At 71.9% G+C, this 40,761-nt stretch carries 38 protein-coding genes; 17 read left to right on the top strand and 21 right to left on the bottom strand.

What is annotated here, in order from left to right; genetic code table 11:
- Positions 1 to 190 precede the first annotated feature (190 nt).
- Together ACIQ1J_RS25195 and ACIQ1J_RS25200 are read right to left on the bottom strand one after the other, a co-directional pair.
- Positions 191 to 1,189, bottom strand: coding sequence for a DeoR/GlpR family DNA-binding transcription regulator (locus ACIQ1J_RS25195; protein WP_403560242.1), 999 nt, complete (start codon positions 1,187 to 1,189; stop codon positions 191 to 193).
- A gap of 179 nt (positions 1,190 to 1,368) precedes the next feature.
- Positions 1,369 to 2,817 carry an NAD(P)H-quinone dehydrogenase gene (locus tag ACIQ1J_RS25200; protein WP_210957758.1) on the bottom strand — a complete coding sequence of 483 codons (1,449 nt, stop codon included), beginning with the start codon at positions 2,815 to 2,817 and terminating at the stop codon, positions 1,369 to 1,371.
- 86 nt (positions 2,818 to 2,903) lie between these two features.
- On the opposite strand from ACIQ1J_RS25200, the gene ACIQ1J_RS25205 reads away from it, so the two are divergent.
- The 4 genes from ACIQ1J_RS25205 (at position 2,904) to ACIQ1J_RS25220 (ending at position 7,885) form a co-directional block, all read left to right on the top strand.
- Positions 2,904 to 3,341, top strand: coding sequence for a gamma-glutamylcyclotransferase (locus tag ACIQ1J_RS25205; RefSeq protein ID WP_210957759.1), 438 nt, complete (start codon positions 2,904 to 2,906; stop codon positions 3,339 to 3,341).
- A gap of 97 nt (positions 3,342 to 3,438) precedes the next feature.
- A complete protein-coding gene (locus ACIQ1J_RS25210; protein WP_210957760.1) occupies positions 3,439 to 4,275 on the top strand; it encodes a purine-nucleoside phosphorylase in 837 nt (278 codons plus the stop codon).
- A 411-nt stretch (positions 4,276 to 4,686) separates the two neighbouring features.
- Positions 4,687 to 6,360, top strand: coding sequence for a phospho-sugar mutase (locus tag ACIQ1J_RS25215; protein ID WP_403560245.1), 1,674 nt, complete (start codon positions 4,687 to 4,689; stop codon positions 6,358 to 6,360).
- Positions 6,361 to 6,655: 295 nt separating this feature from the next.
- Positions 6,656 to 7,885 carry a hypothetical protein gene (locus tag ACIQ1J_RS25220; RefSeq protein WP_403560247.1) on the top strand — a complete coding sequence of 410 codons (1,230 nt, stop codon included), beginning with the start codon at positions 6,656 to 6,658 and terminating at the stop codon, positions 7,883 to 7,885.
- A 170-nt stretch (positions 7,886 to 8,055) separates the two neighbouring features.
- Here ACIQ1J_RS25220 and ACIQ1J_RS25225 read toward each other — a convergent pair whose 3' ends face one another.
- On the bottom strand, positions 8,056 to 8,757 hold the full coding sequence (locus tag ACIQ1J_RS25225; protein WP_403560249.1) for a PH domain-containing protein: 702 nt from the start codon (positions 8,755 to 8,757) through the stop codon (positions 8,056 to 8,058).
- A gap of 113 nt (positions 8,758 to 8,870) precedes the next feature.
- On the opposite strand from ACIQ1J_RS25225, the gene deoC reads away from it, so the two are divergent.
- From deoC to ACIQ1J_RS25240, 3 genes are read left to right on the top strand one after another with little or no spacing between them, the layout of a single operon-like run.
- A complete protein-coding gene (deoC, locus tag ACIQ1J_RS25230) occupies positions 8,871 to 9,836 on the top strand; it encodes a deoxyribose-phosphate aldolase (protein ID WP_403560251.1) in 966 nt (321 codons plus the stop codon).
- A 5-nt stretch (positions 9,837 to 9,841) separates the two neighbouring features.
- Entirely contained in the window at positions 9,842 to 11,284 is a 1,443-nt protein-coding gene (locus tag ACIQ1J_RS25235) for an aldehyde dehydrogenase family protein (RefSeq protein ID WP_403560253.1), read from the top strand.
- A complete protein-coding gene (locus ACIQ1J_RS25240; protein WP_403560255.1) occupies positions 11,277 to 12,170 on the top strand; it encodes an aldehyde dehydrogenase family protein in 894 nt (297 codons plus the stop codon). Before ACIQ1J_RS25235 ends, ACIQ1J_RS25240 begins: the two co-directional genes overlap by 8 nt.
- A gap of 139 nt (positions 12,171 to 12,309) precedes the next feature.
- On the opposite strand, the gene ACIQ1J_RS25245 is transcribed toward ACIQ1J_RS25240, so the two are convergent.
- Entirely contained in the window at positions 12,310 to 12,714 is a 405-nt protein-coding gene (locus ACIQ1J_RS25245) for a hypothetical protein (protein WP_403560257.1), read from the bottom strand.
- A 192-nt stretch (positions 12,715 to 12,906) separates the two neighbouring features.
- Between ACIQ1J_RS25245 and ACIQ1J_RS25250 the strand changes: the two genes are divergently transcribed.
- Positions 12,907 to 13,509: a uridine kinase gene (locus tag ACIQ1J_RS25250; RefSeq protein ID WP_403560658.1), complete on the top strand. Its 603-nt coding sequence runs from the start codon at positions 12,907 to 12,909 to the stop codon at positions 13,507 to 13,509.
- Between the two features lie 202 nt (positions 13,510 to 13,711).
- Here ACIQ1J_RS25250 and ACIQ1J_RS25255 read toward each other — a convergent pair whose 3' ends face one another.
- Positions 13,712 to 14,470: a SigE family RNA polymerase sigma factor gene (locus ACIQ1J_RS25255; RefSeq protein WP_403560259.1), complete on the bottom strand. Its 759-nt coding sequence runs from the start codon at positions 14,468 to 14,470 to the stop codon at positions 13,712 to 13,714.
- Between the two features lie 263 nt (positions 14,471 to 14,733).
- On the opposite strand from ACIQ1J_RS25255, the gene afsQ1 reads away from it, so the two are divergent.
- From afsQ1 to ACIQ1J_RS25280, 5 genes are all read left to right on the top strand, one after another.
- Positions 14,734 to 15,411 carry a two-component system response regulator AfsQ1 gene (afsQ1, locus tag ACIQ1J_RS25260; protein WP_055418182.1) on the top strand — a complete coding sequence of 226 codons (678 nt, stop codon included), beginning with the start codon at positions 14,734 to 14,736 and terminating at the stop codon, positions 15,409 to 15,411.
- Entirely contained in the window at positions 15,408 to 17,009 is a 1,602-nt protein-coding gene (locus tag ACIQ1J_RS25265; protein WP_403560262.1) for an ATP-binding protein, read from the top strand. The genes afsQ1 and ACIQ1J_RS25265 overlap by 4 nt, the downstream gene beginning before the upstream one ends.
- Positions 17,009 to 17,617 carry a hypothetical protein gene (locus ACIQ1J_RS25270; RefSeq protein ID WP_403560264.1) on the top strand — a complete coding sequence of 203 codons (609 nt, stop codon included), beginning with the start codon at positions 17,009 to 17,011 and terminating at the stop codon, positions 17,615 to 17,617. Before ACIQ1J_RS25265 ends, ACIQ1J_RS25270 begins: the two co-directional genes overlap by 1 nt.
- 125 nt (positions 17,618 to 17,742) lie before the next feature.
- Positions 17,743 to 18,294, top strand: a complete 552-nt coding sequence (locus ACIQ1J_RS25275; RefSeq protein ID WP_403560266.1) for a VanZ family protein — start codon at positions 17,743 to 17,745, stop codon at positions 18,292 to 18,294.
- A 94-nt stretch (positions 18,295 to 18,388) separates the two neighbouring features.
- Positions 18,389 to 18,592 carry a PspC domain-containing protein gene (locus tag ACIQ1J_RS25280; RefSeq protein ID WP_210957772.1) on the top strand — a complete coding sequence of 68 codons (204 nt, stop codon included), beginning with the start codon at positions 18,389 to 18,391 and terminating at the stop codon, positions 18,590 to 18,592.
- Between the two features lie 131 nt (positions 18,593 to 18,723).
- On the opposite strand, the gene ACIQ1J_RS25285 is transcribed toward ACIQ1J_RS25280, so the two are convergent.
- On the bottom strand, positions 18,724 to 19,092 hold the full coding sequence (locus tag ACIQ1J_RS25285; RefSeq protein ID WP_403560268.1) for an ATP-binding protein: 369 nt from the start codon (positions 19,090 to 19,092) through the stop codon (positions 18,724 to 18,726).
- Between the two features lie 139 nt (positions 19,093 to 19,231).
- Positions 19,232 to 20,401: an adenosine deaminase gene (locus ACIQ1J_RS25290; protein WP_403560270.1), complete on the bottom strand. Its 1,170-nt coding sequence runs from the start codon at positions 20,399 to 20,401 to the stop codon at positions 19,232 to 19,234.
- A gap of 156 nt (positions 20,402 to 20,557) precedes the next feature.
- Here ACIQ1J_RS25290 and ACIQ1J_RS25295 point away from each other — a divergent pair, with 156 nt between their 5' ends.
- Positions 20,558 to 21,319 carry an alpha/beta hydrolase gene (locus ACIQ1J_RS25295; RefSeq protein WP_403560272.1) on the top strand — a complete coding sequence of 254 codons (762 nt, stop codon included), beginning with the start codon at positions 20,558 to 20,560 and terminating at the stop codon, positions 21,317 to 21,319.
- 404 nt (positions 21,320 to 21,723) lie between these two features.
- Here the strand turns inward: ACIQ1J_RS25295 and ACIQ1J_RS25300 are convergent, their stop codons facing one another.
- Entirely contained in the window at positions 21,724 to 22,677 is a 954-nt protein-coding gene (locus ACIQ1J_RS25300; RefSeq protein ID WP_210957776.1) for a LysR family transcriptional regulator, read from the bottom strand.
- A 63-nt stretch (positions 22,678 to 22,740) separates the two neighbouring features.
- Between ACIQ1J_RS25300 and ACIQ1J_RS25305 the strand changes: the two genes are divergently transcribed.
- Together ACIQ1J_RS25305 and ACIQ1J_RS25310 are read left to right on the top strand one after the other, a co-directional pair.
- A complete protein-coding gene (locus ACIQ1J_RS25305) occupies positions 22,741 to 24,048 on the top strand; it encodes an MFS transporter (protein ID WP_403560274.1) in 1,308 nt (435 codons plus the stop codon).
- 106 nt (positions 24,049 to 24,154) lie between these two features.
- A complete protein-coding gene (locus ACIQ1J_RS25310; protein WP_403560276.1) occupies positions 24,155 to 25,156 on the top strand; it encodes a sigma-70 family RNA polymerase sigma factor in 1,002 nt (333 codons plus the stop codon).
- Here ACIQ1J_RS25310 and ACIQ1J_RS25315 read toward each other — a convergent pair.
- Complete coding sequence (locus ACIQ1J_RS25315) at positions 25,052 to 25,438, bottom strand: STAS domain-containing protein (protein WP_403560278.1); 387 nt, start codon at positions 25,436 to 25,438, stop codon at positions 25,052 to 25,054. The two genes, ACIQ1J_RS25310 and ACIQ1J_RS25315, sit on opposite strands and share 105 nt — an antisense overlap.
- Before the next feature lie 126 nt (positions 25,439 to 25,564).
- Here ACIQ1J_RS25315 and ACIQ1J_RS25320 point away from each other — a divergent pair, with 126 nt between their 5' ends.
- On the top strand, positions 25,565 to 26,485 hold the full coding sequence (locus tag ACIQ1J_RS25320) for an AEC family transporter (RefSeq protein WP_403560280.1): 921 nt from the start codon (positions 25,565 to 25,567) through the stop codon (positions 26,483 to 26,485).
- Position 26,486: 1 nt separating this feature from the next.
- Here the strand turns inward: ACIQ1J_RS25320 and ACIQ1J_RS25325 are convergent, their stop codons facing one another.
- The 12 genes from ACIQ1J_RS25325 to ACIQ1J_RS25380 all read right to left on the bottom strand — a co-directional run bounded on the left by ACIQ1J_RS25325 (position 26,487) and on the right by ACIQ1J_RS25380 (position 40,540).
- Positions 26,487 to 27,071 carry a Uma2 family endonuclease gene (locus ACIQ1J_RS25325; protein ID WP_403560282.1) on the bottom strand — a complete coding sequence of 195 codons (585 nt, stop codon included), beginning with the start codon at positions 27,069 to 27,071 and terminating at the stop codon, positions 26,487 to 26,489.
- A gap of 94 nt (positions 27,072 to 27,165) precedes the next feature.
- A complete protein-coding gene (locus ACIQ1J_RS25330) occupies positions 27,166 to 28,443 on the bottom strand; it encodes a thymidine phosphorylase (RefSeq protein WP_403560660.1) in 1,278 nt (425 codons plus the stop codon).
- A 20-nt stretch (positions 28,444 to 28,463) separates the two neighbouring features.
- Positions 28,464 to 28,856 carry a cytidine deaminase gene (locus ACIQ1J_RS25335; protein ID WP_403560284.1) on the bottom strand — a complete coding sequence of 131 codons (393 nt, stop codon included), beginning with the start codon at positions 28,854 to 28,856 and terminating at the stop codon, positions 28,464 to 28,466.
- Positions 28,853 to 30,118, bottom strand: coding sequence for an ABC transporter permease (locus tag ACIQ1J_RS25340; protein WP_403560286.1), 1,266 nt, complete (start codon positions 30,116 to 30,118; stop codon positions 28,853 to 28,855). The genes ACIQ1J_RS25335 and ACIQ1J_RS25340 overlap by 4 nt, the downstream gene beginning before the upstream one ends.
- Entirely contained in the window at positions 30,115 to 31,239 is a 1,125-nt protein-coding gene (locus tag ACIQ1J_RS25345) for an ABC transporter permease (protein WP_403560288.1), read from the bottom strand. Before ACIQ1J_RS25345 ends, ACIQ1J_RS25340 begins: the two co-directional genes overlap by 4 nt.
- Positions 31,239 to 32,798: an ABC transporter ATP-binding protein gene (locus ACIQ1J_RS25350; protein WP_403560290.1), complete on the bottom strand. Its 1,560-nt coding sequence runs from the start codon at positions 32,796 to 32,798 to the stop codon at positions 31,239 to 31,241. The genes ACIQ1J_RS25345 and ACIQ1J_RS25350 overlap by 1 nt, the downstream gene beginning before the upstream one ends.
- A 220-nt stretch (positions 32,799 to 33,018) precedes the next feature.
- Complete coding sequence (locus ACIQ1J_RS25355; protein WP_403560292.1) at positions 33,019 to 34,068, bottom strand: BMP family protein; 1,050 nt, start codon at positions 34,066 to 34,068, stop codon at positions 33,019 to 33,021.
- Between the two features lie 395 nt (positions 34,069 to 34,463).
- Positions 34,464 to 35,516: a BMP family protein gene (locus tag ACIQ1J_RS25360; protein ID WP_403560294.1), complete on the bottom strand. Its 1,053-nt coding sequence runs from the start codon at positions 35,514 to 35,516 to the stop codon at positions 34,464 to 34,466.
- 217 nt (positions 35,517 to 35,733) lie between these two features.
- A complete protein-coding gene (locus ACIQ1J_RS25365) occupies positions 35,734 to 36,963 on the bottom strand; it encodes a M20 family metallopeptidase (protein ID WP_403560662.1) in 1,230 nt (409 codons plus the stop codon).
- A gap of 239 nt (positions 36,964 to 37,202) precedes the next feature.
- Positions 37,203 to 38,270 (bottom strand): hypothetical protein, encoded by a 1,068-nt coding sequence (locus tag ACIQ1J_RS25370; RefSeq protein ID WP_403560296.1) that lies wholly within the window; start codon positions 38,268 to 38,270, stop codon positions 37,203 to 37,205.
- A 40-nt stretch (positions 38,271 to 38,310) separates the two neighbouring features.
- Positions 38,311 to 39,249, bottom strand: coding sequence for an N-acetylneuraminate synthase family protein (locus ACIQ1J_RS25375; protein WP_403560298.1), 939 nt, complete (start codon positions 39,247 to 39,249; stop codon positions 38,311 to 38,313).
- Between the two features lie 13 nt (positions 39,250 to 39,262).
- The gene (locus ACIQ1J_RS25380; protein ID WP_403560300.1) at positions 39,263 to 40,540 is read right to left on the bottom strand and encodes a cytidylyltransferase domain-containing protein; all 1,278 of its coding nucleotides are present in this window, start codon (positions 40,538 to 40,540) and stop codon (positions 39,263 to 39,265) included.
- Between the last annotated feature and the right edge of the window lie 221 nt (positions 40,541 to 40,761).

Genomic DNA, 40,761 nt, shown 5'->3' on the forward strand with positions numbered 1-40,761 from the left:
TCAACGCCCACAAATCCGGCACCATCAAGGGCCTCGGCGCCGCAGTCGGCGCCTCCGTCACCTCCGGCGCCCCCATCTGCGAAATCAAGGACTGAGCGAGCGCACGCGACGTCCGGGGCGCCCGGTGGACCGCAACGGTCCGCCGGGCGCCCCGCCGTTGCTGCGGGGACGCGACGGACCGTCCGGTGGCTCAGCGTCGGCGCAGATCCGCGACGCGCGCCCGTTCCGCCCCGGCGTTCTGCTCACCCAGGGCCGCGGCCGAGCGCAGGCCCGCCGCCGCGCCCGGGACCTGACGACGCGGCCCCGGAAGCGGCACGTCCCGGCGCTGCTGACGCGTCGTGACGGCATCGTTTCCGGAGGCCCCCGAAGCTCCCGGTCCCCCTGGGCCGGTCGTCTTCGCACCCCCCGACGCGCCGGTCACGGCGATCTGCACGCCCTGGTCGGCCAGGGCCTGGAGCTCGGTGGCGGCCCGGTCGTCGTGGGCGGGCGGCTCGTCCGTGATCAGGCGGGTGATGACGTCCGTGGGCACGGTCTGGAACATGGTGTCCGTGCCCAGCTTGGAGTGGTCGGCGAGGACCACGACCTCGGCGGCCGCCTGCACCAGAGCACGGTCGACGGACGCCGACAGCATGTTGGACGTGGACAGGCCCCGCTCGGCCGTCAGCCCGCTCCCGGACAGGAACGCCTTGGAGACCCGCAACCCTTGCAGGGACTGCTCGGCACCCGACCCGACGAGGGCGTAGTTGGACCCCCGGAGGGTGCCACCGGTCATCACGACCTCGACCCGGTTGGCATGGGCGAGGGCCTGAGCAACCAGCAGCGAGTTGGTGACGACGGTCAGCCCGGGCACCCGCGCGAGCCGGCGTGCCAGCTCCTGCGTCGTGGTACCCGCCCCCACCACGATGGCCTCGCCTTCTTCGACGAAGCCCGCGGCGAGGTCGGCGATGGCCGTCTTCTCGGCGGTCGCGAGATGGGACTTCTGCGGGAAGCCGGACTCTCGCGTGAACCCACCCGGCAATACCGCACCGCCGTGCCGGCGGTCGAGGAGTCCTTCTGCCTCCAGTGCGCGCACGTCCCGCCGTACGGTCACTTCGGAGGTCTGGACGACGCGGGCGAGCTCACGGAGCGACACGGCCCCGTTCGCTCGCACCATTTCGAGGATCAATTGGCGACGTTCTGCAGCGAACACGAAACTGACAGTAACCCCAACGACCGTCTGCTTTCAGCAGTATGCGCCGAATAACAGAAGTTGTTCGCACGCCGGAGCCGGGAGTGGTATACGGGCCTACCCGGGCCGCCTATGCCGCCCGCAAGCTCCGCAACTCCCTGTGACCAGCGGGGAGTCGATTCCAGCCGCGGTCTCAGGCCCTAGCCCTCTCCGCCGGCCTTCCGCGTGTGCAGCTGCCGCGCCACCTCCGCGATCGACCCCGAAAGGGAGGGGTACACGGTGAAGGCGTTCGCGATCTGTTCGACCGTCAGATTGTTGTCGACCGCGATCGAGATGGGATGGATGAGCTCGGAGGCACGCGGCGCCACGACCACACCACCCACGACGATCTCGGTACCCGGCCGACAGAAGATCTTGACGAACCCGTCCCGGATGCCCTGCATCTTGGCGCGCGGGTTCCGCAGCAACGGCAGCTTCACCACGCGGGCGTCGATCTTGCCGGCGTCGACGTCGGCCTGTGAGTACCCGACGGTGGCGATCTCGGGGTCGGTGAAGACGTTGGACGAGACGGTCTTCAGGTTCAGCGGGGTGACCGCGTCGCCGAGGAAGTGGTACATGGCGATGCGCCCCTGCATGGCGGCGACCGAGGCGAGCGCGAAGATGCCGGTCACGTCGCCGGCGGCGTACACGCCGGGGGCGGAGGTCCGCGAGACCCGGTCGGTCCGGATGTGCCCGGAGTCCTTGAGCTTGACCCCGGCCTCCTCCAGCCCCATCCCGTCGGTGTTGGGAATGGCGCCCACGGCCACCAGGCAGTGCGAACCGGTGATGACGCGCCCGTCGGCGAGCGTCACCTCCACGCGGTCCCCGACGCGCTTGGCGGACTGGGCCCGGGACCGCGACATGACGTTCATGCCGCGGCGCCGGAAGACGTCCTCCAGCACGGCGGCGGCGTCCGGGTCCTCGCCGGGCAGCACCCGGTCCCGCGACGACACGAGCGTGACCCGCGACCCCAGCGCCTGGTAGGCACCGGCGAACTCGGCACCGGTCACACCCGACCCGACCACGATGAGCTCCTCGGGCAGCTCGTCGAGGTCGTACACCTGGGTCCAGTTCAGGATGCGCTCGCCGTCGGGCCGCGCGTCCGGGAGCTCCCTCGGATGCCCACCGGTCGCGATCAGCACCGCGTCGGCGGTGAGCGTCTCCTCGCTTCCGTCGGCGGCGCGCACCACGACCTTCCGCGACCCGTCGAGCGCCTGCATGCCCTCCAGCCGACCGCGCCCGCGCACGACCCGCGCACCGGCCCGCGTCACGGAGGCGGTGATGTCGTGCGACTGGGCGAGGGCCAGCCGCTTCACGCGCCGGTTGACCTTGCCCAGATCCACGCCGACCACCCGGGCGGCCTGCTCCATGGGAGGGGTGTCGTCGGCGACGATGATCCCCAGTTCCTCGTACGACGAATCGAAGGTGGTCATCACCTCGGCCGTGGCGATGAGGGTCTTGGACGGCACGCAGTCGGTCAGCACCGATGCCCCGCCCAGACCGTCGCAGTCGACGACGGTCACCTCCGCGCCGAGCTGCGCGGCAACCAGCGCCGCTTCGTATCCGCCGGGTCCGCCGCCAATGATCACGATCCGAGTCACGTACTCCATTGTCCCGCACCCTTCAATGTGGGGCCGCCCGGGGGCACGTCTGTTACAAGAGCGACTCCCGGGAGCCCTGCCGTACCCTCTCCCCCATGTCGCTCTACGCCGCTTACGCCGGCAACCTCGACGCGCGGTTGATGACCCGCCGCGCCCCGCACTCGCCGCTGCGCGCCACGGGCTGGCTGAACGGGTGGCGGCTGACCTTCGGGGGCGAGCACATGGGCTGGGAGGGCGCACTCGCGACCCTCGTCGAGGACCCGATCTGCCAGGTCTTCGTGGCCCTCTACGACATCGCGCCGATGGACGAGGACTCGATGGACCGCTGGGAGGGCGTGGGTCTGGACATATACCGCCGCACCCGCGTCCGCGTCCACACCCTGGAGGGCGAGGAGAACGCCTGGACGTACGTCCTGAACGCCTACGAGGGCGGCCTGCCCTCCGCCCGCTACCTGGGCGAGGTGGCGGACGCCGCGGAATCGGCCGGCGCGCCGCACGACTACGTCATGGAGCTCCGCAAGCGCCCCTGCTGAGTCACAGGCCCCTCGTCAGAACCAACAGAACAACAATCGCAATCCCGTGAGCTCTGTCATCTACGCGCGTAGGCGTAAACCGGCTACCCTCTTCGGCGTGAACGCATCTCTTCTTCCGGACGACATCCAGGGCGCCTCCCGAGTAGACCCGAGGGCCGCCGCCGACGCCGCCGCGGCCCGCCTGCGCGAACTCACCGGCGCCGAGACCCACGACGTCGCCCTCGTGATGGGCTCCGGCTGGGCACCGGCCGTGGACGCCCTGGGCGCTCCCGAGGCCGATCTCCAGGTCACCGACCTGCCGGGCTTCCCCAAGCCCGCAGTGGAGGGCCACGGCGGCAAGATCCGCTCGTACTCCATCGGCGACAAGCGAGCGCTGGTCTTCCTGGGCCGCACCCACTACTACGAGGGCCACGGCGTGGCCGCCGTCTCCCACGGCGTCCGCACGGCCGTCGCCGCCGGCGCCAAGACGATCATCCTGACCAACGGCTGCGGCGGCCTGCGCGAGGGCATGCGCCCCGGCCAGCCGGTCCTGATCAGCGACCACATCAACCTCACCGCCACCTCCCCCATCGTCGGCGCCAACTTCGTCGACCTCACCGACCTCTACTCCCCCCGCCTGCGCGCCCTGTGCAAGGAGGTCGACCCCACGCTGGAGGAGGGCGTCTACGCCCAGTTCCCCGGCCCGCACTACGAGACGCCGGCCGAGATCCGCATGGCCCGCGTCATCGGGGCCGACCTGGTGGGCATGTCGACGGTCCTGGAGGCGATCGCCGCCCGCGAGGCCGGCGCGGAGGTCCTGGGCATCTCCCTGGTGACCAACCTCGCGGCGGGCATGACGGGCGAGCCCCTCAACCACGAGGAGGTCCTCCAGGCGGGCCGCGACTCCGCCACGCGGATGGGTTCGCTGCTGACGCAGGTGCTCGGGCGGCTGTAGCCCGGACGGGCGCGTACGGTGGGGCGGCGGCTCGCCCGGCACCCGGCGCGTGTGCGGGCGCGGGGTGGGTGACGCAGCCCGGCGCTACGGGGTGCCGCCGCGCCCAACCGTGCCGCCCCAGCCGCACGACTGCCCGCAGCAGCGGGGCGGGCGGGGGAAGACCGGTAGCCGCGTACGGCGAGAAGGGGACGTGTCGGGAGGTGTCCGCCCGCAGCGGTTGACGCGTCGACGCCGGCACTTCTGCGGTCGACCGATTCCGCGCCGTTCCGAGGACGGACCCCCCGGCGCGGCCCCGACCCACCACACCACCGCACGCGCCACCCGCACCCTCACCCGCCCCCCACAGGCCGCCGCAGGCACCGCACTCCGCACCCCGCACAGACCACGACCACATACGAGAGGCTGACCGACGTGCACGACGACCTCCTCGCACGGGCCACGGCATGGCTGGCCGAGGACCCCGACGCGGACACCCGCGCGGAACTCGCCAAGCTCATCGACGCCGAGGACCACGCCGAGCTCACCGCACGTTTCTCCGGCACCCTCCAGTTCGGCACCGCGGGCCTGCGGGGCGAACTCGGCGCCGGCCCGATGCGCATGAACCGCTCGGTCGTCATCCGAGCCGCCGCCGGCCTCGCCGCGTACCTCAAGAGGCAGGGAACCCCCCACGGGGACGGCACAGCCGGCCTGGTCGTCATCGGCTACGACGCCCGCCACAAGTCGCGGGACTTCGCCCGGGACACCGCCGCGGTGATGACCGGCGCCGGTCTCAGGGCGGCCGTCCTCCCCCGCCCCCTCCCCACCCCCGTCCTCGCCTTCGCCATACGGCACCTCGGCGCCGTCGCCGGCGTGGAGGTCACCGCCAGCCACAACCCGCCCCGCGACAACGGCTACAAGGTCTACCTCGGCGACGGCTCCCAGATCGTGCCCCCCGCCGACGCCGAGATCGCCGCGGAGATCGACGCCGTACGCTCCCTGGACGACGTCCCCCGCCCGGAGACCGGCTGGCAGACCCTCGACGACTCCGTCCTCGACGCCTACCTCGCCCGCACGGACGCCGTTCTCTCCCCGGACTCCCCCCGCACCGCCCGGACCGTCTACACCGCGATGCACGGCGTGGGCAAGGACACCCTCCTCGCAGCCTTCGCCCGCGCCGGCTTCCCGGCGCCCGTCCTCGTCGCCGAGCAGGCCGAGCCCGACCCGGACTTCCCCACCGTCGCCTTCCCCAACCCGGAAGAGCCCGGCGCGATGGACCTCGCCTTCGCGAAGGCCCGCGAGACCGACCCCGACCTGATCATCGCCAACGACCCGGACGCCGACCGCTGCGCCGTGGCGGTCCACGACGGCACCGACTGGCGCATGCTCCGCGGCGACGAGGTCGGTGCCCTCCTCGCCGCCCACCTGGTCACCCGCGGAGCGCACGGCACGTTCGCGGAGTCCATCGTCTCCTCCTCCCTCCTCGGCCGCATCGCCGAGAAGGCGAACCTCCCGTACGAGGAGACGCTGACCGGTTTCAAGTGGATCGCCCGCGTCGAGGGCCTGCGCTACGGCTACGAGGAGGCCCTCGGCTACTGCGTGGACCCCGAGGGCGTACGCGACAAGGACGGCATCACCGCGGCCCTCCTGATCACGGAACTCGCCTCCACCCTCAAGGCGTCCACATCCGGCAGCGGTTCCGCCGCGGGCGGCCGCACCCTCCTCGACCTCCTCGACGACCTCGCCGTGGAGCACGGCCTGCACGCCACCGACCAGCTCTCGGTCCGTGTCGAGGACCTCTCCGTCATCGACGCCGCGATGCACCGCCTGCGCGAACAGCCTCCGACCCGCCTCGCGGACCTCGCCGTCACGAAGGCCGAGGACCTCACCCGGGGCACGGACACGCTGCCGCCCACCGACGGTCTGCGCTACACCCTCGACGGCGCCCGGGTGATCGTCCGCCCGAGCGGTACGGAGCCCAAGCTGAAGTGCTACCTGGAAGTGGTCGTCCCGGTCACGGAACACGCCGCCCTCCCCGAGGCCCGCGCGAAGGCCACGGACCTGCTGACGGCACTCAAGCGGGACCTGTCGACGGCAGCGGGCATCTGACCCCGAGCCCGGACAACCGAACACCCGAAGATCGGAAAACCCGAAGATCCAAAGACCCGAACAGCCGAAGACCCGAACGGGACGAAGCCCCGAAGGCCCGATCGGCGCCGAAGACCCGAACCCCGATGGGGTGCCCCCACCCGGGGGCACCCCATCGGGTGATTTCCCCCCGCCCGTTGACCCGCCGTCCCCTCCCGAAGCCGCCCCCCGGGCAACGGTGGACCGGAAAACGCACCGCCGGTACACGCACACGCCGCCGGTACGCGCACCGCCGAGCCACCAGGGAGCCGCCGCCGTGTCCTCGACCGCCCCCAAGACCGCCCCCAGCGGACACATCCCCGGCACCCGGCGCCCGCGGCCCCCCGCGACCGCCACGCCACCCCAGCGGGGCAAGGCCCGCACCCACGCCCAACGCGTCCTGCGCGCCGCACGCCACGCCGCCCCCGCACTCGGCGCCTACCTCGCCGTACGTTTCACGGGCCTGCTCGTGCTCGTGATCTGGGCCCCCCGCCGGCACCAGGACCTCTGGGTGAACCTCGCCGCGCAGTGGGACTCCGACTGGTATCTCGCGATCGCCGACCACGGCTACGACGACGAACTGGGCACCGCCCACAACTCCAACAACCTGGCGTTCTTCCCGCTCTACCCGGTCCTGGTGAAGGCGGTGGCGGTACTCACCCCGGGCACGCGCGCGTCCACGGGCCTCGGCCTCGCGGTCGTCGCCTCGCTCATCGCGGCGTGGGGCATCTTCGCGGTGGGCGACCACCTGCACGGCCGCCGCGCCGGCGTGCTCCTCACCACGCTGTGGGCGGCGTTCCCGGTCGGCGCGGTGCAGTGGATGGGCTACACGGAGTCGCTGTTCACGGCGTGCGCGGCATGGTCGCTGTACGCGGTGCTCACGGGTCGCTGGCTGTACGCGGCGGCCTTCGCCACGCTCGCCGGCCTGACCCGCCCGACCGGCATCGCGGTGGCGGCGGCGGTCACCCTGACGGCGCTACTGCATCTCGTCCGCCACCGCGCCCTCGTCCCGCGCGTCCTCGCGGCCGCGCTCCTCGCGCCGTTCGGCTGGTGCGCGTACCTCGGCTGGGTGGGTCTGCGCCTGGGCCGCTGGGACGGCTACTTCGCCGTACAGCGGCTCTGGCACAACGAGCTGGACGGCGGCCTGCGGACGCTGCACCAGATCCGGTGGCTGCTGTGGCGCGACCCGACACCACAGCTGTTCCTGGTGATGGTGACACTCACGCTGATCGCGTCGGTGGTCCTCTTCGGCCTGTCGGTGTGGGACCGCCAGCCCGTCGCTCTGCTGGTCTTCACGGGCGTCATGCTGGCGATCGTCCTGGGCAGTGGCGGCGTGTACTTCTCCCGGGCCCGCTTCCTGCTCCCGGCCTTCCCCCTGCTCCTGCCGCTGGCCCTGCACCTGTCCCACGCCTCCCGGCGCCGCCGCGCACTGGTGCTGACGGCGGCGGTACTGGGCTCCACGTACTGCGGGGCGTACATGCTCCTGGTCTGGCCGGCCGCACCCTGACGCACCCGGCGCCCGGACCGCCCGGCCCGGCACCCGGACCGGACCGTCAGCCCGTCGGTCCGTCAGCCTGTCGGCCCGTCGGTCCTTCGGTTCGCAAACCCGCCAACCCGTCAGTCCGTCAGTCCGTCAGTCCGTCAGTCCGCCAACCCGTCAGTCCGTCAGTCCGTCAGTCAGCCCGTCCCCAGCAGCACCGCGAGCAGCACCGCCCCGGCCGCCGCCGGCGCGACGACCTCGTACGCCCAGCGCACCGTCACCTCGCCCTGCGAGGTGTTGGCCGGCTTGCGTGCCTCCAGCGTCTCGCGCAGCTCGTCCATGACCTTGTCGGTCTCCGCCCGCACCGGCCCGTCCGCCGCCGTGGCGGCCCCGGCACCACCGGTACCGGCCCGAACACCGCCCCCGCCGAGGCCCCCGAGCACGCCACCGCGCCCCCGGCCGCCCCCGGAGGCCCGCCGCGTCTCCTGCCGGGCGGCCTTCTTGCGGCCGCGCAGCGAGACGGGGATGGACCACAGCTGGTACTTGTCGCCGGACTCCGTGAGGACCTCGTTGGAGTAACCGGACCGGAACGAGGCGACCTGTCCCCAGGGCAGCACGACCACGCGGAAGGGATTGCGCACCCGCAGCCGGTCGTCGTTCGCGAAGACGGCGGGCCGCACGGTGTACGCGGCGATGAGCGGCACCAGGAACAGCAGCGCGGCGAGAGCCATCCAGGGAGTACGGCCCTCGCCCGCGACCAGGGCGTCGATGCCGAGCCACAGGGCGAGCGCGAGCAGCAGAACGCCGCCGGCGAGGCCCGCGGGCGAGCGGTAGATCCGGTCCTTGGACACGGGTGCCGACGGCTGCGGCGATGGTGACTGGGGCTCCGGGGTCGTCATGGTGCCGATTGTGCCCGACGGCCCCGAAGACGCTCATGGGCGGTGCCGGTCCGCGGAATGAGCGCACGGGACTGTACAGCCGCTACGCGCGTAGATATGCTCGCCTGGTGACCATGCCCACCACTGCATCCGCTGTTCCCGCACACGGACTCGCCGACGTCACCGCGTCCGACAGCACGCTGCGCCGCTTCCTCCACGGGCTGCCCGGCGTCGACACGGTCGGCCTGGAGGCGCGCGCCGCCTCGCTCGGCACCCGTTCCATCAAGACCACCGCGAAGGCGTACGCCATCGACCTCGCCATCTCGATGGTCGACCTGACGACGCTGGAAGGCGCGGACACCCCGGGCAAGGTCCGGGCGCTCGGCGCGAAGGCGGTCCGCCCCGACCCGACGGACCGCACGGCCCCCGCCACGGCGGCCGTCTGCGTCTACCCCGACATGGTGCCCGCCGCCAAGGCGGCCGTCGCCGGCTCCGGCGTGCAGGTCGCCTCCGTCGCCACCGCGTTCCCGGCAGGCCGCGCCTCGCTCGCCGTGAAGCTGGCCGACGTGCGCGAGGCGGTGACGGCGGGCGCGGACGAGGTCGACATGGTCATCGACCGCGGCGCGTTCCTCGCGGGGAACTACATGAAGGTGTACGACGAGATCGTCGCCGTACGGGAGGCCTGCGGCACGTCCGCCCGGCTGAAGGTCATCTTCGAGACCGGCGAGCTGTCGACGTACGACAACATCCGCCGCGCGAGCTGGCTCGGCATGCTGGCGGGCGCCGACTTCATCAAGACGTCCACCGGCAAGGTCGCGGTGAACGCCACGCCCGCCAACACCCTCCTCATGCTGGAGGCGGTCCGCGACTTCCGCGCGCAGACCGGCGTCCAGGTCGGCGTGAAGCCGGCCGGCGGCATCCGTACCACCAAGGACGCGATCAAGTTCCTCGTCCTGGTCAACGAGACCGCGGGCGGGGACTGGCTGGACAACCACTGGTTCCGCTTCGGCGCCTCCTCGCTCCTGAACGACCTGCTGATGCAGCGTCAGAAGCTGGCCACGGGCCGCTACAGCGGCCCCGACTACGTGACGGTGGACTGATCACCATGGCATCTGCATCCGCATTCGAGTACGCCCCGGCGCCCGAGTCCCGTGCCGTCGTCGACATCGCCGCGTCCTACGGCCTCTTCATCGACGGCGAGTTCACCGAGGCCGCCGACGGCAAGGTCTTCAAGACGGTCTCCCCGTCGACCGAGGAGGTCCTCTCCGAGGTCGCCGAGGCGGGCGAGGCGGACGTCGACCGCGCCGTCGCGGCCGCCCGCAAGGCCTTCGAGAAGTGGTCGGCGCTCCCGGGCTCCGAGCGCGCGAAGTACCTCTTCCGCATCGCCCGCATCATCCAGGAACGCAGCCGCGAACTGGCCGTCCTCGAGACCCTCGACAACGGCAAGCCGATCAGGGAGACCCGCGACGCGGACCTCCCCCTGGTCGCCGCGCACTTCTTCTACTACGCGGGCTGGGCCGACAAGCTCGACCACGCGGGCTACGGCGCGAACCCCCGCCCCCTCGGCGTCGCGGGCCAGGTCATCCCCTGGAACTTCCCCCTCCTGATGCTGGCGTGGAAGATCGCCCCGGCGCTCGCGACCGGCAACACGGTCGTCCTCAAGCCCGCCGAGACGACCCCCCTGTCCGCCCTGTTCTTCGCGGACATCTGCCGTCAGGCGGGCCTGCCCAGGGGCGTCGTCAACATCATCACCGGCGACGGCCGCGCCGGCGCCGCGCTGGTCGCCCACCCCGGCGTGAACAAGGTCGCCTTCACCGGTTCCACGGCCGTCGGCAAGCAGATCGCGCGCACGGTCGCGGGCACCCGCAAGAAGCTGACGCTGGAACTCGGCGGCAAGGGCGCCAACATCGTCTTCGACGACGCGCCGATCGACCAGGCCGTCGAGGGCATCGTCAGCGGCATCTTCTTCAACCAGGGCCAGGTCTGCTGCGCGGGCTCCCGCCTGCTGGTCCAGGAGTCGATCCACGACGAGCTGCTGGACTCCCTCAAGCGCAGGCTCTCCACCCTGCGCCTGGGCGACCCGCTGGACAAGAACACCGACCTCGGCGCGATCAACTCCGCCGAGCAGCTGGCCCGGATCACCGCGCTGGCCGACCAGGGCGAGGCGGAGGGCGCCGAGCGCTGGTCCCCGGCCTGCGAACTGCCGTCGGCCGGTTACTGGTTCGCCCCGACGCTCTTCACGAACGTCACCCAGGCGCACACCGTCGCCCGGGACGAGATCTTCGGCCCGGTCCTGTCGGTACTGACCTTCCGTACGCCGGACGAGGCGGTCGCCAAGGCCAACAACACCCCGTACGGCCTCTCCGCGGGCATCTGGACGGAGAAGGGCTCGCGCATCCTGGCGGTCGCGAGCAAGCTCCGCGCGGGTGTGATCTGGTCCAACACGTTCAACAAGTTCGATCCGACCTCGCCGTTCGGCGGCTACAAGGAGTCGGGCTTCGGCCGCGAAGGCGGCCGCCACGGCCTGGAGGCGTACCTCGATGTCTGAGCGACTCAATGTGCTGAAGACCTACAAGCTGTACGTCGGCGGGAAGTTCCCGCGTTCCGAGAGCGGCCGGGTGTACGAGGTGACAGACGCGAAGGGCAAGTGGCTGGCGAACGCCCCGCTCTCCTCCCGCAAGGACGCCCGTGACGCGGTGGTCGCCGCGCGCAAGGCGTTCGGCGGCTGGTCCGGCGCGACGGCGTACAACCGCGGCCAGATCCTCTACCGGATCGCCGAGATGCTGGAGGGCCGCCGCGACCAGTACGTCGCTGAGGTCGCCGACGCCGAGGGCCTGTCGAAGGCCAAGGCGGGCCTCCAGGTGGACGCGGCGATCGACCGCTGGGTCTGGTACGCGGGCTGGACCGACAAGATCGCCCAGGTGGTCGGCGGCGGCAACCCGGTCGCGGGCCCCTTCTTCAACCTGTCCTCCCCCGAGCCGACGGGCGTGGTCGCCGTCCTCGCCCCGCAGGAGTCGTCCTTCCTGGGCCTGGTCTCGGTCGTCGCCCCGGTCATCGCCACCGGCAACACGGCGGTCGTGATCGCGAGCGCGAGGTCCCCTCTCCCGGCCCTCTCCCTCGGCGAGGTACTGGCCACGTCCGACCTCCCCGGCGGCGTGGTCAACATCCTGTCCGGCCGTACGGCGGAGATCGCGACCCCTCTCGCCTCGCACCAGGACGTCAACGCCATCGACCTCGCGGGCGCCGACGAGACGCTGGCGAAGGAGCTGGAGGCCGCGGCGGCGGACAACCTCAAGCGGGTCCTTCGTCCACAGCCTGTGGACGACGTGGACTGGTCGACGACTCCCGGCACCGACCGCATGACGGCGTTCCTGGAGACCAAGACGGTCTGGCACCCGACGGGCGCCCTGGGCGCGTCCGGCTCGTCGTACTGAGGCACCGGAGTCACGGGGTCACCGGAGGTCCTGGAGCCCCCGCCGCACCGAGTACACCCACGAGCGAGCCGCGTCCTCCCTCCGTCCGGGGAAGGCGCGGCTCTTCGCATGTCCCGTACGCCCGGGGCCGCGGACGGCGTCAGCGCAGCAGCCCCGTCACCTGCCCCGCCACCGGCACGCCGCCGAGGGACTGGGCCTGCGCGACCGGGCCGGTCAGCGCCGTCGAGGTGAGCGGCTGGAAGTCGGCGACCTTCGTGCCGACGCCGTTGTCCAGCGGGTCGACGCCGGTGCCGGCCAGCGGGTTGGGCTTGAGGTCGGCGACCGGGCCGGTCACGTAGCCGACCATGCCGGTCACGGCCTCGAGGCCGGCCTGCGGATCGATGTTGCCCATCGAGGTGGGCCGAGTGTGCGCCAGGCCGGCGATCTTCTCGCCGCCGTCCGCGGAGGCCGCCCCCGCTCCTGCTGCCAGGGCGGCTCCGGTGGTCGCGAGGGCGACCAGGGCGCGCTGTGCGTGCGGGGTGCGGGGGGACGCGTGTCGGGCCATCGCTGCTGCCACCTCTTGGTGTGGGTTGCTACGGACTACCGTGCTAACAGTACGGACCGTGATGAGGTCACCGCGTACGGTGACCCAGCTGTGACGCGTGCCGCAAAGTCGGCCCGCTGGGTCGTACGGCGGCCGTTCGATGCCTCAGACTGGTGTCCCGTGAGCTCCCATCCGCCCATACCGACGCGAGTCGTGCTGCTCTGCGGCCCTTCCGGCTCCGGCAAGTCCCTCCTCGCCGCCCGCTCCGGCCTTCCGGTGCTGCGGCTCGACGACTTCTACAAGGAGGGCACCGACCCGACGCTGCCGCTGGTGCCCCAGAGCTCCGACATCGACTGGGACCACCCCGGGTCGTGGGACGCGGACACGGCCGTCGCGGCCATCACGGAACTGTGCCGCACCGGCCGTACGCGCGTGCCCCGCTACGACCTCGGGCTCAGCGCCCGGACCGGCGAGGAGACGGTCGACATCGGGCGGACCCCGCTGTTCCTCGCGGAGGGCATCTTCGCCGCCGAGATCGTGGCGCGCTGCCGGGAACTGGGCGTTCTCGCCGACGCGCTGTGCCTGAGCCGGGGCCCGCTGACGACCTTCCGCCGCCGCTTCCTGCGGGATCTGCGGGAGGGCCGCAAGTCCGTGCCGTTCCTGATGCGCCGCGGCTGGCGGCTGATGCGGCGGGAGCGGTCGGTCATCGCCCGTCAGACGGCCCTGGGCGCCCACGCCTGCGACCGGGAAGAGGCGATGGGCCGCCTGGCCGCCGCGGCGGCGGGCCGGTGCGCCACGGCGCCTACGGCCGCGTAACGCGCGCACACAGAGAAGCGGGACTGGACGGACCCCCCGGCCCTCCGGTCCCGCTCTCCTTGTGCTCCCCCGTGTCCCCCGTGTCCCCCGTGCTCCCCCCGTTGTTCCCCCGTGGTGCTTCCCCGTGAGTAAGAGCCCGGCATCCTCCCCCTGATACACCCCGGCTCCTACTTTTTTTCGCGGGCCCCCGGCCCGCCGTCCTTCAGGCGACCAACTCGCCGAAGGCGTCCTCCCGGTCACGGCCGAAGCTGAGGACCTCGTCCTCGCGCAGCCGGCGGAGCGACCGCCAGATGCTGGACTTCACCGTGCCGACACTGATGTCGAGGATGTCCGCGATCTCCGGGTCCGTGCGGCCCTCGTAGTAGCGCAGGACCAGCATGGTGCGCTGGAGTTCGGGCAGCCGGGCCAGTGCCTGCCACAGGACCGTGCGCAGTTCGGTGCCGCGCATCGCGTCCGTGTCGCCGGCCGTCTCCGGCAGTTCCTCGGTCGGGTACTCGTTGAGCTTGCGGCGCCGCCAGGCGCTGATGTGCAGGTTGGTCATGGTGCGGCGGAGGTATCCGCCGACCGCCGCCTTGTCACTGATCCGCTCCCACGCCCGGTACGTCGAGAACAGCGCGCTCTGCAGCAGGTCCTCGGCCTCGAAGCGGTCGCCGGTGAGGTGGTAGGCGGTGGCGTACAGGGAGGCGCGGCGCTCCCGGACGTAGGCGGTGAACTCCGCCTCCGACAGTACGGCGCGCTCCCCCGAGCCCTCCCCGTACGCCGTTCCCCCCTGCACCGGCCCCCCGTGCGTCTCCCCCTGACGCGCGTCGACCACCGCGATGTAGGCGGTGTGCTGACGCCCGGTGCCGCGAGCGCACCCCCGCCCGCTCACCGCACCGGACTTCTCGGAACCCCGGTGTGTGTGCACGTCGTGCAGACGCGTGACCACTGCGCTGGTGCTGGTGCCCTTCAGCGTGTTCATCTCGCGCCCCCCGTCGTGGACTTCCGGTGCTCGGCCTGCTGTGTTGCGACGTGCCGTACTGCCTGTACCGCGACTCGCCGTGTTGCCTGTGACGAAAAGCTTGCCGCGGCGACTTCATGGCCGTGTCCGCCGACTGTCACAGAGCTGTCACAGGGGTCCGTCACGGTCGCACCACCGTTCCTTCACAGGGTCCGGCGGCGTGGCGGGGGCCCATCCGGACCCACGGGTCGAACCGCACCCCCTCCATGGGCCAGAATGAGCCCGTGCCTTCCCTGTTGCTGATCGAGGACGACGACGCCATCCGTACGGCCCTGGAGCTCTCCCTGACCCGCCAGGGCCACCGGGTGGCCACCGCTGCCAGCGGTGAGGACGGTCTGAAGCTGTTGCGCGAGCAGCGGCCGGACCTGATCGTGCTGGACGTGATGCTGCCCGGCATCGACGGTTTCGAGGTGTGCCGTCGTATTCGGCGCACCGACCAGCTGCCGATCATCCTGCTGACCGCGCGCAACGACGACATCGACGTGGTCGTCGGTCTCGAGTCGGGCGCCGACGACTACGTCGTCAAACCCGTCCAGGGCCGGGTGCTGGACGCCCGTATCCGGGCCGTGCTGCGGCGCGGGGAGCGGGAGTCGACCGACTCGGCGAGCTTCGGCGGCCTGGTCATCGACCGGTCGGCGATGACCGTGACGAAGAACGGCGAGGATCTCCAGCTCACGCCGACCGAGCTGCGGCTGCTGCTCGAGCTGAGCCGGCGGCCGGGGCAGGCGCTGTCCCGGCAGCAGCTGCTGCGGCTGGTGTGGGAGCACGACTACCTCGGTGACTCCCGGCTGGTGGACGCCTGCGTGCAGCGGCTGCGCGCCAAGGTCGAGGACGTGCCGTCGTCCCCGACCCTGATCCGTACCGTGCGGGGCGTCGGCTACCGGCTGGATCCGCCTCAGTGACACAGGAACACCCGGGGGGTTCACGCGGCTGGGTCGCGGCTCGCAAGGGAGTCTGGTCCTGGCTGCGCTTCACCAGCCTGCGCCTGCGGCTGGTCCTCGTCTTCGGTCTCGTCGCGCTCACCGCCGCCGTGTCCGCGTCCGGCATCGCCTACTGGCTGAACCGGGAGGCGGTACTCACCCGCGCCCAGGACGCGGTGCTGCGCGACTTCGAGCGGGAGATGCAGAACCGGGCCGGCGCGCTGCCCGAGCGCCCCACCCAGGACGAGTTGCAGCACACCGCCGGCCAGATGGCCAACAGCAGCCAGCGGTTCAGCGTGCTGCTGGTCGCCGAGAACGCCGCCGGGGAGACCGTGTACGGCGGTTCCGGCGGCCTGGGCGGCTTCGCGCTCTCCGACGTGCCCGAGTCGCTGCGCACCGCGGTGAACAGGGAGCAGGAGGTCACCCCGGCCAACAGGCACCCGTACCACCTGTACTGGCAGCGGACGACCGACGACGACACCCCCTACCTGGTGGCCGGCACGAAGGTGATCGGCGGCGGGGCCACCGGCTACATGCTCAAGTCGCTGGAACCGGAGGCCGAGGACCTGAACTCGCTCGCCTGGTCGCTGGGGATCGCCACCGCACTCGCCCTGCTCGGCTCCGCGCTGCTCGCGCAGGCGCTGGCGACGACCGTGCTGAAGCCGGTGCACCGGCTCGGGGTCGCGGCGCGGCGCCTCGGTGAGGGCCGGCTGGACACCCGGCTGCGGGTGTCAGGCACCGACGAACTGGCCGATCTGTCCCGGACGTTCAACAGCGCCGCCGAGGCGCTGGAGAAGCGGGTCGCGGACATGGCGGGCCGGGAGCAGGCCTCGCGGCGCTTCGTGGCGGACATGAGCCATGAGCTGCGCACGCCGCTCACGGCGATCACCGCCGTCACGGAGGTGCTGGAGGAGGAGCTGGAGTTCGAGGGCGGCGGCTTCGACCCGATGATCGAGCCCGCCGTGCGGCTGGTGGTCAGCGAGACGCGGCGGCTGAACGACCTGGTGGAGAACCTGATGGAGGTCACCCGCTTCGACGCGGGCACCGCCCGGCTGGTCCTGGACGACGTCGACGTCGCCGACCAGATCACCGCCTGCATCGACGCCCGCGCCTGGCTGGACGCGGTCGACCTGGACGCCGAGCGCGGCATCCACGCCCGTCTCGACCCGCGTCGCCTGGACGTGATCCTGGCCAACCTGATCGGCAACGCGCTCAAGCACGGCGGGTCGCCGGTGCGGGTGTCGGTCGCGCGGGCGGACGACGAGGTGGTCATCCGGGTGCGGGACCACGGACCCGGCATCCCCGAGGACGTCCTGCCGCACGTCTTCGACCGCTTCTACAAGGCGAGCGCCTCCCGGCCGCGCTCCGAGGGCAGCGGGCTCGGCCTGTCCATCGCCCTGGAGAACGCGCACATCCACGGCGGTGGGATCACCGCCGAGAACTCCCCCGAGGGCGGTGCGGTGTTCACACTGCGGCTGCCGCAGGACCCGCCGGCGGACGATGACGCCGAGGACGTCGGGGACGCCGGGGGTACGTCGGGTGACGGGAGCACGGGCAAGGACGCGAAGGGACAGGTCTGATGACCGTACGCCGCCTGTCGGCACTGCCCGGTCTGGCCGTGCTGGCCGTGCTGCTCGCCGGGTGCGGCATCCGGGCCACGGAGGTGCCCACGGACTACGGTCCCGCTCCCTCGCGGGTGCGCTGCTCGCTCGCCGAGCCGGACGTGTCGACGCAGGCCGCGCCCGGCGTGCCGGTGCAGGTCTTCCTGCTGTGCGGCTCGTCGCTGGTGGCCGTGGACCGGACGGTGCGGGTGCCGGACGGCGTGGACTCCGGGCGGCGGGTACTGGTGGCCCAGGGGCTGCTGAACGAGCTGGCGGCGCCGCCGTCGGCCGCTGAGAAGGAGGCCGGGTACACCACGGACGTACGCCGCGGCGTCACCGTGACCGGCCCGCGCCCCGGCGACCCGGAAGACGCGCTGCGGCTCGACATCGCCCCCGAGGACCTCACGTCGTACGCCCTCGCCCAGGTCGTCTGCACCCTGTCCGACTCGGCGGCGGGCGAGGGCGACGGCTCCGTCGTCCTGGCCGGCCCCGGCGACCGGTCCGCACGCCGCCTCGTCTGCACGGACGAGGTCCGCGCCCGGCCGGGCAGCAACGAACCGCCGGCGGGCGAGGTCACGGACGGCTGACGGCCCCGGCGACCGGCCGGGACGGGACGGGCGCGCAGGCAGCACCGTGGGCCGTGTGGCGCAAGCCTCACCCTTGCGGAGGAGGGGCCGGAACCGAGTGCGGCGGCGGCCGCGTCTAGGGATGCGTGCAGCGTCATGGGTTCCTCGGCGGCAGCGCCGCGCTCCGCATCCGTGTGACAGGAAGTGTCCTCCTGGTCGCACATCTCGCGTTCGTCGCCTGGTACACGCTGCGGCCACTGGACGTCCCCTGGGTGCTGCCTCCCAACCTGCACCCGCTCGACGGGGTCCGCGCCGACCTGGCGCTCGGCGGGCCCGCGGCGGCCCGGGCCATCGGCGGGTCGCTCGCCCTGCTGGCGCCGCTGGGCGTGCTGCTGCCGATGGCGGGCGGCCGGCTGACCGTCTCGCCGCTGTCCTCCCTGACGCGCACCATGGCGGCGGCGGCCCTGCTGTCACTGGGCATCGAACTGCTCCAGACCGGGGTGCCCGGTCAGGTCGTCGACGTCGACTCGCTGCTCCTCAACACGGCGGGCGTGGCCCTGGTTCACCTCACCCTCGTCCCCGCGGGCCGGGCCCGGCTCCGTCGCAGGTCCGAGCCGGGGTACCGGGAGGACGTCCCCCGGGACGAGCCCGCTCAGGGTCGGACCCCGACGATTCCCAGGGTCGGTATCGCCCCGTAGAGCGATGCTTTGTTCCGTTCGTCTCCGTAGCGTGGAAGGCAGATGAAGGGGAAGCCGATCGGCAGCCCCACCACACACTCACGAAGGAGCCGCGATGTCCCGCCTCGCCCGCCCCACCAACGGCCGCATGATCGGCGGAGTGTGCGCCGCGCTGGCCCGGCGCTTCGGCACCTCCACCACCACGATGCGGACGATCTTCGTGGTCTCCTGTCTGCTGCCCGGCCCGCAGTTCCTGCTCTACCTCGCCCTGTGGCTCCTGCTGCCGTCCGAGGAGAAGGCCGCTCGTACGGCCTGGTGACGGTCCCGTACGGGCCGTGACGGCGGCCCGATGAACGTACCTCCCCTCTGGTACGCCGACGGGGCGCACCCGGAACACCGGGTGCGCCCCGTCGGCGCTTGGGGAGAGGCGGGGAGGCGGAGAGGCGGGGCTCAGCCGCCGATCGGGAGGCCGTTGACCGGCAGGCCCTGGGTGGGCAGGCCCTTGGTCGGCAGTCCGCCGAGCAGACCGGCGACCGGCTTGGTCGGGCCCTCGGAGAGCTGCTGTTCGACTACCTGCTCGACGACCGGCTGCGCGGCGGTCAGACCCACGCCGGAGACGTGGCGGCCCTGCTCCAGGATGTTGCCCGCGCCGGGCACCGCCTGGGAGACGGTCTCCGCGGGGAGCGTGCGGGCGACCGAGTCCACCGTCTGGGCGGCGTCCGGCAGCGCCGGGGCCGCGGTGGCCGCGCCCGCGCCGGCGGCGGCGAAGGCGGCACCGAGAGCGGCGACGCCGAGGGTCTTGGCAGCAGACTGCTTCATGAAATGCGTCCTCGAAATGTGATGACGGGGATGTGAGCGGTCCTTGAACGTAAACACGCGACCCCCCTCCCGGCAAACATCGAAATGCGGACGGTTTGTGAAAGCCCGTCCGCGTTTCCGCATTACCGTCGGATCCCGCTCAGCCCTCAGTCTGCGAAGAACCGCTGGTGGAGGCCGTCTGCTGGAACAGCCATTCGGATTTCAGCTCTGCATATCCGGGCTTGATCACGTCATTGATCATGGCCAGTCGTTCATCGAAAGGAATGAACGCTGATTTCATCGCATTGACGGAGAACCACTGCATGTCGTCGAGCGTGTAACCGAACGCGTCGACCAGGTGCTCGAATTCCCGGCTCATGCCGGTGTGCGACATCAGCCGGTTGTCCGTGTTGACGGTGGCACGGAAGTGCAGTCGGCGCAGCAGCCCGATCGGGTGCTCGGCATACGAGTCCGCGGCCCCGGTCTGGAGGTTGGAGCTGGGGCACAGCTCCAGCGGGATGCGCTTGTCCCGGACGTACGAGGCGAGCCGCCCGAGCTTGACCGTGCCGTCCTCCTGGACCTGGATGTCGTCGATGATGCGCACGCCGTGCCCGAGCCGGTCGGCACCGCACCACTGGAGGGCCTGCCAGATGGACGGCAGCCCGAAGGCCTCGCCGGCGTGGATCGTGAAGTGGTTGTTCTCGCGCTTGAGGTACTCGAAGGCGTCCAGATGCCGGGTGGGCGGGTACCCGGCCTCGGCGCCCGCGATGTCGAATCCGACGACGCCGAGGTCGCGGTAGCGGTTGGCCAGCTCGGCGATCTCCAGGGCGCGGGCGGCGTGCCGCATGGCGGTGAGCAGGGCGCCGACGCGGATGCGGTGACCGTTGCCCCGCGCGCGCCGCTCGCCCTCCCGGAAGCCCTCGTTGACGGCCTCGACGACCTCTTCGAGGCTGAGCCCGCCCTCCAGGTGCTGCTCGGGGGCGTACCGCACCTCGGCGTAGACGACGCCGTCCTCGGCGAGGTCCTCGGCGCACTCGGCGGCGACCCGGACCAGGGCGTCGCGGGTCTGCATGACTCCGACGGTGTGCGAGAAGGTCTCCAGGTACCGCTCCAGCGACCCGGAGTCGGCGGCCTGGTGGAACCAGGCGCCGAGCCGGTCGGCGTCGGTCTCGGGGAGAGCCGAGTAGCCGGTCGCGCGGGCGAGTTCGACGACCGTGCCGGGACGCAGTCCGCCGTCGAGATGGTCGTGCAGCAGAACCTTCGGCGCCCGGCGGATCTGGTCCGGCGTCGGAGTCTTCGCGGTGGTCTTCGCGGTGCTCTGGCTCGTCATTTCCGCACTCTAACTCCTACGCGCGTAGAACGTGGGGTGAACGCACGGACACGGAATGCGGACCGGATACGGGGCCGCGGTGTACGTACTCGTCGATATGTAACGGTGACTGCGATGACAGGTGGCGTACACCCGGTCTTCTGAGAATGTTCTGCCATGGCACAGCAAGCGACGCCGGTCCGTCAGGCCCGGCTGGGGCGAACGCTCGGTCCGGAGGGGACGGCGGTGAGCGGAGTGGTGCTGCTGCTCCCCGGCGGCGACGAGGTGTCCGGCCGCAGGCCGTCTCCGTTGCTGGCGGCCGCGTCCGTACGCGCGTTGGGGCGTCGGCTCGCGCGCGCGGGACGGGACGAGGGCCTGGCCGCACACGTCGTGCGCTACCGCTACCGGGGGTGGAACGGCGCCGAGGCCCATCTCGCCCGGGACGCCGACTGGGCCGCCGACGAGGCCGTACGGCTCTACGGCGACGTACCCGTCTGCCTGGTCGGCATCGACATGGGCGGGCGGGCCGCACTGCGCGCCGCCGGACACGAGGCCGTCAACTCGGCACTGGCGATCGCTCCTTGGCTGCCCGACGAGGACGTGGCAGCCCCACCCGAACCGGTGAAGCAGCTCGCCGGGCGCCGGGTACTGATCGTGCACGGCACGAACGACGAGCGCAGCGACCCGGAGCTGTCGTTCCGGCTGGCCTCCCGGGCGAAGAAGGCGAACCGTGCGGTGTGCCGGTTCGAAGTGCACTCCGAAGGCCACGGCTTGCGACACTACCGGGAGGAAGTCGCCGCGCTGACCGAGGACTTCGTGATGGGCGTGCTGTTCGGGCACTCGTTCTCGCGGCCGGTGGAGGACGCGCTGGCCGCTCCCCCGCCGCTGGGGCTGCGGATGCCGTTGGCGGTGGGGTTCGGGAAGTCACTGCGGCGGTAGGGACAGGCAGCGGCGGGGCTCCGTGTCGGGCGGACCCGGGACAGCACCGGAGCAGGCGGGCCCCGGACAGCACGGGAGCAGACGAGCCCGGGACAGCACCGGAGCAGGCGGGCCGGGGCCAGGACGGGGGCGGGCGGGCCCGGGACAGCACGGGAACAGGCGGGCCCGGGACAGCACGGGGGCGGGCGGGCCCGGGACAGCACCGGAGCAGGCAGGCCGGGGCCAGGACGGGGGCAGGCGGGCCCGGACAGCACGGGGAACAGACGGGCCCGGGACAGCACCGAAGCAGGCAGGCCGGGGCCAGGACGGGGGCAGGCAGGCCGGGGCCAGCACCGGAGCAGGCAGGCCGGGGCCAGGATGGGGGCGGGCGGGCCCCGGACAGCACGGCAGCAGGCGGGCCGGGGTCAGGACGGGAGCAGGTGGCCCCGCCTCGACAGCAGGAACTTCTTGAACGCGGCCACCGGGGGCGTGTCCGTACGCCCCGCCAGCCAGGCCACGCCGATCTCGCGGGCCGCGCGCGGGGCCGTCACCGTCAGTTCGACCACGCCGGGGCGGGGCACGGCGGGCGGCGGCAGCAGGGCGACCCCGAGACCCGCCGCGACCAGGCCGCGCAGCGTCTCCGCCTCCTCCCCCTCGAAGGCCACCCTGGGCCGGAAACCGGCCTCCTTGCACAGGTCGTCGGTGATACGGCGCAGGCCGTATCCGGGTTCCAGGGTCACGAAGACCTCGTCGGCGGCCTCGGCGAGGCGGATGCGCCTGCGGCCGGCCAGGGAGTGGTCGGCCGGGACCACCAGGCGCAGCTTCTGCTCGTCGAGGCGGCGGGCGACCAGGTCGGGGGCGTCGGGGACCGGGGAGGTCAGGCAGAGGTCCAGCTCACCGGCGCGCAGGCGCTCCAGCATGGCCTCGCCGTAGTTCTGGACGAGGCTGAAGCGGACGCGGGGGTGGTCGGCGCGGAAGGCGTGCAGCAGGCCGGGGACGGTTTCGGCGCCCATGGTGTGCAGGAAGCCGAAGGCGACCTTGCCGGTGGCCGGGTCGGCGTCCGCGCGGACCTCGTCGGCGGCGCGCTCGACCTCGGCGAGGGCGCGTTCGACGGAGCCGAGGAAGGTGCGTCCGGCGACGGTCAGCGCGAGGGTGCGGCCGCGGCGGACGAACAGGTCGACGCCGAGGTCCGCTTCGAGGCGGACGAGGGCGCGGGAGAGGGTCGACTGGGGGACGTTCATCTCCTGGGCGGCCCGGGTGACGTGCTCGGTGCGGGCGACGCCGGCGAAGTGCGCGAGGCGGGGCGCGAGCAGCGCGACGATGTCTTCTGTGTCACCGGAAGGTGACAGGCGGGCCTGTGAGCTCTGCTGATGCACCATGGGAACGATTATGGCCATTCCATGCATTGGACGGATGAGTGGCGCTCTCCGTACCGTCGCAGCATGACTCCCGCCGATACCGGGGCGTCCACCACCGTGGACGCCGCTGCATCCGTCTCCTCCTCCGACGCCCCCGACGCCCGCGACTCGCGCATGGCCCCCGGCGGGCCCGGCTACCGCCGGATGAGCCTCGCCCTGTTCCTGGCGGGCGTCGCGACCTTCGCGCTCCTGTACTCCACCCAGGCCCTGCTGCCGCTCATCTCGGGCGACATGGGCGTCACAGCGAGCGACGCGAGCTGGACGGTGGCCGCCGCGACCGGTGGCCTCGCGGTGTTCGTGCTGCCGATGAGCGCGCTGTCGGAGCGCTTCGGACGGCGTACGGTCATGACGGCGTCGCTGGCGGTCGCGGTGACCGTCGGACTGCTGGTCCCCTTCGCCCCGTCACTGCCGGCGCTGGTCGCGCTGCGCGCGGTGCAGGGCGCGGCGCTGGCCGGACTGCCGGCCTCGGCGACGGCGTACCTGGCGGAGGAGGTCACCCCGCGCGCGCTGGTCACCGCGATCGGCCTGTTCGTGGCGGGCAACAGCGTGGGCGGGATGAGCGGCCGGGTCATCACCGGCTGGGTGGCCCAGGAGTGGGGCTGGCGGATCGCCGTCGGCGCGGTCGGGGCCTTGGCGGTGGCGTGCGCGGTGGCCTTCCGGCTGCTGCTGCCGGCGCCGAAGCACTTCACGCCGGGCTCGCTGCGCCCGCGCGTCCTGGTCCACACGGTCCGCGGCCACCTCGCCAACCCGCTGCTGCGCCGCCTGTACGCGATCGGCGCGCTGTTCATGACGGTCTTCGGCGGCGTCTACACGGTGATCGGCTACCGCCTGGCGGAGGCCCCGTTCTCGCTTCCGCAGGGCCTGATCGGCTCGATCTTCCTGGTCTACCTGGTGGGCACGGTCTCGGCGTCGACAGCGGGCCGCCTGGTGGGCCGCCTCGGCCGCCGCGGGGCGCTGTACCTGGGCGGCGGCACGACGGCGGCGGGCCTGCTGCTGTCCCTCGCCCCCTCCCTGCCGCTGGTCCTGCTGGGCCTGGTGCTGATCACGGCGGGCTTCTTCACCGGGCACGCGGTGGCGTCCTCCGCGGTCGGCAAGACGGCCACGCACGGCCGCGCCCAGGCCTCGGCGCTGTACCAGTCCGCCTACTACGTCGGCTCCAGCTCGGGCAGCACGGTCGGCGCGGTGGCCTTCCACTCCGGCGGCTGGGCCGGCACGGTCGGCGTCGGGCTGCTGGCGGTGGCCGGCGTCGTGGCGATCACGGTGCTCGGCTCCCTGGCGGCGCGCCGGCAGACCGCGAAGACGCCGGTGCGGATTTTCGGCCTCACTCGCTGACCTGCGCCTTCCTTGACTGCACAGGCCATTGTCAGTCCCCTGCGGTAGCTTCCGAAGTGCGAGGCGCGAAGACGCGCACGAAGGACGCCACAGGGGTGGGTGGACGATGACCGACGGCACCGTGACGACGGAGCTGGACTCCGCGCTGGACAAGCACCGGGTCGAGCTGACGGGGTACTGCTACCGGATGCTCGGCTCCTCCTTCGAGGCCGAGGACGCGGTCCAGGACACCCTGGTCCGCGCCTGGCGGAGCTACGACAAGTTCGAGGGGCGCTCCAGCCTCCGTTCCTGGCTCTACCGCATCGCGACCAACGTCTGCCTGGACATGCTGAGCGCGGGCAACAAAAGGGCCCGCCCGATGGATTTGACGGACTCCACGCCGCTCGCCCAGGCCGCACTGTCCCCCCGCCCGGACCACACCTGGCTGGAGCCGATGCCGGACGCCCGCGTACTGCCCTCGACCGCCGACCCGGCCGAGGCCGCGGTCGCCAAGGAGTCCGTGCGGCTCGCCTTCATGGCCGCGCTTCAGCAGCTGCCGCCCAAGCAGCGGGCGGTGCTGATCCTGCGCGAGGTGCTGGCCTGGAGGGCGAGCGAGGTCGCCGAGCTGCTCGGCACGACGGTCGCGTCCGTCAACAGCGCGTTGCAGCGCGCCCGCGCGACCCTCGCCGAGCGGGCGGACCAGGGCGACGGCGCGGCGGTCTCCGACCCTCTGGACGAGGAGCAGCAGAAGCTCCTGGACCGCTACGTCGCGGCCTTCGAGGGCTACGACATGACGGCGCTGACGGCGCTGCTGCACGAGGACGCCGTCATGACGATGCCGCCGTTCGACCTGTGGCTGTCGGGTTCGGCGGACATCACCGGCTTCATGACGACTCTCGGCGCCGCGTGCGCGAACTCGCGACTGGTGCCCGTCGAGGCCAACGGACTGCCGGCCTTCGCCCACTACAAGCCGGACGAGGAGGCGGGCGGCTTCGCCCCGTGGGCGGTCCAGGTGCTGGAGGTCTCAGACGGCCGCATCACCGGGTTCCACTGCTTCCTGGACACCAAGCGGTGGTTCCCGCTGTTCGACCTGCCGCTCCGTCTCGAAGCGGAGGCCGACGAGGTTTAGTAGTCCGTGCAGGGCGGGGTCGGGGTCGCGCAGCCGGATCCGGCCCCCGGCCCGCCGGGCGGTGAGCTCCAGGCGGGCCAGCAGGTCGACGACGGCGAGCCCCGGCGGTCCCAGCCCGCCGACGTCGCAGACGACCACCCCGGCCGGGGTGGTTTCCAGCAGCGCGCGCACCTCGTCGCACAGTCGGCCTGTCTCCCCTCGGGAGACAGGCCCCGGCAGCACGAGTACGGCGGGTGTCACGGCGTCCACGTGCGGTAGACCCGGCGCGGGCCGGGAACTCATCGGTGCCCGCCGTCAGAGATCACATTGACGTGCGTGCGCCCTCCCCCGGAGGGTTGGCTGCATGCCCCACGTAACCCGTCCCCGCACCATGCCGTCCCAGGCTCGTCCGCTCGGCGGGGAGGTGCCGTGCAGGGGGTGCTGACCGGCTTCGCGGTGATCGCGGTCGTCATCGCCGTCGGCTACGTGCTGGGCCTGCGGGGCCACCTCGGTCCCCAGGGCCGCGAGGTGCTGACCAAGCTCGCCTTCCACGTGGCCTCGCCGGCCCTGCTGTTCACCACGCTCGCGACGGCCGACCTGTCGCTGGTCTTCTCCAGCCGGCTCCTGGTCACGGCGCTGTCCACGGCCGCCGTGGCCGGGGTCTTCGTCGCGGTGGGGGTCGTCCGGGGCTGGGGCGTGGGCCGGACGACGATCGGCGCTCTCTGCTCCGGCTACGTCAACTCCGGCAACCTCGGCATCCCGATCGCCGTGTACGTCCTGGGCGACGCCTCGCTGGTGGCGCCGGTGCTGCTGTTCCAGCTGGTGCTGGTGACGCCGGTGGCGGTGACGATCCTGGACCTGTCGGGAGGGGGCGACAAGGGCCCCCTGTGGCGGGTGCTGCTGACGCCGCTGCGCAATCCGATAGCGCTGGGCTCGCTGGCCGGGGTCGCGGTCGCCGCGAGCGGCGTACGGGTGCCGGACGCGGTCATGGACCCGGTGACCCTGATCGGCAACATGTCGGTCCCGGCGGTCCTGCTGGCCTTCGGCATCGGCCTGTGCGGCTCCACGATGCCCCTGCGGGGTGCGGAACGCGGGCCGGTGCTGCTGGCGGTGGCGTTGAAGGCGGTCGGCCAGCCGGCGGTGGCCTGGGCACTGGCGTCCGGGATGTTCGGGCTGCGGGGCGCGCAACTCCTCGACGTGGTGGTGACGTCGGCGCTGCCCGCGGCACAGAACCTGTACACGTACGCGTCGACCTACGGGGTGGGCGAGCGGCTGGCGCGGGACGCGATTCTCGTATCGACGGTGGTTTCGGTGCCGGTGCTGGTGGGGGTGGCGGCGGTGCTGGGGTGAGTCAGGTTTCGGGGAACTCGCCGGTGTCGATGGTCAGGTCGAAGGGGGCGGGGAGTACGAGGGGATCGCCGAACTTGGCGGCGCTCAGCACCCGGTGGACGTCACCCTTCGGTTCGCCGTAGAGCGTCGCGGTGGGCCCGCCGGGGGCCCAGCGGTCGACGAGGAGGTAGAGCGGGATACCGGCTGTGGCGTAGGCGGCGGGCTTGCTGATGCGGTCGTGGCGGGCGTTGGACTTGGAGGTGACCTCGACGACGAGTTCCGCGAGGGCGGCGGGGATGTGGGTGTCGGACTCGGTGTGATCGGGCACCGGTGCCACCACAAGGTCTGGGATGAGCATCCCGAGGCGGGACGGAACGGCGATCGCCAGTGTCTGGAAGATCTCCCAGTCCTCGGAGATCGCCGAGTACAGACGACGCTGGATGCGTGCAGCGATCACGTTGTGAGGCAGTCCCGGAGCTGGTGACACGGTGATGATCCCCTCGATGATCTCCACCTTGCTGCCCTCGGGCCATTCCATCTCCTCCCAGAACCGGACGAGGCCGTCCCAGTTCTGGTCGGGCTCCTGGCTCACGGTGAGTGCGCTCATGGCGTCTCCTATCGGTGCGTCACCGATCCCAGCATGCCGAACGGGACCGGCAGAGGTCTACCGGTCCCGTTCACCCGAATGGGGAAAGCGCAGGTCAGACGATACGTTCCAGCACCACCGGCGACGCCGTGAAGGCCGTGCCCGCCGGAGCCACGTCGTACGAGTCCTCCACCGCCGCGAGGGCGTACTCGAAGCGGTCCGGGGTGTCGGTGTGGAGGGTCAGGAGGGGCTGGCCCTCGGTGACCGTGTCGCCGGGCCTGGCGTGGAGTTCGACGCCCGCCGCGGCCTGCACCGGGTCCTCCTTGCGGGCGCGGCCCGCGCCCAGGCGCCAGGCGGCGACGCCGATGTCGTAGGCGTCGAGGCGGGTCAGGACGCCGGAGGCGCCCGCCTTGATCACGTGCTGCTCCTTCGACGTGGGCAGGGCCGCGTCCGGGTCGCCGCCCTGTGCCGCGATCATGCGGCGCCAGACGTCCATCGCGGAGCCGTCGGCGAGGGCCTTCGCCGGGTCGGCGTCGGGCAGGCCCGCCGCGTCGAGCATCTCGCGGGCCAGGGCGAGGGTCAGCTCGACCACGTCGGACGGGCCGCCGCCGGCCAGGACCTCGACCGACTCGCGGACCTCCAGGGCGTTGCCCGCGGTGAGGCCGAGGGGCGTCGCCATGTCCGTGAGGAGCGCGACCGTCCGCACGCCGTGGTCGGTGCCGAGGCCGACCATCGTCGAGGCCAGCTCCCGGGCGTCCTCGATGGTCTTCATGAAGGCGCCCGAGCCCACCTTCACGTCCAGGACCAGGGAGCCGGTGCCCTCGGCGATCTTCTTGGACATGATGGAGGAGGCGATGAGGGGGATCGCCTCGACCGTGCCGGTGACGTCCCGGAGGGCGTACAGCTTCTTGTCGGCGGGAGCGAGGCCGTCGCCCGCCGCGCAGATCACCGCGCCGGTGCCCTCCAGGACGTCCAGCATCTCCTCGTTGGAGAGGAGCGCGCGCCAGCCGGGGATGGACTCCAGCTTGTCCAGGGTGCCGCCGGTGTGGCCGAGGCCCCGGCCGGAGAGCTGGGGGACGGCCGCGCCGCAGGCCGCCACCAGGGGCGCCAGCGGCAGGGTGATCTTGTCGCCGACGCCGCCCGTGGAGTGCTTGTCGGCGGTCGGGCGGGACAGGGACGAGAAGTCCATGCGCTCGCCGGAGGCGATCATCGCGGCGGTCCAGCGGGCGATCTCGCCGCGGTTCATGCCGTTGAGCAGGATGGCCATCGCGAGCGACGACATCTGCTCGTCGGCCACCTCGCCGCGCGTGTAGGCGTCGATGACCCAGTCGATCTGCTCGGCACTGAGTTCGCCGCGGTCCCGCTTGGTGCGGATGACGGAGATGACGTCCATGGCCATGACGGCTCGCTTCCTTACGTGGTGAGGTGGTCGGGGCCGAAGGCCTGCGGGAGCATCTCCGAGAGGGGGACGATTCCCGCCGGGGTCTCCAGCAGCAGTTCCGGGCCGCCGAACTCGTACAGCAGCTGCCGGCAGCGGCCGCACGGCACGAGGATCTCGCCGTGGCCGTCGACGCAGACGAAGTGCGTCAGCCGGCCGCCGCCGGTGAGCTGGAGCTGGGAGACGAGCCCGCACTCGGCGCACAGGCCGATGCCGTAGCTGGCGTTCTCCACGTTGCAGCCGGTGACGGTGCGGCCGTCGTCGACCAGGGCGGCCGCGCCGACGGCGTAGCCGGAGTACGGGGCGTAGGCCCGGGCCATCGCCTCGCGGGCCGCCGTGCGCAGCGCGCCCCAGTCGACGCCGGTCATTTGCCCTGTCCCTTCCGGTACTGCATGCCGTTCGCCCTCGGCATCCGCAGGCGCTGCGCGGACAGCGCGAGGACCACGAGGGTGACGACGTACGGCGTCGCGGAGACGACCTGGTTGGGGACGTCGTCGGTGGTGGCGTACCAGGCGAAGACCAGGGCTCCGACGGCCACGGTGATCGCGGCCTTGACGTACTTCCTGCGGATCGCCAGCCAGATGGCCCCGGCGACCAGCAGCAGCGCGCCGAGCAGCAGCAGGGCGTGCACGTTGGCGGAGCCGCCGCGCAGGTTGAGGCTGTCGGTGTAGCCGAAGAGGCCGGCGCCGATGGCGAGGCCGCCCGGCATCCAGTTGCCGAAGATCATCGCCGCGAGGCCGATGTAGCCGCGGCCGCTGGTCTGGCCCTCCAGGTAGAAGGGGTTGGCCACGATGGAGAGGAAGACGCCGCCGAGGCCGGCCAGGCCGCCGGAGATGATCACGGCGAGGTACTTGTACTTGTAGACGTTGACGCCGAGGGACTCGGCCGCGATCGGGTTCTCGCCGCAGGAGCGCAGGCGGAGGCCGAACGGGGTGCGCCACAGGATGTACCAGCTGGCGGGGATCAGGGCGACCGCGATCAGGGTGAGCCAGGAGACGTCGGTGACCAGGCCGCCGAGCAGGCCGGCGATGTCCGAGACGAAGAACCAGTGCTGGTCGTTGAGGCTCTCCAGGCCGCTGGAGAGTCCTGGCACCGTGAAGTGGCCCAGCGACTCGACCGGCGGGGACTGCTTGGCGGAGCCGCCCTGGTGGCCCTCGAAGGCGAGCGGGGCGAGGTAGCGGGTGGCGCCGAGGGCGAGGATGTTGATGGCCACGCCGGAGACGATGTGGTTGACGTTGAAGGTGATCGTCACGATGGCGTGCAGCAGGCCGCCGAGCGCGCCGCCGACGATGCCCATGAGGACGCCGGTCCACGGGCCCCACTGGAAGCCGGCCCAGGCGCCGAACCAGGTGCCGAGGATCAGCATGCCCTCGAGGCCGATGTTGACGACACCCGCGCGTTCGGCCCACAGGCCGCCGAGACCGGCGAGGCCGATCGGCACGGCGAGCTGGAGCGCGGTGGACATCTGGCTGACGTTGGTGATGCCGTTGGCGCCGGTGATGAGGCGGACGATGGAGGTCAGTGCCAGGGCACCGGCGATGACCAGCAGCAGGACGGGCAGCGGGACACGGCGGCCGGCCGGCGCCCCGTGCTCCAGCGAGGGCTGGTTGAGGTCGGTTGCGGTGGTCATCGGCCAGCCACCTCCTTCTTGGTGTTGTCGGTGGCGCCGAGGACGTGACCGGCGGCCAGCTCCGCGCCGACGCGGCGCTGCTGGCGGCGCAGGCCCCACTCGCGGACGGCCTCGTAGGAGACGACGACGGAGAGGACGATCAGGCCCTGCATGATGACCGCGATCTCCTTGTCGTAGCCGTGGAAGTCCAGCTCGGGCGAGGCCTTGTCGAGCCAGGCCCACAGCAGGGCGGCGAAGGCGATGCCGACCGGGCTGTTGCGGCCGAGCAGGGCGATGCCGATACCGAGGAAGCCGATACCGGTGGGGAAGTTGAGGCTGAAGGTGTGGGTGTCGCCGAGCAGGATGGGCAGGCCCGCGAGTCCGGCGAGGCCGCCGGAGATGAGCATCGCGGTGAGCACCATGCGCTTGGGGTTGACGCCGCTGGCCGCGGCGGCGGACTCGGAGGCGCCGGAGGCGCGCAGGTCGAAGCCGAAGCGGGTGCGGTTGAGGACGATCCAGTAGCCGATGCCGAGGAGGACGGCGAGGACGACCAGGCCGTAGATCTCGCCGGCCGCGCCCATGTCGATGCCGGGGACCCAGCCGGACTCGTGCATCTCGCCGGTGGTGTTGTTGTTGCCGATCTTGACGCCGAAGACGTCCGGCAGCCACAGGTAGCCGATGACGGAGGTGGCGATGGCGTTCAGCATGATCGTCGCGACGACCTCGCTGACGCCGCGGGTCACCTTGAGGACACCGGCGATGCCGGACCAGAAGGCGCCGGTGAGCACGGCGGTCAGGAGGAGGAGCGGGATCTGGAGGGCGGCCGGGAGGTTGGCGTGGGCGCCGACGATCGCGGCCATCATGGCGGCCAGCTGGTACTGGCCGTCGACGCCGATGTTGAACAGGTTCATCCGGAAGCCGATGGCCACCGCCAGGGCCGCGATGTAGTACATCGACGCCTGGTTGATGATCAGGACCTGGATGTCGGAGAATCCGGCCTGCTCGAACATCAGGGCGAACGGTTCGACCGGGTTCTTGCCCGAGGCGATCAGGACGATCGCGCTCAGCACGAAGGCCACGGCCAGCGCGATGACCGGACCGGCCACCGCGAGGAACACGCGCTCCTTGTCGAACTTCTTCATCAGCGGGCCTCGTCTTCCGCACCCTGGCCGCCGTCGGCCGGGGTCTCTTCGTGTTCGAGGTGTCCGGAGGCGGCGCCGGTCATCGCCGAGCCCAGCTCCTCGGGGGTGATGGTGGCCGGGTCGGCGTCCGCGACCAGCCGGCCGTCGTAGATCACCCGGAGGGTGTCGGACAGGCCGATCAGCTCGTCCAGGTCGGCCGAGATCAGCAGGACGGCGAGGCCCTCGCGGCGCGCCTCGCGGATGTGGTCCCAGATCGCGGCCTGCGCGCCGACGTCCACACCGCGGGTGGGGTGGGCGGCGATCAGGAAGCGCGGTCTGTGGCTCATCTCCCGGCCGACGATCAGCTTCTGCTGGTTGCCGCCGGACAGGGATGCGGCGGTGACGTCGATGCCGGGGGTGCGGACGTCGTACGTCTCGACGATGCGCCGGGTGTCCTCCTGGGAGCCCTTCGGGTTCAGCCAGACGCCCTTGCTGTTGGGCTTCTCGGTGACGTGGCCGAGGATGCGGTTCTCCCAGAGGGGGGATTCCAGGAGCAGACCGTGGCGGTGGCGGTCCTCGGGGATGTAGCCGACGCCCTGCTCGCGGCGCTTGCGGGTGGGCAGCGCGGTGATGTCCTCGTCGAGGAAGCGGATGGTGCCGGAGTCGGCGTGGCGCAGGCCGATGAGCGCGTCGACCAGCTCGGTCTGGCCGTTGCCCTCGACACCGGCGATGCCCAGCACCTCGCCGGCGCGGATGGTGAAGGAGATGTCGTCCAGCAGGGCCTTGCCGCCGGGGGCCGCGAGGCGCAGCGTGTCGACGGTGAGGACCGGGCGGTCGGTGACCGTGGACTCGGCGGTCTCCGGGGTGGGCAGCTCGCTGCCGACCATCAGCTCGGCGAGCTGACGCGGGGTCGTCTCGGCGGGCACGGCGGTACCGACCGTCGTACCGCGGCGGATGACGGTGATCTCGTCGGCGACGGAGAGCACCTCGCCCAGCTTGTGCGAGATGAAGATGACCGACAGGCCCTCGGCCTTGAGTTCGCGCAGGTTGTCGAAGAGCGCGTCGACCTCCTGCGGGACCAGGACGGCGGTCGGCTCGTCCAGGATCAGCGTGCGGGCGCCGCGGTAGAGGACCTTGAGGATCTCCACGCGCTGGCGGGCGGCCACGCCGAGCTCCTCGACCAGGACGTCGGGGCGCACGCCGAGGCCGTACCGCTCGGAGAGCTCCTTGATCTTCCGGCGGGCCCTGGCGCCGATGCCGTACAGCTTCTCGCTGCCGAGCACCACGTTCTCGAGGACCGTGAGGTTGTCGGCGAGCATGAAGTGCTGGTGGACCATGCCGATGCCGCGGGCGATGGCGTCGGCGGGTGAGGAGAAGGCCACCTGCTCGCCGTCGATCGCGATGCTGCCCTCGTCCGGCTTCTGCATGCCGTAGAGGATCTTCATCAGCGTCGACTTGCCGGCGCCGTTCTCGCCGACGAGGGCGTGCACGGTGCCCTTGTGGACGGTCAGGTGGATGTCGTGGTTGGCCACGACACCCGGGAATCGCTTGGTGATCCCGGCGAGTTCGACGGCGGTCACCGATTCGTTGACCGCCGCTCCGGCCGGAGGGCTGCTGGACGCGTTGATGGCGCACTCTCCTGAGGACGGGGGCCGTCTACGCGCGTAGCGCCCCTACGGCATCTAAAGCGGCGGCGGCACATCGACACGACGGGGTACGAGGAGGACGTGGAGGCGTCCTCCTCGTACCCCGTCGAGCGGTGCGACCACCGCGGTTACACGCTGTTCGAGGTGTTGCGGGTCAGCTGCTCCTGACCTTGATCCCGCCGCTGATGATCTTCTCCTTGGCCGTCTTGATGGCTGCCTGGAGCTCGGCGTCGTCCGCGAACTTCGGGTTGGAGTCCGAAAGGCCGACCTCACCGGACTTCAGATCGCCCCTGACGATACCGGTCTCGGGCTGGCCGTCCTCGACCGACTTCGCGAGGCTGTACACCGCCTTGGCGACGTCCTTCGTGGCCGAAGTCAGGATGTGGTCCTTGTACTTCGCGAGGGCTTCCTGCTGGTACTGGTCGGAGTCGACGCCGATCGCCCAGACCTTGTTGGCGGCCGCGGCCTCGATGACGCCCTGACCGGAGAGACCGGCCGCCGCGTAGACGACGTCGGCCTTCTTCTCGATCTGGCCCTCGGCGGCGGTCTTGCCCTTGTCGGGGCTGGAGAAGCCGCCCTCCTCCGCGGTCTGCGTCAGGTACTGCGAGATCACCTTGATCTTCGGGTCGGTGTCCTTGACGCCCTGCTCGTAGCCGGCCTGGAACTTGTGGATCAGCGGGATGTCCACGCCGCCCACGAAGCCGACCGTGTCGGTCTTGGTGCTCTTGGCGGCGGCGACACCGGCGAGGTAGGAGGCTTGCTCCTCGTTGAAGACCAGGTCTGCCACGTTCTTCGCCTCGATCGTGGCGTCGTCCACGATGCCGAAGGTGGTGTCCGGGTACTTCTCGGCGGCGCTCTTCAGCGCGGCGGCGTACGCGTAGCCGACGCCGACGACCGGGTTGTAGCCCTGCTTGGCCAGGGAGACCAGGCGCTGCTCCTTGTCGGCGTTGGTCTCGCCGTCGGTGGGCTCGATGTCGGCCGTCTCGTAGCCGAACTCCTTCTTCGCCTGCTCCAGACCCGCGTACGCGGCGTCGTTGAAGGACTGGTCGCCCTTGCCGCCGACGTCGTACGCGATGGCGAGGCCCTTGTCCCCCTTGGACTCCGACGACCCGGAGGAGGTCGAGGTACCACCGCAGGCGGAGAGGGCGAGGGCCAGGGAGGCGGTCGCTGCGCCTGCGACCGTGATCCGGGAAATCCGGCGCATGTCTGGTGCTCCTGTCGTACAAGCGCCGGGGACGGTTCGGGTACGGCGCTGGCTTCGCCGCAGATTAACGCGCGTAGACCTGCCTGAAAACCCCTTCTGTCCTTCTTGTTATCCGCCCGTGAGCAAGGCGCGGCGTGCGGGTGCCGGAGGCTTGCCGGACGCGAACGGAAGGTGGCGGAGGGTGACGCCCGGCGGCCGGTGCGCGGCTGTGCCCGGTGCGCGGCTGCGCCCCTGTGCACGGCTGTGCCCGGTGCGCGGCTGTGCCCCTGTGCACGGCTGTGCCCGGTGCGTGGCTGTGCCCCTGTGCGCGGCTGTGCCCCTGTGCGGGGTCATGACGAAGCGGGCGGACGACATGAGCGCCCGCCCGCTTCGGTTCGGTTCGGTGTCGCGCCGGTCTACTCGGTCTTGACCTCGATGGAGCCGTCGATGATGCCCGCCTTGGCCTTGGCCACCGCGTCCGTCAGGCCCGGGACCTCGGCGTACTTCGGGTTGGCGTCGGACAGGCCCACACCGTCGGACTCGAGGTCGAAGGTCTGGGTACCGGTCAGCGGCTTGCCGTCCTCGACCGACTCGGCCAGGGCGAACACCGCGCCGTCGATGTCCTTGAGGGCGGAGGTCAGGATGTGGTCCTTGTACGCCGCGAGCGCTTCCTGCTCGTACTGGTCGGAGTCGACGCCGATCGCCCAGACCTTCGCCTTGGCGGCGGCCTCGATCACGCCCTGGCCGGAGAGGCCGGCCGCCTGGTAGACGACGTCGGCCTTCTTCTCGATCTGGCCCTCGGCTGCGGCGCGGCCCTTGTCCGGGCTGGAGAAGCCACCCTCCTCAGCCGTCTGCGTCAGGTACTGCGAGATGACCTTGACCTTGGGGTTCGTGTCCGTGACGCCCTGCTTGTAGCCGGCCTCGAACTTGTGGATCAGCGGTACGTCCACGCCGCCCACGAAGCCGACCGTGTCGGTCCTGGTGGCCTTGGCCGCCGCGACGCCCGCGAGGTAGGAGGCCTCGTTCTCGGCGAAGACGAGGGACGCGACGTTCTCACCCTCGACCACGGAGTCCACGATGCCGAAGGTGGTGTCCGGGTACTTCGAGGCGATGGCCTTCATCGCCGGGCCGTAGGCGAAGCCGACGCCGATGACCGGGTCGTAGCCCTGCTTCGCGAGCGAGGCGAGGCGCTGCTCCTTGTCGGCGTCGGTCTCGCCCTCGGTGGGCTCGATGTCGGCCGTCTCGTAGCCGAACTCCTTCTGGGCCCGCTCCAGCCCCGCGTACGCGGCGTCGTTGAAGGACTGGTCGCCCTTGCCGCCGATGTCGTAGGCGATGGCGAGGCCCTTGTCGTCCTTCGTGCCCTCGTCGCCGCTGTCGCTCTCACCGCTGGTCCCGCCGCAGGCCGTGGCGGCGAGTGCGAGCGACGCGACCCCCACCGCGGCACGGGTCAGTCTCGATATCCGACGCATCTGAAGTTCCCCATTCTCCAAAGCCCCGCAGCGGGCGCTCGGTTCGGCGCACAGTAACGCGCGTAGAAACTCCTGGGAACGGGGTTCCGCGGGGCCGTTACCCATTCGTGCCGCGAGGTGTCCGGGGCGTACCGCGCGGCCTCGTGCGCTTGTGCATCAGGCTGCCCCCGACCCACCGCGGCCGCAACCGCGGCGGGGCCGGGCCCGCCGCCCCGCCTTACACGGCCTCGATCAGCGCCGCCGCGGTGAACATCTCCACGCCGACGGTGATGGCGTGCTCGTCCACGTCGAAATCGCCCTGGTGCAGGTCACGGACCGTGCGCTCACCGGGCGGGCGGACGCCGAGGCGGGCCATGGCGCCGGGCACGTGCTCCAGGTACCAGGAGAAGTCCTCGCCGCCGAGGCTCTGCTCGGTGCTCTCCACGGAGTCCGTGCCGCGCCGGGCGACCATGGCGGCCTGGAGCAGTTCGGTGCTGGTGACCTCGTTGACGACCGGGGGCACCCCGCGGACGTAGGTGATCTCGGACTTGGCCCGGTACAGGTTGGCGATCTCGTCGATGGCGCCGACCACGAGGTCGGGCGCCTGCCGCCAGGCGTCGAGGTCGAGGCAGCGCACGGTCCCGGCGAGTTCGGCGTGCTGCGGGATGACGTTCGGGGCGTGGCCGGACTCGATCCGCCCCCAGGTCAGGGCGAGCCCGCTGCGGCTGTCCACGCGCCGGGCGACGAGCGAGGGCACGTCGGTGACCACGCGGGCGGCGGCGGTGACCAGGTCGGTGGTGAGGTGCGGGCGGGCGGTGTGGCCGCCGGGGCCGTTCAGGGCGATCTCCAGCCGGTCGCAGGCGGAGGTGATGGGCCCCACCCGCAGCCCGATCCGCCCGGCGTCCACCCGGGGATCGCAGTGCACGGCGAGGATGCGGCGCACCCCGTCGAGCGCGCCGCCCTCGATGGCGTCGGCGGCGCCGCCGGGCAGCACCTCCTCCGCCGGCTGGAAGACCAGCCGCACGGGCCGGGGCAGCAGGCCCTGCTCGTGGAGGGCGGCGAGCACGAGGCCGGTGCCGAGGACGACGGTGGTGTGCACGTCGTGGCCGCAGGCGTGGGCGCGGTCCGGCACACGGGAGCGGTACGGGCAGTCGCCCTTGGTGTCCGGGATGGGCAGCGCGTCGATGTCGGCCCGCAGCGCGAGCATGCGCGGCCCGCCGGCCCACTGTCCCGAGTCGGTACCGATGTCGCAGACGAGCCCGGTTCCGACGGGAAGCACCCGCGGCTTGAGGCCGGCCCGCTCCAGCCGTTCCTTGATCGCGGCGGTGGTGCGGAATTCCTGGTTGCCCAGCTCGGGGTGCATGTGCAGGTCGCGGCGGAAGGCCACGAGCTCTGCGCGGAGCGCCTCCGGCAAGGTACCGGGGAGCAGCGCTTCCCCTGACGGATCGGCCTCGGTCTCTCGGGACATCAGTTGCTTCACCCTTTGAAGGGTAGGACGCCGGGGCGGTCAACTGTCCCACGATCAACAAAAGTTCAGCCCGTTAGGGGAAGAAAAGTTGGCCGCACGGCGCATGGCTCTCAACGGGGGTGGGTACACTCACCCGCTTTTGGCCTCGGCACCCGACTCCGTTTTCCTTGCTCCCCTCACGGATACCACGGTACGGCCGAGCCACGCCGGGGGCTTCCACCCGACGTGCCCGGGACCACCTACCCGGCGCCCGCGACCGCCGACAGCCGGTGCACGTCCCGTGCCGAGCCCGTCACGCCGCTCAGGAAGCCCCGGGCGCGTGGTGAGGCGTGCTGGGTGAGCCAGGCGGGGTCGATGTCGCAGACGGCGACGCGGACCTCGGTGCCGGCCAGGGCCAGCGGGAGGGTGTGGACGACGGTGGACGGAAAGCTGAGGACGGTGCGGCCGATCGGGCCCCGCCGGGCGATCAGCTCCAGGGGCAGGTCGGGGCGGACGATCTCCAGGCCCGTCTCCACGGCCAGCCGGTGGAGCTTTTCGGCGCTCTCCCGGCGGTGGGCGAAGTAGCGGGCCGCGCCGTGGGTCCCAGCGAGGCCCCGCACGGCCTCCACGTAGCGGTCGGCGTCCACGACGCCGGTCTCCACCAGGGACGTACCGACCATGTCGGCGCCCTTGGTGATGCGGGGCGGGCCGAAGCGGGAGCGGGTCCAGGCGAAGTCGTTCGCGGTGACGGTCACGCCGTCCGGGGTGTCCTCGATGGGCATGGAGGAGAAGACCGAGACCTGGCGGTCCGGGGTCGGCGTCAGACGGTGCCGGGCGGACCTGGAGACGGGGGCGAAGAGCAGGTCGCGGGGGCCGGGGCGGCTGCCCTTGCGGTGCCAGCGCACCAGGCGTTCGCCGTGGGCCAGCTGGGCGACGAACTCCATCGTGGCCGTGCCGTCGTCGACGACGACCAGGTCGTGGGCGCGGGTGATGGTGAGGAGCAGTTGCACGTAGCGGGAGAAGGGATCGCCCATGACGACCCGGTCCGCGTGGCGCAGGGCGGTCGTCAGTCCGCCCACCGTGCGGAAGGGGGCCGTGGCGCCGCCGCGCGCCTCCTCCCAGCGGATCTCGTGGCCCTCCTTGCGGGCCAGTTCCGCCATGCGGCGCAGCTGACCGCGGGTCATCGGGTCCACGGGCGAGAGGACCACGAGGGTGAGCTCCGCGCCGGGTGCGCACGTGTGCGCCCACTCCAGCACGTTCAGCAGTTGTACCGGGCTCTCGACGAAGGCGAGAGTGTGGGGGCCGGCATTCCCGGCGCGGGGGCTCATCGGCGTACGACCGTCCCGTGGTGAGGGCGTGGTGGGGGTGTCAGACGGTGACGGGCTCGCCCGCGGCGGCGGCGATCTCCGCCTCGGCGACGGCACCGGGGACGCGGCGCAGCTTCTTCATCGGGCCGAGCTCCGAGTCGTAGACCTTCTTGACGCCGTCGCCGAGGGAGGCCTCGATGGTGCGGATGTCGCGGACCAGGCGGGTCAGGCCCTGCGGCTCGACGGAGGCGGCCTGGTCGGAGCCCCACATGGCGCGGTCGAGGGTGATGTGGCGCTCGACGAAGGTGGCGCCGAGGGCGACGGCGGCCAGGGTGGTCTGCAGGCCCGTCTCGTGGCCGGAGTAGCCGATCGGGACGTTCGGGAACTCCTGCTGGAGGGTGTTGATGACGCGGAGGTTCAGCTCCTCGGCCTGCGCCGGGTACGTCGACGTGGCGTGGCACATCAGGATGTTGTCGGAGCCGAGGACCTCGACGGCGTGGCGGATCTGCTTCGGGGTCGACATGCCGGTGGAGAGGATGACCGTGCGGCCCGTCGCGCGCAGGGCGCGCAGCAGCTCGTCGTCGGTCAGCGAGGCGGAGGCGACCTTGTGGGCGGGGACGTCGAACTTCTCCAGGAAGGCGACGGCCTCGGTGTCCCACGGGGAGGCGAACCAGTCGATGTCCTTGGTCTTGCAGTAGTCGTCGATCTGGCGGTACTCGTCCTCGCCGAACTCCACGCGGTGGCGGTAGTCGATGTACGTCATCCGGCCCCAGGGGGTGTCGCGCTCGATGTCCCACTGGTCGCGCGGGGTGCAGATCTCGGGGGTGCGCTTCTGGAACTTGACCGCGTCGCAGCCGGCCTCGGCGGCGGCGTCGATCAGCTTGAACGCGTTCTCCAGCTCACCGTTGTGGTTGATGCCGATCTCGCCGGTGATGTAGACGGGGCGGCCGGGGCCGGCCTCGCGGGAACCGAAGGCGCGGATGCGGGAGTTGGTGCTCATGGCAGGGGGTTCCTTACTTGGGCTGGGTGATCGTGGGGGATTCGAGGGAGTCGGGTGAGTCGAGGGCGTCGAGTGCGGGGCCGAGGATCCAGCTCGCGATCTCCCGGATGGCGCCGTCACCGCCAGGGACGGTGGTGACCGCGCGGGCCGCGCCGCGTACGGAGTCGTGGGCGCTCGCGACCGCCACGGGCCAGCCGACGAGGGCGAAGCACGGGAGGTCGTTGACGTCGTTGCCGACGTAGAGCACGCGTTCGGGCGCGATGCCCTGCTCCTCGCACCACTGCTTGAGTGCGAGGTCCTTGCGGTCGATGCCGTGCAGCACCGGGAGCTTGAGCTTCCGGGCGCGGGCGGCGACGACCGGGTTCACTTCCGTGGACAGGATCAGCATCGTCAGGCCGCTGCGGCGCAGGGCGGCGATGCCGAGTCCGTCGCCACGGTGGACGGAGACGAACTCCCGTCCGTCGGAGTCGATCAGCACCCGGTCGTCGGTCTGGGTGCCGTCGAAGTCGAGGACGACCGCGTCGACGTCGTGCGCGGTCGGAAGCGAGCCGGGCCGGGCGGCGTCGAAGAAGGGCGCCAGGGCGCGGGCCCGGGCCAGGTCGTGCGGGTCGTCGATCTCCAGGACGCGGGCCGGGTCGGTGCGGACCAGTTCGGTGCGGCCGAAGAAGCGGTGCTGGTGCTTGCGGAAGCCGGGCGCGGCCATGGCGTAGGCGGCGCCGGTCTCCAGAAGGTCCTGGGGCCGGTCCTGGCGGCGGGGGCGGTGGGACTTGTCGTGGTTGACGCCGTAGCCGCCCCCTCCCCCCTCGCCCTCGTCGGTGCCGTCCCGCCATACGAAGCCGTGGAACGGTGCCACGGTCACGGCGGTGTCGGCGCCGCCCTCGGCGACCGCGCCGGCCACCCCGTCGATGTCCTCGCGGACGATGAAGGGGCTGGTGCACTGCACGAGCAGCACCACGTCGACGGCCGCGCCGTGCAGGGCCTCGTGGGCGTCCATCGCGTGCAGTACGGCGGCCTCGGAGGTGGCCGTGTCCCCGGCGATGGCGGCGGGCCGCAGTACGACCTCGGCGCCGGCCTCGCGGGCGGCGGTGGCGATGGTCTGGTCGTCGGTGGAGACCACGACGTCCGTCACCAGCCTGGTGGCCCGGCACTCGCGCACCGCGCGGGCCACCAGGGGGACGCCGCCGACGGGGGCGAGGTTCTTCGCGGGCACTCCCTTGGAGCCGCCGCGCGCGGGGATCACCGCGAGCACCCGGCGCACCGAAGCGCCCTGGCCCGCTTGCGGGTTGGACATGGGTTCTGCTCCTTGCGCAGGGGACGCGGGGGTCTCGGGTATCGGTGCGCGGGTCTCGGGTGCCGGTGCGCGGTTCCCGGATGCCGGTGCGCGGTTCCCGGATGCCGGTGCGCGGTTCCCGGATGCCGGTGCGCGGTTCCCGGGTGCCGGTGCGCGGTTCCCGGGTGCCGGTGCGCGGTTCCCGGGTGCCGGTGCGCGGTTCCCGGGTGCCGGTGCGCGCA

The organism is Streptomyces sp. NPDC097107 (assembly GCF_044762405.1).
GTDB classification, from domain to species: domain Bacteria; phylum Actinomycetota; class Actinomycetes; order Streptomycetales; family Streptomycetaceae; genus Streptomyces; species Streptomyces thinghirensis.

Coding starts and splice junctions, on each gene's coding strand:
- ACIQ1J_RS25200 (WP_210957758.1), bottom strand. CDS start 2,817: ATGGAGTACGTGACTCGGATCGTGATCATTGGCGGCGGACCCGGCGGA.
- ACIQ1J_RS25205 (WP_210957759.1), top strand. CDS start 2,904: ATGTCGCTCTACGCCGCTTACGCCGGCAACCTCGACGCGCGGTTGATG.
- ACIQ1J_RS25225 (WP_403560249.1), bottom strand. CDS start 8,757: ATGACGACCCCGGAGCCCCAGTCACCATCGCCGCAGCCGTCGGCACCC.
- deoC (WP_403560251.1), top strand. CDS start 8,871: ATGCCCACCACTGCATCCGCTGTTCCCGCACACGGACTCGCCGACGTC.
- ACIQ1J_RS25235 (WP_403560253.1), top strand. CDS start 9,842: ATGGCATCTGCATCCGCATTCGAGTACGCCCCGGCGCCCGAGTCCCGT.
- ACIQ1J_RS25240 (WP_403560255.1), top strand. CDS start 11,277: ATGTCTGAGCGACTCAATGTGCTGAAGACCTACAAGCTGTACGTCGGC.
- ACIQ1J_RS25245 (WP_403560257.1), bottom strand. CDS start 12,714: ATGGCCCGACACGCGTCCCCCCGCACCCCGCACGCACAGCGCGCCCTG.
- ACIQ1J_RS25255 (WP_403560259.1), bottom strand. CDS start 14,470: ATGAACACGCTGAAGGGCACCAGCACCAGCGCAGTGGTCACGCGTCTG.
- ACIQ1J_RS25270 (WP_403560264.1), top strand. CDS start 17,009: ATGACCGTACGCCGCCTGTCGGCACTGCCCGGTCTGGCCGTGCTGGCC.
- ACIQ1J_RS25280 (WP_210957772.1), top strand. CDS start 18,389: ATGTCCCGCCTCGCCCGCCCCACCAACGGCCGCATGATCGGCGGAGTG.
- ACIQ1J_RS25285 (WP_403560268.1), bottom strand. CDS start 19,092: ATGAAGCAGTCTGCTGCCAAGACCCTCGGCGTCGCCGCTCTCGGTGCC.
- ACIQ1J_RS25290 (WP_403560270.1), bottom strand. CDS start 20,401: ATGACGAGCCAGAGCACCGCGAAGACCACCGCGAAGACTCCGACGCCG.
- ACIQ1J_RS25295 (WP_403560272.1), top strand. CDS start 20,558: ATGGCACAGCAAGCGACGCCGGTCCGTCAGGCCCGGCTGGGGCGAACG.
- ACIQ1J_RS25300 (WP_210957776.1), bottom strand. CDS start 22,677: ATGGTGCATCAGCAGAGCTCACAGGCCCGCCTGTCACCTTCCGGTGAC.
- ACIQ1J_RS25305 (WP_403560274.1), top strand. CDS start 22,741: ATGACTCCCGCCGATACCGGGGCGTCCACCACCGTGGACGCCGCTGCA.
- ACIQ1J_RS25310 (WP_403560276.1), top strand. CDS start 24,155: ATGACCGACGGCACCGTGACGACGGAGCTGGACTCCGCGCTGGACAAG.
- ACIQ1J_RS25315 (WP_403560278.1), bottom strand. CDS start 25,438: ATGAGTTCCCGGCCCGCGCCGGGTCTACCGCACGTGGACGCCGTGACA.
- ACIQ1J_RS25325 (WP_403560282.1), bottom strand. CDS start 27,071: ATGAGCGCACTCACCGTGAGCCAGGAGCCCGACCAGAACTGGGACGGC.
- ACIQ1J_RS25330 (WP_403560660.1), bottom strand. CDS start 28,443: ATGGACGTCATCTCCGTCATCCGCACCAAGCGGGACCGCGGCGAACTC.
- ACIQ1J_RS25335 (WP_403560284.1), bottom strand. CDS start 28,856: ATGACCGGCGTCGACTGGGGCGCGCTGCGCACGGCGGCCCGCGAGGCG.
- ACIQ1J_RS25340 (WP_403560286.1), bottom strand. CDS start 30,118: ATGACCACCGCAACCGACCTCAACCAGCCCTCGCTGGAGCACGGGGCG.
- ACIQ1J_RS25345 (WP_403560288.1), bottom strand. CDS start 31,239: ATGAAGAAGTTCGACAAGGAGCGCGTGTTCCTCGCGGTGGCCGGTCCG.
- ACIQ1J_RS25355 (WP_403560292.1), bottom strand. CDS start 34,068: ATGCGCCGGATTTCCCGGATCACGGTCGCAGGCGCAGCGACCGCCTCC.
- ACIQ1J_RS25360 (WP_403560294.1), bottom strand. CDS start 35,516: ATGCGTCGGATATCGAGACTGACCCGTGCCGCGGTGGGGGTCGCGTCG.
- ACIQ1J_RS25365 (WP_403560662.1), bottom strand. CDS start 36,963: ATGTCCCGAGAGACCGAGGCCGATCCGTCAGGGGAAGCGCTGCTCCCC.
- ACIQ1J_RS25370 (WP_403560296.1), bottom strand. CDS start 38,270: ATGAGCCCCCGCGCCGGGAATGCCGGCCCCCACACTCTCGCCTTCGTC.
- ACIQ1J_RS25375 (WP_403560298.1), bottom strand. CDS start 39,249: ATGAGCACCAACTCCCGCATCCGCGCCTTCGGTTCCCGCGAGGCCGGC.
- ACIQ1J_RS25380 (WP_403560300.1), bottom strand. CDS start 40,540: ATGTCCAACCCGCAAGCGGGCCAGGGCGCTTCGGTGCGCCGGGTGCTC.